Origin of the sequence: Blautia sp. HCP3S3_C12, assembly GCF_052064155.1 — a bacterium.
Taxonomy (GTDB): domain Bacteria; phylum Bacillota; class Clostridia; order Lachnospirales; family Lachnospiraceae; genus Blautia_A.
The window spans coordinates 57,672-115,342 of record NZ_JBQHWC010000007.1; the positions used below are offsets into that span (position 1 = coordinate 57,672).

Consider the following 57,671-nt stretch of genomic DNA (forward strand, 5'->3'; position numbering starts at 1 on the left):
AGTATCATATATTTTGTCGCTGAGGTAATCACTCAAACGACATCATAAATGCGATAGTGGCGTAGTTGGTAACGCGCGACCTTGCCAAGGTCGAGACCGCGGGTTCGAGCCCCGTCTATCGCTCTTAAAGCATCAGCTAAGGCTGATGCTTTTTTCATCCCCTTCTATTAACTTTCCATAACTATAGCAATTCCATATCTGCGAATAACATCTATAGCCAATATCACTGATTCAAGCGGATATTCGCAATTGAAGCAGGGTACTTGCTTGATTCGGTTAAATCAATAACCAGCGCAGGACATTATATGTTTTTGCACGCATTTGCAGGGGTCTTAGAAAAAGTTAGCGCCAGGAAATCTGCGTTATGTAAAAAAATTTCACTGTCTGAGCCGCATTTGCGGCGAGTTTGAAATTTTTTTACATGTTTTTAGCAGATTTCCTGGCGCTTAGTTTTTCTTAGGCTCCGAAACCGCGGGCAAAAACATATAATGTCCTGCGTGTCCCCATATCAAGAATTTAGTGATGGAACAATCTGATACCAGTAAAGCTCATCACCATTCCATACTTATTACAGGTCTCGATCACAGCATCATCACGCACAGATCCGCCCGGCTCAGCAATATACTTCACACCACTCTTATGCGCACGTTCAATATTATCACTAAATGGGAAGAATGCATCAGATCCCAGTGTAACATCTGTCATCTGATCCAGCCATGCACGTTTCTCTTCCTTTGTAAATACTTCCGGTTTCTCTGTGAAAGTTTTCTCCCACATACCGTCAGCAAGTACATCCATATATTCATCCCCGATATAAACATCAATGGCATTGTCACGCTCTGCACGGGAAATTGTATCTTTAAATGGCAGATTCAGCACCTTCGGACACTGACGAAGGAACCAGTTGTCAGCTTTCTGTCCTGCAAGTCTTGTACAGTGTACACGGGACTGCTGACCTGCACCAACACCGATAGCCTGTCCATCTTTTACAAAACATACAGAGTTGGACTGTGTATATTTCAGAATGATCAGAGAAATCTTCATATCACGTTTTGCTTCCTCTGTAAGCTCTTTATTCTCTGTCACAATATTGGAGAGCATTGCATCATCGATTTCAAGCTCCTGACGTCCCTGCTCAAAAGTTACACCAAATACTTCTTTGTGTTCCAGCGGAGCCGGTACAAAGTTCTCATCGATCTGGATTACATTGTAGTTTCCTTTTTTCTTCTGCTTCAGGATCTCCAGTGCTTCCTCTGTGTATCCAGGTGCAATAACACCATCAGATACCTCTCTCTTGATCAGAAGTGCTGTATCTTTATCGCACACATCAGAAAGAGAAATGAAATCACCAAAAGAGGACATTCTGTCAGCACCGCGGGCTCTTGCATAAGCACATGCTAATGGTGAAAAATTCTTCCAGTCCATATCATTTACCCAGTAGATCTTTGCCAGAGTCTCTGTCAGTGGAAGTCCTACAGCAGCACCTGCAGGAGATACATGTTTAAAAGAGGTTGCAGCAGGAAGTCCTGTAGCTTTTTTCAGGTTTGATACCAGCTGCCAGCCGTTAAAGGCATCCAGGAAATTGATATATCCCGGTCTTCCGGAAAGAATCTTCACCGGAAGTTCTGATCCGTCTGCCATATAAATTTTTGCAGGTTTCTGATTTGGGTTACAGCCATATTTTAATTCGAATTCTTTCATTATATAAATCCTCCATTATCATATCTGCCCTGTTTTATTTATTCTTATTAATGATCTTGCTTTCGTACTTACCTGTCTCAATATCAATATATCTTACAAACAAAGATACTTTGTTATCTTCGTTCAGGCTGTTCCAGAGAAGTTCTGCAAACTCATCCATATTATCCGGAATTGCTACCAGTTTCGGTTCGCCTTCAAAGCTTGGAAGTGGATTTCCATCGCATTTATAAGTGTGGATAAAATGTCCCTCTCCTGCAATGGCATTCTCGTATGCAAATGTGTATCTGTTACATGCATCCGGATTTCCGTTGTTGCTCTTGAGAATTGACATTGCATAGTTGAATTTTCCGTTCTCTACATGCATAACACCGGAAATACGAGGTGTATAGTTTGGACCGTCTGGCTCGAATTCTCTGCTTCTTAAAGACTGCTCAAAAGTAAGCTGATGATCCATTCCCTCATAAATGGTATCTGTCTGATCTCCGTTAGTTACAATTGTTTTGTTTCCCAGTACACGTACAGGTGCATAAATGATCAGGCTTGGATCTGTAAGCTTGGACGGGTCAAATGCCTGGGTCCGGATTCCCTCACCATCCTCTACAAATACTCTGTTTCTGCTGTTCTCGCTTCTGCCCATGATGAAATAAGCTGTCACTGCTTTCTTACCGTCTGCGGAACGTCCGATCACAATTCCTCTGCCAGGATAGGAATTCTCTTTCAGTTCTTTTTCCAGTGATAACATTTCCATAATTTTTCTCCTTTTCGTTAAAAATAAGGTTAAAAAAGCCTGGGAAACCTATTTATTCATTGAATAATTTCCAGGCTGCCCAGGCGGTCGGCTCATATACACACTGCACTCCCTGTAGGTAATCCTACTTCCGCCAGTCATGCAGGTACTGTTGTGAAACTCACACACTGTTATTATAGTACAATACTTCTTTGCAGATTTCAAGGCAATTTTTTTGTTTCCTGCTTTTTTTCAAAAACAATAGGATATACCATTACTGAGTATTCTTTAATTTATAGTCAACCTCAATCTGAGAAGCAATATCGGCCTTCATCTGAATCCATGCATCCGGATTCTCCACATAATATTTGGGACAGTTCTTTCCTGTCACATCATAGTGGCGGATCACGTTTTCAGAAGTAAGTCCGAATCGCACACATAACCATGCTGTCAGTTTTACAGCCGAATCATAGGTTGCATCATTGAATTTTCCTGTTTCATCCTGGTGACAGCACTCAATCGATACGGTATCCACATTACGGGAATTTGTCGCATAAGACATCTCCGATGTAGGAATGCACTGTACCACCTCACCATCAAGGCCAATGACAAAGTGACTGCTTACCTTTGTCTCATGTGTATTTGCCAGATTCTCAAAATAATTTCTGTTGGCCATTGCTGTTGCCCCTGGGTTCGCAGTATAGTGAATTGCAATATATTTTACGCTTTCAATGGGAATCTGCGGTCTGGAGTATTCATTGGGAGTCAGCAGCTCCACATCAATATAGGGAGCCCCTTCTTTCTGCCACTGCTCAGGACCGCTTCCTGAATTTTCCTGCTCCAGAAGTACCTCCTGCTCTTTTCTTTCTCTCTCCTGCATATTATTTATTCCATACCAGCATCCTATACTTACTCCCACCATCAGGATAATGCAGATTAGCAGCATCCTCAGATTTCTCTGTCGAACTCTGCTGTTTTTTCTTGATTTCCCGGCAGATGTTTTTCTGTGTGCAGCACTGGTTTTTGATTTTGAAACTGATTTTCTCTTTGTTTTTACAGATCCGGTACTTTTTCTACCGCTCCGATTCTTTTGTATCATAGCTTTTCTCTGCCACCCATTTCCTGGAATTCGTTTTTTCTATTATATCATTGAATTCTTTTCTTTTCACTATCAAAGCCGGTAATTCCACAAAAATACCCCGGCAGATTCACAAGATCTCCGGGGTATCATTCATTATTTATTTATCATCTACACTATAGTTTGGAGCTTCTTTGGTGATATGAATATCATGTGGATGAGATTCCTTCAGAGAAGCAGCGGAAATCTTGATAAACCTACCTGTAGTCTTAAGAGTCTCAATATTCTCTGCGCCACAATATCCCATACCTGAGCGAAGACCACCCATGAGCTGGAATACAGTATCCTCTACATGTCCTTTATATGCAACACGTCCCTCTACGCCTTCCGGAACAAGCTTCTTTGCATTTTCCTGGAAATAACGATCTTTACTGCCGTTCTCCATAGCAGCAATAGATCCCATACCACGGTATACTTTATATTTACGTCCCTGATACAGTTCAAAAGTTCCCGGGCTCTCATCGCATCCTGCGAAAATACTTCCCATCATACATACATTTGCACCAGCTGCAATTGCCTTGGTAACGTCTCCGGAATATTTGATACCACCGTCTGCAATGATCGGGATTCCATAACGATTAGCAACCTCATAACAATCCATTACTGCAGTAACCTGTGGTACGCCAATACCTGCAACCACACGTGTGGTACAAATAGATCCAGGTCCGATACCAACCTTAACTGCATCTACGCCTGCATCGATCAGAGCCTTGGTAGCTGCTCCTGTAGCTACATTACCTGCAATTACCTGAAGATCCGGATATGCAGCTTTAATTTCACGGACAGCCTTCAGAATATTCTCTGAATGACCATGTGCAGAATCAATTACAATTACATCTACACATGCCTTCACCAGCGCATCTACACGTGCAAGTACATTGGCTGTGATTCCTACTGCTGCACCGCAGAGCAGACGTCCCTGCTCATCTTTGGCAGCCAGAGGATACTTGATCTGCTTTTCAATATCCTTGATTGTGATCAGGCCTTTTAAATTAAAATCATCATCTACAATGGGTAATTTCTCTTTACGGGATTTGGCAAGGATTTTCTTTGCCTCTTCCAAAGTGATTCCCTCTTTGGCTGTGATCAGTCCCTCAGAAGTCATGCACTCTTTGATCTTCTTGGTAAAATCTGTCTCAAACTTCAGATCTCGGTTTGTAATGATACCAACAAGCTTTCTGCCCTCTGTAATCGGTACACCGGAGATACGGAATTTTGCCATAAGCTCATCTGCATCTTTCAATGTATGCTCAGGGGATAAATAGAAAGGATCTGTGATAACACCGTTCTCAGAACGTTTTACCTTATCTACCTCTTCTGCCTGTGCCTCGATAGACATATTTTTGTGAATGATACCAATACCACCCTGTCTTGCCATGGCAATTGCCATACGATGTTCGGTAACTGTATCCATTCCTGCGCTCATCATGGGAATGTTCAGTTTGATCTTTTTCGTTAAGTACGTTGTGACATCTACCTGATTCGGAATTACTTTTGAATAAGCCGGAACTAACAGGACGTCATCAAAAGTAATACCTTCACCAATGATAGTACCCATTGCATTTCCTCCCTTGCGTATGTGAAATTAGTAAGTATAGAAAAAACTTCGGCCCGAAAGGACCTTCCTAAATAGAAAATAAAAATAAGGAACCAGTAACTGGCCCTTTATTTTTATCAAGTGTAACAAAAATTAGTTAGCGTGTCAATCCAAAAATACTTTGCTTGGTGCAGTTTTTTTCATTGCCTGGGCAAGAGCCTCATCCGGCTCCAGAATAATCTTACATGTAGCATTGTCCAGCCTGGTGATCACACCAAAACGTTTGTGCTGTGGATTTCCTGATGAATAGTCAAGAACTTTCATGTTCTGGTTCCCATTATAATAGTCCATTCTGTGGGAATTTAACGGTGCCACCAGGTCTGCCTCAGAAAGATTGAAGCTTTTTACCCTCTTTCTCTTTGACTTTGCCATAACCATATCAATGTCAAACTCTCCGTTCACAAACAGATATTCATACTCCACATCTGTCTTCGGGATTACAAAATAGCATGCAATTCCCAGTGCAATAGCTGCAATCCATATCAAGGGGGTGCTAATCAGACTGGCAATTACTGCAATTACTGTCAACACAATCAAGCCATACTTTATAATGCTGTCTTTGATTGTGCGCTCCCGTTTTACCAATAATTCTGAATATAGATCACTCATCCTTTATCACTCCTTTTCTTATTTTTCCGGTCTTCCGGATTATTTTATTAGGCATTATACCACAAAAGGGAACCAACGTCTATGACGATGATTCCCTTTACTGTGGTTTATATTGTTTAGACCACGTTCTTTATGGATTACATCATTCCCATTCCCGGGTTAGCAGCCGGTGCCGGTGTGTCTTCTTTAATAATTGCAACAGCAGATTCTGTTGTCAGTAAGGTAGACGCAACACTTGTAGCGTTCTGAAGGGCACTTCTTGTAACCTTTGCAGGGTCAAGGATACCTTCGCCTACCATATCTACATATTTCTCATTAAGAGCATCGAAACCGATTCCTGGTTCAGATTCTCTTACTTTATTAATGATTACAGATCCTTCCAGTCCTGCATTTGCTGCAATGCGGAACAGAGGAGCTTCCAGAGCTTTCAGGATAATGTTTGCACCTGTCTTTTCATCACCTTCCAGAGTAGCTGCAAGTTTCGCAACTTCTTTGGATGCATGGATGTAAGCAGATCCGCCACCTGCAATGATACCTTCTTCTACTGCTGCTCTTGTAGCTGCAAGAGCATCTTCCAGACGAAGCTTAGCTTCTTTCATTTCTGTCTCAGTGGAAGCACCAACACGGATAACAGCTACGCCGCCAGCCAGTTTTGCAAGTCTTTCCTGTAATTTTTCTTTATCAAATTCAGATTTTGTCTCTTCAATCTGTCCACGGATCTGTGCAACACGGTTTGCGATTGCTTCTTTGTCGCCCATACCGTCAACGATAACTGTGTTTTCTTTTGCAACTTTAACAGATTTCGCACGTCCTAACTGCTCCATAGTTGCATCTTTCAGTTCCAGACCAACTTCTTCGGAGATTACCTGACCGCCTGTAAGGATTGCGATATCCTGAAGCATTTCTTTTCTTCTGTCGCCATATCCAGGAGCTTTGACAGCTACTACCTGGAATGTTCCTCTTAATTTGTTTACGATAAGAGTTGTAAGTGCTTCACCCTCTACATCTTCAGCGATGATGAGAAGTTTAGCACCAACTTTTACGATCTGTTCCAGTAATGGAAGGATTTCCTGAATATTGCTAATCTTCTTGTCTGTGATCAAGATGTATGGATCGTCCAGATTTGCTTCCATTTTTTCCATATCTGTTGACATATATGCGGAAACATATCCACGGTCGAACTGCATACCTTCTACAAGGTCAAGTTCTGTGTGCATTGTCTTGGATTCTTCAACTGTAATAACGCCATCTTTGGAAACTTTTTCCATAGCGTCTGCTACTAGCTGTCCAACTGTCTCATCGCTTGCAGAAATAGATGCAACGTTTGCGATCTGTTTCTTGCCGCTGATTGTCTGGCTCATATTTTTGATTGCTTCTACTGCTGTATCAGTAGCTTTCTTCATACCTTTTCTCAGGATAATCGGGTTAGCGCCTGCTGCCAGGTTTCTCATTCCTTCATGAACCATAGCCTGTGCAAGAACTGTAGCTGTTGTTGTACCATCTCCTGCTACATCGTTTGTCTTGGAAGCAACTTCTTTGATCAGCTGTGCGCCCATGTTTTCAAATCCGTCTTCCAGTTCAATTTCTTTTGCGATTGTAACACCGTCGTTTGTGATAAGCGGAGCACCGTATGGTTTGTCAAGAACTACATTTCTTCCTTTCGGTCCTAATGTTACTCTTACTGTATCAGCTAATTTATTTACACCAGCTTCAAGAGCTGCTCTGGCTTCTGCGCCGAATTTAATTTCTTTTGCCATGATAATATGACCTCCTGTTTAAACTCTGATTATTTAACAATTGCAAGAATATCATTCTGTTTTACAATGATATACTCTGTTCCATCCATTTTTACTTCTGTTCCTGAATATTTGGAGTAGATAACCTTATCACCTACAGCTACTTCCATTTTCACTTCTTTGCCATCAACAACTCCGCCAGGTCCTACAGCTACAACTTCTGCCTGCTGTGGTTTCTCCTGTGCCTGTCCCGGAAGAACGATTCCGGATTTTGTTGTCTCTTCTGCTTCAACCTGTTTTAATACAACTCTGTCACCTAAAGGTACTAATGTCATGATCTATGTCCTCCTTTATTCTCCAACTAAAACATTCCTGTTACCGTACCTTTTTTGTTATTGCAAAATATCCGGTAACTGTCTCGGCACCTTGTCAGATTCTGCCGATTTCTGCTAGCACTCATTTACCTCGAGTGCTAATCACTGTCCATATAATATTTAAAACAAGTAAAATTAGCAACTTCACTGAGTATTGTATAATTTAATATATACTCTTTTTTTCTAATTTATACTCGCTTTTTCTTTCTTTTTCTTAATTTCCAAATTATTTTATCCAAATGGTAGAAATCGCCTGCCAGATTTGCGACAATATAACTGATGTACAATGATAAAGACTGCCTTCTATCCCATATTGTTTAAGGATAAAAGGCAGTCTTAAAATTTAACATTTGTTCTCTTCCGGCTTATCTGATGCCATCAGCCTTTCTTGTTTCTCTGAGCCTTGATCTCCTCCAGCTCATCAAAGATCACCTCATTGAGAACTTTTATATAGGTTCCCTTCATACCTGAGGATCTGGATTCGATCACACCTGCACTTTCAAATTTTCTGAGAGCATTAACGATCACAGACCTTGTAATTCCCACTCGGTCAGCAATCTTACTGGCTACCAGGATTCCCTCATCTCCGTCAAGCTCATCAAAGATATGGATAATCGCCTCCAGTTCTGAGAAGGACAAGGTATTAAATGCAGATTTCACAACCTGCTGTTTTCTGTCTTCCTCTGCGTTCTCCTCATGAACTGCACGCATCATCTCCAGTCCTACGACCGTGGTACCGTACTCACTGACAATGATATCCTCAATATCATAAGGTCTGTCAAATCGATACATAAATACAGTTCCCAGACGCTCACCTGCAATATCAATAGGATTAATAATCCCCTGATAGCTGTTTGACACATGTTCAAAACCAAGTGTCTGCAGATTTACATTCTCTTTCGTTGATAAAACTCCCAGAAATCTCTCATTTAATAAAGTATCTACATATCCACCGACCTTATCCTCTATCAGCTCAGTAATCTCATCAACACCCGGACACAAACTGACGCCCAGAACCTTACCTTTCTTACTGAGTACCAGAATATTGGAGCTCAAGGTCTCCATCAGTACCTGACAGATATCATTGAACACCACCTTGCTAGAGCTGCTGTTGTGCAGAAGCTTATTGATCTTTCTTGTTTTATCCAGCAACTGAACGCTCATATTGTCCTCCTTTCGCCTTTGTTATGTTTAATCATATATTTATAGTCTAATACTACACGTTTTGATTGAAAATTACAAGATAAATTTTACTATTTTTCATTTTATTTTTGCTTTTCTGAAAATAGATTTCTTTTCCAAATATTATTCAACAAATACATTTTCCCCGATGGTATAGATTTTCTGATATTAAAGTTAAAAAGCGCAAAAAAACAGAATTCTGCTGATTTACAGAATCCTGTTTCCTAAGCTTTCCTTTTTACAGATCACTCTCTTTTTCCCCGGTCAGTCCTGTGTTTTTTCTTCTACATAACCACAGGTTTCCTGGCTGCAGACAAGCTTATTTCCCTTTTCTACCATATATCTTCCGCATTTTGGACATTTCTTTTTGGACGGCTTCTGCCAGGACATAAAATCACATTCCGGATTATTCTCACATCCATAATATTTTCGTCCTTTTTTGGTTTTCTTCAGAACAACTTCCTTACCACATTTCGGACAGAGAACACCGATTTTTTCATAATATGGCTTTGTATTTCTACATTCCGGAAATCCGGGGCAGGCAAGGAAACGTCCGTGAGGACCGTATTTGATCACCATGTTCCTGCCGCAATTATCGCAGATCACATCAGTAACTTCATCCTGAATTTCCACCTTTTCCAGTTCCTTCTCAGCCTCATCCACATCTCTCTTCAGATCCGGATAGAAGTTGCTCACAACTGTTTTCCACTTTACAGTCCCTGCTGCCACACAGTCCAACAATCCCTCCATGGTAGCTGTAAAATTCACATCTACAATGCTTGGGAAAGCCTGCTTCATAATACTGTTTACCACCTCTCCCAGCTCTGTAACATATAAATTTTTCTGTTCCTTCGCTACATAGCGGCGACTGATGATCGTGGTAATTGTGGGAGCATAGGTACTGGGACGGCCGATTCCAAGCTCTTCCATGGTTTTTACCAGAGAGGCCTCTGTATAATGAGCCGGCGGCTGTGTGAAATGCTGCTCCGGTTTCAATTCCTTCAGAGTAAGCTTCATTCCTTTTTCCAGGCTCTGATTCAGTACGTTTCCTTTTTTCTGGTCTTCTTCGTCTGTATAAACCGACATAAATCCATCAAAGACAATTTTAGAGGCAGCTACTGTAAAAGTATAATCACCTGCTCCTATTTTGACAGAGGTGGTTTCATATTTTGCAGGAGCCATACGGCTGGCTGCAAATCGTCTCCAGATCAGCTGGTAAAGCCTGAACTGGTCTCTGGACAAGGATTCCTTCAGAAGCACCGGAGTCCTGCTGATATCTGTAGGACGGATTGCCTCATGAGCATCCTGTATTTTCTGTCCCTTCTTAACAGCCTTCTCTGTTTTTGATACGTAATCCTCTCCATACTGGGCAGTGATATATTCTCTTGCCGCAGTATCCGCTTCCTCGGAAATTCGTGTAGAATCTGTACGCAGATAAGAGATCACACCTACTGTACCGCTTCCTTTAATATCAACACCTTCATATAATTGCTGAGCAAGACGCATGGTTTTCTGAGTAGAAAAGTTCAGTGTCTTGGCAGCTTCCTGCTGCAGTGTACTGGTGGTAAATGGAAGAGGTGCATTCTTGGTTCTCTCTCCCTTTTTCACTTCCGTAATCTCATATTCCTGATTCTGAAGAGCAGCAAGTAGTTCATCCATTTCCTGCTTATTATGAATATTCATCTTCTTATCTGTACCATAAAATTTAGCCTGCAGAGGTTTTTTCTCACCTTGCACCTGAAATTCTCCGTCCAGACTCCAGTACTCTTCAGGAATAAACGCATTGATTTCCTCTTCTCTGTCACAGATGATACGGAGAGCCACAGACTGTACACGGCCTGCACTTAACCCTCTTTTAACCTTTGCCCAGAGAAGCGGACTTATTGTATAACCTACCATTCGGTCCAGCATACGTCTGGCCTGCTGTGCATCTACCAGGTCCATATCCAGATCTCTGGCCTGTTTGATAGAAGCCTTTACTGCAGTTTTAGTGATTTCATTAAAAGTAATCCTGTGCATTTTTTTCGGATCTTCCTTTAACGCCTGCATCAGATGCCAGGAGATTGCCTCTCCCTCACGGTCAGGGTCAGTTGCCAGATAAATCTTATCTGCTTTTTTTGCAGACTTACGTAATTTGGCAAGAAGCTCTCCTTTTCCGCGAATGGTAATATATTTAGGTTCGAAATCATGTTCTACATCAATTCCAAACTGACTTTTGGGGAAATCACGCACATGTCCGTTGGAAGCCTCCACATCATAATTTGCACCCAAAAATTTCTTGATCGTTTTTACTTTTGCAGGTGACTCCACTATCACCAGATATTTCGCCATGCTATCTCTCCTAGTTACAATCTATACTATCTGCTGTCACTGTTTATTTTACAGCAACTTTCTGTTTCATCAGTTGTCCCACAGACAACCGAATTGTTACCTTCTCTACGTCCTTGTATAATAATGTTTTCCACATTCTGTAATCAATCCCTGAAGCATTAATTCTATCAGATAATTACTTACCTGACCAGGAGAAAAACCTGTTTTTCGCACAATATAGTCCACATTTTTTGGTCGTAAATCGAGACAACTATACACCATATTCAAATCACTTGCAAGCCCTAAGTCATTTTTTTCATCGCTTTTTATATCAGTTTTTGTACAGATTTCCAATTCTTCCAGTATAATTTCCGGGCTGTAGGCAATTCCGGCTCCATCATAAATTAGTTTATGGCAGCCCCTGCTCAAAGCATCTGTAACTGCACCTGGAATAGCATACACCATTTTTCCCTGTTCCAAAGCAAACCCTGCTGTGATCAGAGAACCGCTGTTTTCCTTTGCTTCCACGATGAGTACTGCATCTGCCAGTGCACTGATGATACGGTTTCTGGCCGGAAAGCACCATGGCATAGGCTGTGTCCCAGGAGGGCACTCGCTGATCACTCCGCCCCCTTCCCAGAGAATTCTCTCATAAAGCTTTCGATTTGCCCTGGGATAGCAGACATCCACTCCGCTTCCAAGTACTGCAAAGGTAGGCATTTTCCCCTCCAGTGCACCCTTGTGCCCCTCTGAATCAATTCCCAGGGCCATTCCGCTTATAATCTGAATGCCTGCTTCACTTAATACTTTCGCATACCGGAATGCCTGAATTCTGCCATATGGACTGCACATTCTTGCACCAATCACAGCCACTGCCGGCTTTTCTGCCAGAGGCAGTCTGCCCTTTGCATAAAGTTTATTAGGCATAGATGGATACTGTTTCATTTTTACAGGGTATTCCGGATCATCCTTTGTAATGCATCTGATATTTTCAGAAATAGATTCTTTCATATAATAAATACCTTCCCATCTCTTATTTTATGACTGACTCCTTATCAAAAACTCTGTAGGATAAAGCCTCTCCAATATGATGACTGGCAATTTTTTCTTCTCCCTCCATATCTGCAATGGTCCGGGCAACCTTCAGAATCCTGTGATAGGATCTGGCACTGAATGCAATCCGTTCAAAAGCTCTTGCCAGCAGTCTGGCACCGCTGTCTGTCACAGGGCAGAATCTGTCGATCTGGCTGCTGCGAAGCTGACCATTGAATTTGATATCCATATCTTTATAACGTTCTTTCTGAAGCTTCTGCACTCTTTCCACCCTGCTTCTGATCACTTCTGAATTTTCTCCTCTTTTTCCCTGATGAAGCTGCTCAAAAGAAATAGGCGGTACTTCTGTACTGATATCAATTCTGTCAAGAAGGGGACGGCTTATCTTTCCCAGATAACCGGCTACCGCCCCCGGAGTGCAGGTACAACGGTTCAGATCCGGATAGTAACCGCAGGGACAGGGATTCATGGCTGCGCACAACATGAAATCTGCCGGAAACGTGTAGGTTCCGCTTACCCTGGCAATATGAATCACCTTATCCTCCAGCGGCTGCCTGAGAAGTTCCAGACTACTTCTGGAAAACTCAGGCATCTCATCCAGAAACAGCACACCCCTGTGGGCCAGCGTAATCTCACCGGGTCTTGGATTGCGTCCCCCACCGGCCAGCGCATAGGCGGTGCTTGTATGATGAGGACTGCGGAAAGGTCTCTGGCTGATCAGAGGATGGTCTCTGGCCAGGAGTCCGGCAATACTATATATTTTGGTAAGTTCCAGCTTCTCTTCAAAGCTTATTCCCGGCATAATCGTAGGCAGCCTTCTGGCAAGCATAGTTTTTCCGGTTCCCGGCGGTCCTATAAACAATATATTATGAAATCCACTCACTGCAATTTCTGCTGCCCTCTTTGCACTTTCCTGTCCTTCAATGTCCGCAAAATCCAGTTGATTCCTTTTCCCTCCGTCTTCCGGTTCCTCCTGCTTTTCTCTCTGTATATAGGGTTCCGGATCATTTAAGCACTGCATCAGTTCCTGAAGATTCTTCACTCCGGCTACCGGAACATCCCGGATCAGCCTGCCCTCCTTTAAATTTCCATAAGGCACCACACACAGTCTGCAGCCCAGATCTCTGGCACAGAGAACCATGGGCAAAATTCCGGAAACCTCATGGATTTCCCCATTCAGACTGATTTCACCGGACATCATCACCCCCTCCAATACCTGAGGCTTTATCATCTCAAAAGCAGCCATCACAGCAGCAGCCACCGGCATATCAAATCCGGCTCCTTCTTTCTTCATATCTGCAGGAGCCAGATTTACTGTGATTTTTTTAGGCGGAAACTGAAAACCATTATTTTTCAGTGCTGTCCGCACTCTGTCCTGTGCCTCCTTCACCTGAGCAGAAGGAAAACCAACCATTGTAAAGGATGGCAGACCATTACTTACATCTGCCTCCACCTGGACCGGACGCACCTCTATCCCCAGAATTGCAGCAGATAAAACACTTGCAAACAAATTTACTCCTTTCTTTGCGCAAAAATCCCCGCTGTTTCACACATAAATATATATTTTGGAAATTACGCAGATGAAATCGCAGTCAAACGATAAAACTCTGCTTAGAAAATAAGAAATGAGAAAAAGATTATCTTTTATTATAGCCCATTTTGCTCTAATTTGCAAGTGTTCATTTTGTTCTGATTTATACTTTTTACATTATAATAAAAAAGGAGCGAACTCTATATGAAATTTCAACGTATTCAGGACTTGCGTACTGATGCTGATATGTCCCAGCGTGAACTCAGCGAAATCCTTCACATCAGTCAGCGTTCCTACTCTCACTATGAGACCGGTTCCAGAAATATTCCCATTGAAATGCTGATTCGCCTTGCCAACTATTATGAAATCAGCCTGGACTATCTTGTGGGACGTACAGATAACAAAAAAATGGCAAAATAAAATATAAATGCAGGAGGAAGGACTGTATTTTCAGTCTATTCCTCCTGCATTTTAATTTCTTATCATAATACCGTCCACTGACGGATGAACTTTTGCGCCCTCTGCCTTTTTTCTGGTTTTTATATACGCATATAGCCTGCCGTTGTCAAAGGTCAGGAAACCCTTTGCTTTATTTCCCAGAGAATCTTTAAAGGAAAAATTTGCCGCATTTCCTGCCACAGATTTTTTCACATTTGCCTCACACACAGCAGTTCCTTTTTTGTTGGTCTGTGTATAAGTAAAGGTAATGGTTTTCTCTGTAAGCTCTGTGATCTGTATGGTAACCCTTCCGTTTTCGCTTTTCCAGACTCCCATATAATCCTCAGGATTAAAAGCAGGTGCCCTGGTAATAACAGGTGTGGGAGTTACTGTAGGAATCGGTGTAGGCGTAGGAGTTGGTGTCGCAGCCGGGGTGGGTGTCACTGTAGGAATACTGGCCAGTGCTGCTATGGCCTCATCTTTTTTCTGCTGTTTTTCCATAGCCTGTTTCTGTCTGGCCATAAGGATTCCTGCCAGACCTACAAGCAGGAATATAATAATCAATACAATAAGAAGTCTGGTCAGTATTCTTTTTTTTCTGCCTCTTCTGTTTCTCCTGTTATGTTTCGTTTCCGACAAATTATCCGTCTCCTTTTATATAGCGGATATTTTCAAACCGCTTCATCTATTACTTACTTTTTTCCTTAATGATACCTTTTCTGTAAGCTTCCAGAAGCTGGATCAGTTCCTGGATTCTTTCCTTCAGGGCATATCCGGTATCTGTATCTCCAACCAGCAGACGTCTCGGTGTATAACGGACTGCAACACGGTTTGAAGCAATATCTGTTTCCTTTGCAATAGCATCTGCCTTAGATGTAAAGGGCTCATGGGCACAGAGAGTCAGTCCATAGGAATTATAGATCAAAGTATATCCTGCAATTCCCGTAACCTTCCGATAGGCCTTACAAAAACCACCATCAATCACAATTACCTTGCCATTACATTTCACAGGGCTCTCACCTTCACTCTGATGAACAGGAACATGTCCATTAATAATATGTCCCTTTTCCGGATCCAGTCCAAACTCAAGAAGCATCTGGTCCACGATTTCCTCTTTCTCCCAGAGTCTGTAGTATGCATTTTTCTTCTCCTCATGAGTAGCAGGATCTTCAATAAAATACCTTTCAAAAGTACTCATTTTGCTTTTTCCAAACAAAGGAGAATTAGGTGCTGCCCAGATATACCACATAATATCTCTGCCTTTTTTCTGTTCCTCTTTATCTACCGCATAATACGCTCTGCGCACATAGGCTTCCAGAATATCATAAAGTTCCTTACCCTTATAGCTTTTCCCATAGATCTGTACTTCACGGAAGGTTCCATCCTCATTGAGAGGAATGCTTCCATGAAAAAGCAGATTCCCGTTATATGCTTTATAAAGTCCCCCTTTATCAAGAAGAAAAAGGATATGTCTCTGAAGCTTTTCACAATTACGAAAAGCTGAGGAAAGTTTATCCATAACCTCCCTTTCTCCTTCAGTAAGCTCATAAGGATGGTTCCAGTCTACAGTAGGAAAGTTCGTATCCCGCAGTGGATATTCCTTTCCATCCGGCATGACGATCGTTCCCTTTTTCGGATCGATCCTGTGCAGTAATGCCCTGTCTTCCATCTGGAATTCCCTGTGCTTACGCACAAGCTTTCCTTCTAATTTAAACTGGATCACAGCAATGGCCTTATGCATTTTTTTGCCCAATTCTTTTTCCAGAATATTATAATCAGAATTTCCTTTTATGGAAAAAATCTCACAGGAATCTTCTCCGTAAACTTCCATGGCAAAAGTGGCCAGAGGCAGCATATTAATTCCATATCCATCCTCCAGAATATCCAGATTACCATATCGGATACTGTTTCTTAAAACAGTGGCAATACATGCCTGCTGTCCTGCCGCCGCACCCATCCACACTACATCATGGTTTCCCCACTGGATATCCAGGGAATGATATTCCATCAGTCTGTCCATAATAAAATGAGGTGCCGGACCTCTGTCATAAATATCCCCCAGAATGTGCAGATGATCCACAACCAGCCTCTGGATCAATTCTGCCAGGGCAATAATAAAATTTTCTGCCCTTCCAATCTGAATAATGGTATTTACGATCGCATCATAATAAGCTTCTTTATCCAGTACTTCTGCTTTCTCTGTGATCAGCTCCTCGATCACATAGGCATAATCTGCCGGCAAAGCCTTGCGTACCTTGGATCTGGTATATTTGGAGGCAGTTGTCTTACACACCTCGATCAGACGGTAAAGGGTAATCTTATACCAGTTTTCCATATCCTCTTCTTCATTTTTAATCACATCAATTTTATCCTTGGGATAATAGATCAGAGTAGCAAGAGCCCGCTTGTCACTGTTGCTGAGAGTATGTCCAAACACATCATCAATCTTTTTACGCACTGCTCCTGAGCCATTCCTGAGGACATGGGAAAATGCCTCATATTCTCCGTGCAGGTCTGACAGAAAATGTTCCGTACCCTTAGGCAGATTCAGAATCGACTGCAGGTTGATGATTTCCGTAGAAGCTTTTCCTATTGTAGGATAAAGCTCAGCCAGTCTCTGTAAATATCTTAATTCTTCTTTTCGCATATCCATCTCCTTGTTTTCCTGTCTCTTATGATATGTCCAATCTGACACTTGTACAGATCAGTTGGTGAAATCAAACAATGACATCTGATTGGACTGAGGAATATCGCCGAACAATTTCAGGTCATCCATCAGATCAATTACAGTTTTACTAACTTTGGTCCTGTCACGAAAATCATCCTTTGACAAAAATCTGCCCTGTTTGGCAGCATCCACCACTGCATCTGCCGCCTTACCTCCCAGACCATCAATGGTGGCCAGTGCTGGCATCAGTTTTCCGTCTACAATCTGGAACCGCTGGGCCTTGGCAGTATAAATATCAATAGGAACAAACTCAATCCCTCTGGCATACATTTCCTGTACAATACGCATATCTTTTAAAGTATCCTGATCTTTCTTTGAGGCAGCATCTCCTTTTTTGCGTATCTCTGCCATATAATATTCCAGACGTTCTTTTCCCATACACATCAGTTCGTAAGAAAAGGCAGTGGCACGAATACTGAAATAAGCCGCATAATAGGCCAATGGCTGAAATACCTTATACCAGGCAATACGATATGCCATCATAACATAGGCTGCTGCATGAGCCTTGGGGAACATATACTTGATCAGCTTACAGGACCAGATATACCAGTCCGGCACATCATGCTCCTTCATAGTCGTGATCCACTCCTCACGAAGACCCTTGCCCTTACGGACACTCTCCATAATGGTAAAGGCCAGACCACTCTCCACTCCCTTACCGATCAGATAGATCATAATATCATCACGTGTACAGATCGCAGTGGAAATCGTTGCTTTTCCTTCCTGGATCAGTACCTGGGCATTTCCCAGCCATACATCAGTACCATGGGAAAGCCCCGCAATACGAACCAGATCAGAGAAATATTTCGGCTTAGTATCTATAAGCATCTGCATGGCAAAATCTGTACCAAACTCCGGAATTCCCAGACAGCCAAGCTTACATCCCCCTATATCCTCAGGCTCAATGTGAAGTGCCTTCGTGCTGGCAAACAGTGACATCACATCCTTCTGATCCAGTGGAATATCCCTGGCACTGATGCCTGTCAGATCTTCCAGCATACGGATCATGGTAGGATCATCATGCCCGAGTATATCAAGCTTCAGCAGGTTTCCGTCAATAGAATGATAATCAAAATGTGTTGTGATAATATCACTGTTCACATCATTGGCCGGATGCTGAACCGGAGTAAATTTCTCAATCTCTTCTCCCATAGGAAGTACGATAATTCCTCCCGGATGCTGTCCGGTAGTCCTTCGCACACCGGTGCAGCCCTGGACAATACGGTTAATCTCACAGTAACGCTTATGTACTCCTCGTTCTTCATAATAATTTTTCACATAACCAAAGGCAGTTTTCTCGGCAAGTGTACCAATGGTACCTGCCTTGAAGGTCTGGCCCTTTCCGAAAATAACCTCCGTATATCTGTGAGCATTCGCCTGATATTCTCCGGAAAAGTTAAGGTCAATATCCGGTTCCTTATCTCCCTTGAATCCCAGGAATGTCTCGAAAGGAATATCAAATCCCTCTTTCTTCATTTTGGTTCCACATTTAGGGCATATCTTATCCGGCATATCACAACCTGCCATTCCGGAATACTTTCTGACCTCAGGAGAATCAAAATCACTGTATTTACAGTCAGGATTAGGGCACAAATAGTGGGGCGGCAGAGGATTAACCTCTGTAATTCCTGACATAGTCGCTGCCAGAGAGGAACCTACAGAGCCTCGGGAGCCTACCAGATATCCATCTTCATTAGACTTCCATACCAGCTTCTGGGCAATAATATACATTACCGCATAGCCATTGGAAATAATGGAATGCAGTTCTTTATCCAGACGGTCCTCTACAATCTTTGGAAGAGGATCGCCGTACATTTCATGAGCCTTGGTAAAGCAGATATTCTTCAGATCCTGATCCGAATTTTCAATAACTGGTGGAAATTTGTCCGGATGGATCGGTGAAATTTTTTCGATCATATCTGCGATCTTACCTGGATTTGTGATCACCACTTCCTCAGCCTTTTCGCTGCCCAGATAGGAAAACTCATCCAGCATTTCCTCCGTAGTACGCAGATACAGAGGCGCCTGCTCATCCGCATCTGAAAATCCATTACCGGCCATAATGATCCGGCGGTAAACCTCATCCTGAGGATCCATAAAATGTACATCACAGGTAGCTACCACCGGCTTTTTAAACTGTTCTCCAAGCTTCACGATCCGGCGGTTGATCTCCCGGAGATCCTCCTCTGAATTTATCATATCATGCTTTTCATCTGCAAGCATGAACTTATTGTTTCCTATTGGCTGGATTTCCAGATAATCATAAAAATTCACCAATCTGGCGATTTCTGCCTCAGGTGCATTCCTAAGAAGGGCCTGATACAGCTCCCCTGCTTCACAGGCACTTCCTACCAAAAGTCCTTCTCTATATTTTTCCAGCACGCTCTTTGGTACTCGTGGTCTTCTGTGATAGTATTTCAGATGAGACTGGCTGACAAGCTTGTACAGGTTAATGCGTCCCGGTTCATTCCGCATAAAAATAATAGCATGATAAGTAGGCAGTTTTCTGACAGTATCCGTTGAAACTGCTCCCTGCTTATTTAATTCATCCACATCTACGATATCACGTTCTGCCAGCATCTGCACAAATTTCACAAAGATCTCCGCAGTGCACGCCGCATCATCCACTGCCCTGTGATGATTCTCCAGGGAAACACCTACTGCTTTCGCTACTGTATCCAGCTTAAAACGGTTCAATGCAGGAAGCAGAAATCTGGCCATACCTACAGTATCCACATAGGTAAAATCATGAGAAAGCCCCAGTCTGTCACAGTTTTTCATAATAAATCCCATATCAAAGTCTGCATTGTGGGCAACCATTACCGCACCCTTGCAGAATTCCAGGAATCTGGGCAGAACCTCCTCGATGGGAGGGGCGTCCATTACCATACTGTCATTAATACTGGTCAGCTGTTCAATCCGAAAAGGAATGGGAACCCTGGGATTTACAAAAGTAGAAAAACGCTCTGTGATCTGGCCATTCTCTACAAGCACTGCTCCAATTTCGATGATATGACAGGTCAGAGAGGAAAAGCCTGTGGTTTCAATATCAAATACCACAAATTTCCCATCCAGGCTTTGTCCTTTACCATTTGTAACCATACCCTTTAAATCATCTACCAGGTAAGCCTCCATACCATAAAGAACTTTAAAATCCGAATCCTTGGGCACACAACCGCCCCATGCATCAAAGCAGTGGTTTGCCTCCGGAAAAGCCTGAACTACGCCATGATCTGTAATGGCAATTGCCTTGTGCCCCCATTCATAGGCACGCTTTACCAGAGCCTTGGCCTCTGTGACTCCATCCATATCACTCATTTTGGTATGACAATGAAGCTCCACTCGCTTTTGAGGGCTGGTATCCACCCTGGCAGTGGTAAAATTGGCAATCTTCTTAATTCCCGCAATGGAACCGATGGTCAGTTCACTGTCAAAACGGTCAATTGTAGTAACACCGCGGAGCTTTAAAAAAGCTCCCTTCTTTACATGCTCTGTAACCTCAGGCACCTGCTCGTTTCTGAGGAACATTTTTACTACAATACTGTCTGTAAAGTCTGTAATCGGAAAGATCAGGATTGTTTTCTCATTACGGATCTCCCTTGCTTCCACATCCATAACCTGTCCGCGTACAATAACTTCACCCATCTCACCGGTAATAGATTCCAAGGTAATGGGCTCTCCTTCAAAGTCTCTTCCATAAATAACATCCGGATTGCTGTCCCTGCGGAAACCGCCGCGGAAATCTCCTTTTTTGTCTTTCCGCTCTCCAAAGGACGGTTTTTTCTCCTGTTTTACAGATGTCTTGTCTTCTTTTTTGTCTTTGTTTTCCGTCTTCGCCGTCTTTACCTCTTCTGCCGGCTTCTGTCCGTCCTCTTCTTTGCTGCTGTTCAGTTTTGCATGGCGGATAACATTATCTACCTCCTGTGCAATCTGGGCAGCTGCATTTTTCCTGTATCTGCTCTCCTGTGTCTCCACAAAATCCAGTTCCACCTTCAGATCCATGCCACATCTCTCGCAAAAAACCTTGTGGAGATATTCCACCAGAATTTCACTTTTCTCCCTGGCGATTACAGAATCCGGAAGTATCATACGCAAATCATTCTCTCCCGGAAAAGTAATCTGTGCCTGTTTGAACATATTGTACTCAAGCATGTTATAGCTGCGCAGTTCCAGTTCCATACTGGAACGATAAGTTTCCAGAAAGTTCTCCGGGGTATACTGTCTGGACAACCGGAATTTTTCAATAACAGTCACTCGCAGTTCAAGTCCTGAGAAAAGCTGCCTTTCAATCTGGTCCTCCAATTCAAAAATATGTTTCTTGTGGATCCACCGTTCACTTTTTATATAAACCCAGATATGAGTTTTGGAGGGATTACAGGAAACTCTGGTCACAGTGACCATTTCCAGCAATTCCTCCAATTCTTTTTTCACTTTTAAGTTGGGAAATACATCAAAAAAGTCTTTTTCCAAAATAAAATCTCCTTTTTTCAGCCAAAAAACCCTGTCTGAAAAACCATTCCTGTCTTTCCGTTATTTCTGCCAGTTCAGAAGCTCCTGACGCAATGTTTCAAGCAGCTGATCTTCAGGAACCTTCTTTATGATCTCGCCGCCCTTGATCAACAGGCCAACTCCTACACCGCCGGCAATACCGATATCAGCTTCTCTGGCTTCCCCAGGGCCATTTACCACACACCCCATTACAGCCACCTTAATATCCAACGGAATATCCTGTACCATAGTCTCTACCTGATTTGCAAGACCAATCAGATCAATCTGAGTTCTGCCACAGGTCGGACAGGAAACTACCTCTACCCCGCCTTTACGCAGTCCAAGGGTTTTCAGGATTCTCTTTGCAGATTTAATTTCCTCCAGAGGCGCTCCTGTCAAAGATACACGAATGGTATCTCCTATTCCCTGATACAGAATAATCCCCAGTCCCACAGCTGATTTAATATTTCCTGAATATAGAGTTCCTGCTTCTGTAATTCCTACATGAAGAGGATAATCTGTCTGCTGTGCGATCAGCTCATGAGCCCTGGCACACATGAGAACGTCAGAAGATTTGATACTGATCACCAGATTATCATAACCCAGTTCTTCAATAATGTGTACTTTATCCAAGGCACTTTCCACCAGCCCCTCTGCTGTAACACCATGATATTTCTCTACCAGCTCCTTTTCCAGGGAACCACTATTTACCCCTACACGGATAGGAATATTACGTTCCTTTGCTGTATCCACTACTGCCTTGATCCTGTCAGTGCTTCCAATATTACCGGGGTTAATACGTATTTTATCTGCATCATTTTCCATAGCTGCAATGGCCAGACGGTAATCAAAATGAATATCTGCTACCAGCGGAATGTGTATCTGTTTTTTGATTTCTCCCAGAGCCCTGGCCGCTTCCATAGTCGGCACTGCGCAGCGGATAATATCACAGCCTGCCTGTTCCAGGGATAAAATCTGACTGACAGTGGCATCTACATCTTCGGTCTTTGTATTGGTCATGGACTGGATAAGTATGGGATTCCCGCCGCCGATTTTTCTGTTTCCTATCTGAATTACTTTAGTGTGGTCTCTATACATGAAAATAACCTCTTTTTCTTTTTATATCTGACATTGCCCTTATCAGGCAACATCCTCCGGCTTTCAAACAGTTACATTATTTTCGGATTTCCAGCAGTTTGTCCTTCAGCTCATTTTCCATACGACGCATCTCTGCCTCAGCAGCCTTCCGTTTCTCATGGCCTTCCTGCTGAATACGGATCACCTCGTCCAGAGTCTGTATTAAATCTGCATTGGTTTTCTGCAAAGTTTCAATATCTACGATACCACGCTCAGATTCCCTGGCTGTCTCTACAGTGGCTGTATGAAGGGTTTCTGCATTTTTTCTCAGAAGCTCATTGGTCAGATCCGTTACCTGACGCTGAGCCTGAGCCGCTTCTGTGGAATGAGCAATTCCCAGTGCAAGGACCATCTGGCTTTTCCAGAGAGGAATGGTATTCACAATCGTTGTCTGGATTTTCTCTACCATACTTGTGTCATTATTCTGAATCAGACGGATCTGAGGAGCAGTCTGCATAGCGATGGTCCGGGTAAGTTCCAGATCATGAAGCTTCTTTTCAAAACGATTGCATTTTTCCTCCATATCCCTGACTGCCTGGGCATCTTCCGGCTGTCCTGATAAAGCTGCTTTATTCTTCAGTTCTGCCAGTTCACCATTTCTGGTTGCCTCCAGCTTCTGGTTTCCAGCTGCAATATACATGGTCAGTTCTTTAAAGTAGCTCAGGTTCTGGTCATACATTTTATCCAGCATTGCAGAATCCTTCAGAAGGCGTACCTGATGCTCCTGAAGGGCATCTGTTATTTTGCCCACACTTATCTCGGCTTTGTCATATTTGTTCTTCAGATTCTCAATCTTGGAGGTCTGTTTGCGGAAAAATCCAAAAAAGCCCTTATTTTCCTCCTCAGCGCTGAAATCCTTTAATTCTCCAACTACGCTTGAAATCAGATCCCCAACCTCGCCCAGATCCTGAGTCTTTACATTTTCCAGAGCTGCATCTGAAAAATCAGCCATTTTCTTCTGGGTTCCGGCTCCATACTGAAGAATCTGGTTTGTGTTGGTAATATCGATCTTAGCAGCAAAATCATCTACCATTTTCTGCTCTTCCGGAGAGAGGACCGGCATTTTTGCTTTTACTTCCTGCTTTTTTTCAGGCTCCGGCACGGAAACGGCTGTCGGTTCTGTTTCTCCCAGATCAGGATCCAATGTTAAGGTTGGTGCCTCTGTTGGTTCCAATACTAAATTTGCTTTTTCAAAATCCTGCATTTCGTTTCCCATAAGTTCTCTCCTTTTCTATTATGCTTTTGCTGTTATTGCTTCTTCATACGGTTGAAATCATCCTCTGTCAGCCCTTCCTGTGCCAATAGAGTGTGTAATACAGAAATGTCACTGGATACATCCATAGCTGTATCCTCAAAAATAGAATCCAGCAGTTTTTCAAAAGCCAGGTTTAAGGTATCCAGAGATTCTTCAATTTCCTTTTTGGAATTTTGAATATTTTCTCCCTGCACCGGCTGCTTATCCATATCTGCATATGCATTCAAAAGCTTCACTGTAATTGGCAGATAATAGGACATCATTTTTTTCAGATCCGGCACTATCTCCGGATGCTCCTGGGCACGCTCCAGAATACGTTTCACGATCAGCTCCATTCTGGAAATCTTGGCTGATATCATCTCACCGGGAATTGCATCATTGCATTCTCCCAGCTTTTTCAGATAATCATTCCCCTTATCCAGAATCTCCTGTACCTCAGGAGCAGTATTCTGCCTGAGCCTGTCTGCCTCTGCCTGCTTTTTCTGTTCTTCCTGTGTTCTCTGCTCCAGTGCATTCTGTGTGACTGTATACTGTCTGTATGTCTCATTACTTGTGATCAGGCATGTTTCCTGATTATCAATATGTCCCTGGCGAAACCAGCCTCTGGCTATCATTTTTTTGATATCTTTCTTTACAAAATCCACGGGTTTGTCCACAGCAATGGATAACTGTTCAAAATTAGAATAGGTATGATCTCCCAGTATCTGCTGATATCTCTGAAAACGGTTCAGACTTCCCAGTCTGCTTACGCCTGCTGCCAGAAAGCCACCGCCGATAACAGCTCCTGCTGCCAGAAAGCCAATACCGCCGGCTACTATGGAATTCATTTTCGCTACTGTACCGAAAATTCCCAAAACCAGACATCCCAGTCCCATTCCACTGGCCAGGATTCCTCCTGTAACAGACATAAGCAGCCCCTTCACACGGACACCTGTCATTTTCTCATAAAGAGCAGGCATTTCCTTTTTCCCATCTGCCTGAGATCTGGCAGCATCCTGTGCCGCACGCTCCTGCTCTCGCTTTTCCTCAAAAGCTTGTGTTCTGGTCTTCTGCTGTTCTTTCTGCATCCCGGCGTTGGTATTTCCATTTCCAAACACATTATCCAGGCCATTTTTAATGGCTGTGCTTCCGGTCTCTACTGCTGTATTCACTGCCAGATTTACTGCATCATTTACTGTATTTTTTATTTCTTTTGTCATTTTCTGATAGTCCTGGGAGTTTACGCCGTCATCAATGATAGTTTTAAGTCTGTCCCCTAACTCTCCAAATTGATTCAAATTTTGATTACTCATTTTTTCCTCCCATATTTCTGCTATTTATTATAGCGAAATCCTGTCTAAAAAGCAACACGCGGGAAAGCAAAGTACAAACAGGAACAAAAAAAATCCAAAAAATCAAATTCCCCATTGAAGTTAGCAGTCAAAAGTTTTACAATGGTAAAGAGATAAATTACACAAAGTAATGAATGTGAACGGAGGAATTGATATTATGGAAAAAAAGAATATGGACTGGGGCAGCTTAGGCTTCGGTTATGTACAGACCGATTATCGTTATGTATCTAAATTCAAAGACGGTGCATGGGATGCAGGTGAACTTACTACAGATCCTAACGTAACATTAAATGAGTGTGCCGGTGTATTCCAGTATGCACAGACTGTTTTCGAGGGAATGAAGGCTTACACAACAGAAGACGGACATATTGTTACTTTCCGTCCGGATTTAAACGCAGAGCGTATGGCAAATTCAGCAAAAAGGCTTGAAATGCCGGTATTCCCGGAAGACCGTTTCGTTGATGCCATCGTACAGACAATAAAAGCAAATGCAGCATATGTTCCGCCATATGGCTCAGGAGCTACTCTGTATGTCCGTCCTTACATGATGGGTACCAACCCTGTTATCGGTGTGAAGCCAGCTGACGAATATATGTTCCGTGTATTCACTACACCTGTAGGACCATACTTCAAAGGCGGCGCTAAACCGATCACAATCCGTGTCAGCGATTTTGACCGTGCTGCACCTCACGGAACAGGTCATATCAAAGCAGGTCTTAACTATGCAATGAGCTTACATGCAATCGTAGATGCTCACAAGAACGGATTCGATGAGAACATGTATCTTGATGCAGCTACACGTACTAAAGTAGAAGAAACAGGCGGTGCTAACTTTATCTTCGTTACAAAAGACGGTAAAGTTGTCACACCGAAGTCCAACAGTATCCTTCCTTCTATCACACGTCGTTCCTTAATCTATGTTGCCAAGGAATACCTTGGATTAGAAGCTGAAGAAAGAGAAGTATACTTCGATGAAGTAAAGGATTTCGCTGAATGTGGTCTCTGCGGTACTGCTGCAGTTATCTCTCCTGTCGGAAAGATTGTTGACCACGGTAAGGAAATCTGCTTCCCAAGCGGAATGGAGAAAATGGGTCCGGTTATCCAGAAGCTCTACGACACATTAACAGGTATCCAGATGGGCCGCATCCAGGCACCGGAAGGATGGCTGAAAGTTATTGAATAAATAACAGCTGACTGCCGAACAGTTAACTATTACAAAAATATCCCGCAGAATTAGTTTGAACACATTCTACGGGATATTTTTTCTTTTACATCACTGGTTTTTCCAGTTCTGCTTTGTTTCTTCTATTTTTTCCTCTCGTATTTCACGAACTGATATTCCAGGTCAAAATAAGTCTGCTCATCGCTTTCTGCTGTGATCTCCCATTCCTCATCTTCATCCAGATCCGGAAAATGACTGTCTGCCTCATAAACAAAATCAATTTTTGTCACATGGGCTACATCGCAGTATGGAAGCATCTGTGTATATACGCTGTCACCGCCGATGCAGTAAACATCCTCTGAAGGATATTTCTTAACCTCTTCCAGTGCTTCTTCAATGCTGTGTACTACGATCGCACCTTTGGCATCATAGTCTTTATTTTTGGTGATCACAATGTTAGTTCTGTTTTTCAGTGGCAGTCCATTTGGAAAGCTTTCCAGAGTTTTCCTTCCCATAACGACTACTTTTCCACTGGTTTCTTCACGAAACATCTTCATATCTGCCGGGATACTTACAAGAAGTTTATTATCCTTGCCAATTCCCCAGTTCTTATCTGCTGCTACGATAACATTCATTTTATTTTTTCCTCTCTTAATTTATCAGATGGCCACCGGAATATTTTTAATCTGCGGCCATGTTTCATAATTCTCCACGATCAGGTCATCTGTTGTAAACTGATAGAAATCCTTCACTTCCGGATTCAGTTTCACAATAGGTGCAGGGTACGGTTTTCTCTGGATCATATCCTTTACTAACGGAATATGGCGGTCATAAATATGACAGTCAGCCACCACATGAAGCAATTCTCCTGCCTCCATATCACATACCTGAGCCATCATCATAAGCAGAAGGGCATACTGGCATACATTCCAGTTATTTGCTGTAAGAATATCCTGGGAACGCTGATTGAGGATTGCATTCAAAGTCAGCTTATCGCTCCCCGGTGTCTGTGTCACATTAAAGGTCATAGAATATGCACAGGGGTACAGATTCATTTCATGGAGATCCTGATGCACATAAATATTTGTCATGATCCTGCGGCTGAAGGGATTATTCTTCAGATCATAAATCACCCTGTCCACCTGATCCATCATGCCTTCCTTATACTGATGCTTCACACCAAGCTGGTATCCATAAGCCTTACCAATGGAACCCTTCTCATCTGCCCAGCTGTCCCAGATATGGCTGTTAAGATCATGGATATTATTGGATTTCTTCTGCCAGATCCAGAGGATTTCATCCATAGCACTCTTTAAGGCTGTACGTCTGAGCGTCATTGCCGGAAATTCCTTTCTCAGATCATATAGGTTTACCACCCCAAATTTCTTGATCGTATATGCCGGAGTCCCATCCTCCCAGACCGGACGTACCTTTTCTCCCTCAGTACTTGTCCCGTTTTCCAGGATATCCTGGCACATTTTTATAAATACATCATCTGCGTAACTCATTTTCCACACTCCCATATTCTTTATTTTCTCTACTGTTTTGCATATTTCACTGCATTATAGCATTTCTGGCTTTTATACTCAACTGTACTTTCGTAATACCGCTTATTCATGCAGCAGCCACAGCTTCTTCTCCAAACACCGGAATTCCACTCTCGTCACATTTGCGCAGTACTCTCCATCTGCATGGAGTACCATCGGTTTGTCCAGAATCAGCCGGAACGCTTTTTCGTCTCTAATATTAAATCCATTAATACGCTCCTGTTTTGCCGCAACCAGAAATGGAAGCAGGAAAAAAGTCTGCCATTTGGCGATTCCGGATGCACTGCTAAGCGAGAGCAGACCATCCTGCGGCGATGCATGAGGTGCCATGGGAACACCTCCACCTTCAGCAGGAAGATTCATAGCTGCTGCAAAGATCATCCCAGGCAGAATAAATCCCCCATGTTCTGTAATCACTTTTCCATTTGCCGTTTCCATGGTAAAAAGAGACTGCACTGTTAATGCAAGATATGTAAGCTTACCCAGATGGAAACGGTTCAAAACCTGTTTCAGTCTGGAATGAAGTGCTTTTTTGCACACAAGGGCATCCAGCCCAAGGCCGGAACTGATTCCAAAAATCCGTGGCTTCTTACAGCCTTCCCAGCTTACCTGCCCCAAATCTATCCTGAGGAGCTCTTCCCCTCTCTGATCCTTTTTGATACAGGCACATATTTCCTTCAGGCTCTCCTTTGGTGTTTTGGGCAGATTTAGATTTCTGCCAAAATCATTTCCCGAACCTGTGGGAATCACCCCAAGACGCACTTTTTCAAAATCTGTAATACCGTTCAGGACTTCATTAATCGTGCCATCTCCCCCTACCACCAGCAGGTAAACCGGCTCCTCACCTTTCATTGATGAAATACGCTCTGCCAGTTTTGTAGCATGTCCCCGATATTTTGTCATATAAGCGGCATATTTTATTTTGTACCCCCGAAGCAAATACTGAGTTTCATTCCATACCCTGTGTGCCTGTCCGGTTCCCGCTCCGTTATTCACAATAATCTGTATTTTTCTCATTATCCCTCTCTGCCATACCCAATCGTATTTTCCTGTAAATCCGAATACTTATACTATACAATATTTACCTCCCACATACAAGACTTGTCAATTAGGAAATCCGTCTGCACAATATTAGTTACTGTTCACTCCGTTCCCAGCAACATGGTATCCTCATATAATATAAAAAGAGAAGGAAAATCCAGCTTTCCTGCCAAAACTGAATTTTCCTTCTCTTTTATTTATATTTTCCGTAAAATGCCTGTGATGCAGATTCTAAAGTATATTATATCTCAAGAACAAGGAACTGATACCCCTGCAATTCTATCTTATTTCCAACTATAGCTGCATGATCATAGTTATTGATCAAAATTTTCTTACATTCTCCTGCAAGTTCGATTGTCTGTGGTTCTTTCTGATAATTACCCACTACAAGGAGGGTTCTGTCACCTTTGCGATAATAGGCCATCAGGTTATGTACCTCTTCCCATACCGGTTCCAGAGCGCCATATACAACAGTTTCTTTATATTCCGGATTTTTGCGCAGTGCGATCAGCTTCTTATAAAAGCTTCTTACAGAATCCGGATCATTAATCTGGCTTTCAGCATTGATTTTTTTATAGTTTTCATTTACCCTCAGCCATGGTTTACCTGTTGTAAATCCAGCATTTTCACCGTCTGTCCACTGCATTGGGGTTCTGGCATTATCACGGCTGAATCTGGAAACCACCTTCAGAGCTTCATCCTGTGTACATCCGGCATCTAAAGCAACCTTATATTCATCTAATGTGGAAATATCATCTACCTGGTCAATGGATTCAAACTTCACATTCTCCATTCCAAGCTCCTGTCCCTGATAGATAAAGGGAATTCCGCGAAGCATAAAATTCAGACCACCAAGCATTTTCTTACTTGCATCACAGCAGTCACCCTCCGGGATATATCTGCTGACACCACGGGGTTCATCATGATTCTCAATAATATTGGAAACAAAACCAATATCCCCGATTTTTCTCTGCGTGCCAAAGCAACATGCTTTATACTCATCCGGTGTGATCTGTCTGCAGTCATACCATCCCTTCTCAGAGCCTCCACAGATTGTTTCTGCAAAGTCAAACATACTGGAAAAATATCCGTTGTCTCCAATAAAATCAGGAATCTCCTCCGGTTTCTCATTAAAAACTTCGCCTACTGAAAAAGCATCATATTTTTTGAAGGTGCGGTCACGCATCTCTCCCAGAAATTCTCCGATTCCCTGCGCTTCAGCCAGCATATTATGGATACTGCTCAGACCATCCTCACGGTCAGGCTCATAATCATGGAGTGGAAGGGCTTTCTTAATATTAATAATAGCATCAATGCGGAAACCGCCCAACCCTTTATCCAGCCACCAGTTAATGTTTTTATAAACCTCTTCTCTTACCTCCGGGTTCTCCCAGTTCAGATCCGGCTGTTTTTTATGAAATACGTGAAGATACTGCTTATTGGTTCCAGGCAGGTCCTCCCACACTGAACCTCCGAAATAGGATCTCCAGTTCGTAGGCAATTCTCCCTCTTTTTTATCACGGAGATAAAAAAAGTTTCCATATTTTCCATCCGGATCCTGACAAGCCTTTTTAAACCATTCATGTTCATCTGAGCAATGGTTTACCACCAGATCCATAAGAATATACATATCCCTCTTCTTTGCCTCAGCGATCAGCTCATCCATATCTGCCATAGTTCCAAATCGAGGGTCAATATCATAATAATCGGAAATATCATATCCCTGATCAGCTAACGGTGAACGATAGCAGGGTGAAAGCCAGATAATATCAATTCCAAGATCCTTCAGATAGTCCAGTTTCTCAATAACACCTCTCAGATCTCCAATTCCATCACCATTGGTATCATAAAAACTCTTCGGGTAAATCTGATAAGCAACCTTTTCATTCCACCATTTCTTTGTCATTGCAAAAATCCTCCTGTATTTTTATCCAAGTTCTCTTTTTCAATAAACATGATTTTATCAGGATTCACAGAAACTGTCTTATCCTATTTTGATATAAAAATACGATATTTTAACTTTTGCATATTCTATTTATCAGTATTCTCTATTTCATCCAAAGAACGTTTGCGGTATTGCAGCGGCGTTGTTGATGTATATTTTCTGAACTCTCTCAGAAAATTCCCAAAATTGTTATACCCACATTCCAGACAGATTTCCGTAACTGTCAGATCTGATTCCTTCAGATAATGCATTGCTTTTTTTATCCTGTACTCATTCACATATTCCATTGGTGAACGACCGATTACTTTCTTGAAAAATCTACAGAAATACTGCTCATTCATCCCGATCAGCCCTGCCAGATCGCGGATATAAATTTTCTCTTTATAATTTTCCTGTATGTAAGTTAGTGTTGTCTTGATCGTCTCGATTCTGTGGTCATGGTTCTTCTCCGTTACCTCAAACAGATTATTCACAGACAGAACTGCCAGAATCCGCAGCAATGCTGATTTGATAAATAGCTGTCTGGTAATATCGTCAGTAACTGCCTCGCCGTCATAATAATTATCAGGGAAAGAATCTCCGCCAAATACATTTCTGATTTCTTTATAGGATTTTTTTACCAGTTCAAATGCCGAATCCTCCTTACGCAGGCATCTGGGAAACTGAATGCTGCCTATCTGGACCGGCTGGATCAGGTTAGTCTGAATCTGATCCAGTGAATATACCGAACTAAACATATCCATATGGAAAACCAATGCATTTTCCACACACCCGCCATTCTTTTCAACAGATATACTGTGAAGTTCTCCGGGATTAATAAAATAAAAGCATTCCTCTGAAATATAAAAACGCTCCATATTGACTTCCAGGCAAAATTCTCCCCCTGAGAAGTACAGAAGCTCCACTTCCTCATGCCAATGATGCTTCACCATATTCCCTTTCGTTTTTGTGCCTGTCTGATAAAAAGCACAAGGAAAATTCTGAGTACCATGGACACGGATTTCCTTTAAAGTTGATGGTTGTTGATTCTGCATGAAGACACCTCCTGTTGTCCGCAAACAGATGAAAGCTTACTGCCGCCTTATACCGGGCAGCAATAAGCTCATCTGTTTTATCTGGGCCATCTGTCTTCCTTTGACATTAATGGTGCAAACGGTGCATGAGGATGTGTCTGATACCAATACGCAACACTTGCCACATCATCCTGACGCTCGAATAATCCTCTGTATCCAACCCCTATCTGCTGGATTGTAACACGCAGATCCTCATCAAAACAGATTGGATCCTGAATATGCCAGCGGTAGAAGCCTCTCATTGGAGGGCAGTCATCATTATGATAAAAGTTATGAATCAGTTCATCATGAGCAGAGTAATATGGATAACCCAAATATGGTGTATTGTAATTCTGTTCCACAGTTTTTCCGTCCACCTGCTTTGCAAAACTCCAGGAGCCTCCGAAATAATCTTCTGTACCGGTTCCGCAGATTGTAGGATATTCCTCATCTCCGTCAATGTAGAATTTCACTTCGCCTTCTCCCCACCAGTAACGTTCCAAGGTAGTAAGTGCAATATAAGTTCCTACATAGTGTCCTTTTCCCTTTACTCCGTCAAGAATTGTATAATCCTTCTGCTTCTCTGTCAGACGTTCCCTTCTCCACTGTGCATGGAAATAAGTAATATCCTCCGGAAGTTCATCATACAGACAGTAATCTACCTGATAGAAAAATGCAGGGATTTTATTTGCATGCTGATTTTCCAGGGTAATCTTCGCTTTTTTCTTAAATGGCATAGGAAAATAGCAGTTGAATCCTCTGTTTGGCACTACCGCCATAGGTACAGAATTCACAGCACATTCTCTTCCGAATCCACAGCAGAAGAAATCTCCAAGAGGACTTTCCACAGACGGATACTCTTCATCATCCCAGTACATGCGGATAACCAGGTCTCTTAATACAAAACAGTCGGCATCGGTTGTCTTATTATCTACTGTGATCCAGATATGATTGATCTCTCCTGGCCCCTCCATCTCTGCCAGGGTCACAGTCTCACCAGGTTCAATATCATTCAGACAGGGACTTCCTTTTCTGGACGGTCCCAGATGACTTGCTGCCATTCCGCCTTTTCCTTTTTCTCCATGTGGATTCTCTGCATTGATCGCACGGCTTCTGCCATGCTTTGCCAGTACAATACCGCCAAGTCCACCTTCCTCCAGTATTCTTAGCTTTTTCTTGTGTTTCCCCATTGTTCCCTGTATAATATAAACACTGTCTGTAATTATGACATTTTTTCTTATAATTCACAAAAAACAGCAAAACTATACACAGCTATTCAATATCTCACAGCGTAGCAGACCACAGAATAGTTGTCAATATATTTAAAGGAGATTTAAAATGGGGGTATCTGAAAAAACAGCAATTCTTGTTATCAGTTTCGGTACAAGTTATGAGGAAACACGAAAGAAAACGATTGAACAGATTGAAGCTGACCTGCACCATGCATTTCCGGAATATCCGTTATACCGGGCATGGACAAGTCCCCGCATCCGCGCAAAGCTTCAAAAGCGGGACGGAATCCATATCATGGATATTGACGAGGCAATGGCCCAGCTGAAAGCTGACGGAATCCGAAATGTAGTTGTCCAGCCTACCTATGTGATCACCGGATTTGAAAGTGATGCCATGAAGGAAAAAGTCCTGTCCCATAAAGAAAATTTTGATTCTGTCATTATCTGCGATTCTCTGATGATTTCAAAACAGGATAAAGAAGAAGTCTGTCAGGCTATGGTCCGGGAATATCATCCGGAAGCTGACCAGGTTCTCTTATTTATGGGACACGGAACAGAACATGTTGCCAATGAACTCTACCCTGAGATGGATCAGTTATTTAAACATTTCGGTCATTCCAATATGCATATGGGCACTGTAGAGGGAGATTTTTGCATTGAAAGCTTCCTTGATGAATTAAAAAAGCTTCATCCTGAGCATATTCATCTGGCACCTTTTATGATTGTTGCCGGAGATCATGCAACCAATGATATGTCCGGAGAGGACAGGGATTCCTGGAAAAGCATCCTGGAAAAAGAGGGATATTCTGTTACCTGTACCCTGAAGGGCCTTGGCGAAATCCAGGCTATCCGGGACATCTTTGTCCGCCATACAAAAGCCGGGCTCCACAGCCTTTTCAGGGTACAGGCATAAACTATTTTCTTTTACACTTTTTTCGTTTTTTCTTCTTTTTATTGGGATTATTGAGCACTGACCAGCAAAAAGCCTGCACTAACAGGATTCCGATCAATGCTCCTGTACTGTCAATACACACATCCTTTACAGCCGGTGTACGTCCGCCTACAAAGGACTGGTGATATTCATCCAGTCCCGCAAAACCTACGCAGACAATACCGGCAAGGATCATCAGCCAGATTCCTCTCACACCATACACATATAAAGGAAAGGAAATTGCAATAGCCAGTAGGAAATATTCTGTCATATGGGCTGCTTTCCTTACATAATAATGGATGCCGTCCGCCTCATAAGCCAGTTCCTCATAGCCTTTTCCCTCATTCAGCACTTCATTCTTGGTCTCCACAATAGTATAACTGATCTGATAGCTCAGATTACCGGAAATATCTCCGGTCTGTGCTGAAAAAGAATAGATCAGAATCATCAGCAGAATGGCCGGTGCAAAGGAAAAGGGTTTCAACAATGTAATTAATATTTTCATTCTGTCTTTTCCTTATCTGCCACAGGCTCTGACTCCTCATCTGCAAGCCTCTGAGTCAGATTTGCTCTCTGGGCAATACTCATAGAACGATCTGTCAGTTGTCTGTCTTCTGATTTCAGTTCTCCGCCTGCTGCAGCTTCTGTACCTGCTCTGCCAGCTGCTTCTCCTGCTTCCTTCAGTTCTTTCACCTTGCCAGACTTTAATGCATTTCTGGCAGCTACAAAAGTAAGTCCTGCTCCAATGGCCAGAAATGCAATTCCTGCAATCATAAATCCCATCTGACTTCCTTCTTCACCATTGATAAAGCCTTTGCACAGACTAAATCCCGTATACAGAAGATAGATTCCTGCCAGTCCCCAGAGAAGCATCCGTCTTCCGGAAGCCTTTTCCTGTTCCCCGTTATCCTCTTCTGTTGAATTCTCTGCCTGAACCTCCTCCGGCAGATTCTCATTTTTCTGTTCTTCCATAATCAGTCTCCTTAAAATCCTTTCTTACGCATATAAGCTGCAATATCTCTGTAAACCTGTTCCTTATTGATCTCATTGAGGATCTCATGACGCATTCCCGGATAAAGCTTTCCCTTTACATCCCTGTATCCAGCCCTGCGCATTGCCCTTACAGTTTTGGCAAAATGCCTCACATCTATCAGGCAGGGATCCTCTGCTCCGCTGATAAACAGCACCGGCATAGACGGATTTGTGCAGGAAAAACCTTCCACATCATATGCCCGCCTCATCAGTTCAAACAAGGCCAGATATCCATCATCTGTAAAAGTGAAGCCGCAAAGTTGAGAATCCTCATATTCCCTGGCCACCTGAGGATCTGAACAAATCCAGGCAGTACAGTTTTTGTCCTTGCGAAACTTCAAAACACCGCTTCCGAAAGATAGAGTCTCGATCAGCTTGCTCCTGTGGCGCGGTCCAAATAATGCTTTCTCAGTCTTTGCAATAGCTACTCCTAACGGCCAGGCCGCATTATAGCTTGGTGAACCACAGACAATCAACATATCCATACAGCTATCGTGTTTTGCCGCAAAGGCACGGACTGCAAGAGAACCCATACTATGTCCCATAAGAATCAACGGCAGATCCGGATACTTTGCTTTCAGTCTGCGGTTTACAGTTCCAATATCCCGCAGCATCGCCTGAGCGCCCCCTCCATAAGTATATCCCAGATCCTCCACAGCTTTTACACTTTTGCCGTGTCCTCTGTGGTCATGGATCACTACAAGATAACCAAGCCCTGCCAGATATTCCATAAACGGAAAATATCTCTCTTTATGCTCACTCATGCCATGAACAAGCTGTACTATCGCTCTATACGGTTTCTGGTCAGGAATCATAGCTGCTGTGGAAATACTCAGCCCATCTGCTTCCGACACAAAAGCTCCTTCATACCTCATAATCCCACTCCTCTCCATAAAATAATCTGCCTGCACACAGCCAGATTTACCTTTTGTAATTATTGTTCACGCTAATTATTGGTTACCGTAATTATAGGTAAGATATTTGCTATTGTCAACTTCTTCTGCTATAATGAAATTACGTATATATTAATCATGGGTTACTGAGAACAGCAACCCATCCTAATATCAGGAGGAACTATGAGTAAAAACACAAAAAAGAGCCATATTGGACTGATTATTTTTATTATCATTCTGGTTCTTGCAATTGCAGGAGGCGCAGGATTCTATTTTTATCAGCGCCAGCAGCCCAAAAAAGCAGCAGAAAAATTCCTGTCCAGTATGCAGAAAATGGATTTTAATACAATGGAATCCATGCTTCAGAGCAGTGATCTTTCAGCCCTGGATAATGCAGACATCCGCAACGCCGCATATACAGATTTCTTTACGGCCATCAACAAAAAAATGACCTATAAAATCACAGGAAACCGTTTCAGACTCCAGGATGGCACTGCTTCTGTTACCGCCCACATTAAATATATTGACGGTACCAGTATTTACAAAGAAACCATTACTGAATTTCTCCGTCAGATTGTTTCCAGTGCTTATGCAGGCAATAAGCTTACAGAAGAAGAAACTCAAAAACAGCTTGCCACTATTCTGAATGAAAAGGCAAAGGAAAGTAAAACGGACGAATATTCTGAAGCAGACATCACTTATCCGGTGATCAAAACAAACGAAGGCTGGAAAATTGTTTCCTTGGATGATGAAACTGTCAAAATTATGTCTGCGAATTTCAAAAATGTTGAAGAAGAAGTTAATAATTCCATCAACAACATGGGAAACTCCGATGGATCTGATGTAGCTTCTGTACCAGAAGCTTCCGAAAGCGATACTCTGGATCTGACCACCGACAAATTTACTATAAAATACAAAAAACACACAGTAACCAAGGATTTTGCAGGAGATCCCTGTGTTATGATTTACTATGATTATACCAATCGTGCATCCGGTACTTCCAGTGCTATGGTAGATGTAAGCATGAAAGCCTACCAGCATGGTGAAGTATGTGATGCTGCCATCCCCGAGACAAACGATGATGCTATTGATCATTTCACAGCGGAGATCCAGCCCGGACAGACTGTAACCGTATGTCAGGCATTTTCTCTGAAAGATGAGAGTGATGTAACAATTCAGGTACAGGAAGCATTCAGTATGGATTATGACACCACCTCAAAACAGATTTTAAAAATCAAATAAACTTCAAAAAAAAGCTCCGGAACAAAATTCCGGAGCTTTTTCAGAGCGATAGACGGGGCTCGAACCCGCGGTCTCGACCTTGGCAAGGTCGCGCGTTACCAACTACGCCACTATCGCGTAAGCGGGTGATGGGAATCGAACCCACGTATCCAGCTTGGAAGGCTGGTGTTCTACCATTGAACTACACCCGCATTTTCAGTTAAGAGCGATAGACGGGGCTCGAACCCGCGGTCTCGACCTTGGCAAGGTCGCGCGTTACCAACTACGCCACTATCGCATAAGCGGGTGATGGGAATCGAACCCACGTATCCAGCTTGGAAGGCTGGTGTTCTACCATTGAACTACACCCGCATTTTGGTGCCGTTGATACATTTCTTACGCATCAACGGACTTTATTATATCTTATGAAAAAGCATTTGTCAACACTATTTTTATTTTTTTTGTATTTTTTATATTTTATTGACATCTGCTACAATTCTAATTATCCCAATCCCATACATTGGCAGCTTCCACAGCACTTCTGGGTTTCTTGATCACAAGCTCCGGACTCTTGGCACTGACCTTGGTATTTGCCGGAATAGACTCTGTAATAAAAGTATTACCTCCGATGATCGTATTCTCTCCGATCACGGTCTCCCCACCAAGTACAGAAGAATTTGAATAAATCGTTACATTATCCTTGATTGTCGGATGTCTCTTCACATTGGCAAGCAATTGTCCCTGGCGGGTAGAAAGTGCTCCAAGTGTCACACCCTGATACAGCTTTACATTCCTTCCGATTTCAGTCGTTTCACCAATTACAACGCCTGTTCCGTGGTCAATAAAGAAATACTCTCCGATGGTCGCACCCGGATTAATATCAATTCCTGTATAACCATGTGCATATTCTGACATGATCCTGGGGATAAACGGCACATTCTCCAGATAGAGAACATGGGCAAGTCTGTATACATAGATTGCATAAAATCCAGGATAGGAGAAAATAATCTCCTCCTTGCTCTTTGCAGCAGGGTCACCATCAAAGCCTGCCTGTAAATCAGTAAGAAGCGTGGACTGGATATCCGGTACACTTACAAAAAAACGCTCTGTAATCTGCTCTGCCCGTTCTTTTGCCTGCTGCAGGGGCTCGCCCTGATATAAAAATGCAACCTTAATCTGTTCCTGCAAGCAGTCATACAGATCATTCAGGCGATATGCCACATAATGTTCCGGAAACACACTGGCACTGGAATCCACACTGAAATATCCGGGAAAAATAACGGATCTCATATCTTTAATAAAATCAATAATTTCTTTCTTATTGGGAAGAGGATTTCTGTTTTCTCCCAGAAAAAGTTCTTCCTTACGGTAAGTATCTGTCAGCTTATCCACAGCTTCCAGAATTGTTTTCTTTTTGTCTGTCATGATCATCACCTGTTTACTTTCCTTACAACTGCATTTTGTTATTATCTTATTACAGTAAAACCAATTCGTCAATAAAAAAAGAATTGACCTTTTCGCAGATTCCTTATATAATGAAAAACAGTTCCGGTTACGCTGCGGAACTGTTTTTCATCTTAATATGGAGATGTACCCAAGAGGCTGAAGGGACCGCACTCGAAATGCGGCAGGCCGGGCAACCGGTGCGAGGGTTCAAATCCCTCCATCTCCGCTTTTATCTTTTCCTGCTCTGTAGCAGGATTTTTTATTTCCATTTTTCTATCCATCATCAAAAAATATTTATAATAAATGTACAATGGACTTGACAATCGTTGCTTTTATATGTATAATTGCAACAGTAAACGAAATTTACATATAAGTTCATAGGGGATTGGTCAAATGGTATGATAGGGGTCTCCAAAACCTTTGGTGGGAGTTCGATTCTCTCATCCCCTGCTCTTAAAAAGTGCTCGAAAGCCTTGTATTTACTGGCTTTCGAGCACTTTCGTTTTTTGTCAAAATCAAATCTGTTAAAACTTGATTTTCTGTCTTAAATGATAATAGGGATGGGTAGGTGATCCAAACAGAGTTCCATACATATTGTCATAATAAAGGCCATTGATCATAACAAAAGCATGATCCTCCAAAGCAGTGATCACATAAGGTTCATAGCCCAATTCTTTGGCAACTGCTGCCAGACAGCTGGATACGCCATAGCAATTTCCGGTAAGATTTGTCTGAAACATATCCAAGGCATATTTATATACCCATGTTTGTGTTTTAAATTCAGCCTCTGTTGGGCGTTTCCAGGGAGTATATTTTGTATACCACATAATATAGTTAAAGCAGGCACGAAGCTTCTGGTAGTTATTCATATTCTTGGTGGTATGCGCTGCAATAAACTTTCTGACTTCTTCTCCCTCATTCATTGTTGTCTAGCCTCCTTAATCTATCCTGTGTCTGACTTACTTTGCCGCATTGTCATTGTAACTCCATAGGATAGATTTTGCAATCAGAACAACTGCTAAGTACGGATATCTTATTTGAAGTAAATTACTCATTCACCGGATTCACATGAACCATACAATGTTTTACGTCTTTAAAATTCTTCTCTATACTATGATGAACATTTTCTGCAATGTCATGTGCCTCATTCAGTGGAATCGTTCCATCTGCTGAGATTTCAATGTCTACATACATCTTGGAACCGAAAAGTCGTGTCTGGAGAAGGTCGATACCCTTCACTCCTTTCACTCCCAGGATCACTTCTCTCATACTCTCTTCTGTTGCCTCATCGCAGGAATGGTCAACCATCTTATCAATAGCATCTCTGAAAATATCTACCGATGCTTTCACGATCAGTACACAGATTGCCACACTGGCAAGTGGATCAAGAATCGGGAATCCAAGTCTTGCACCAAGGATACCGATAAATGCACCAACAGAGGACATTGCATCTGAGCGATGATGCCATGCATCTGCCATCAGTGCGCCAGAGTTTATTTTCTTCGCAGCACTTCTGGTATACCAGAACATCCATTCCTTCACTACAATAGAAACTACTGCTGCAACCAGTGCCAGAGTACCCGGAATCGCGATATCCTTTCCTGAAGTACTTTTCATAATGTTCTGGATACCACTCATGCCGATTCCGAAACCGGTTGCCAGAAGCAGGCCTGACAAAATAATAGAAGATACACATTCCATCCGCTCATGTCCATACTGATGCTCTTTATCGGATTTTTTGCTGGATAAATTCACGCCCACAATTACTACAAATGTACTTCCCACATCAGATGCTGAATGGATTGCATCTGAAATCATGGCACCGGAATGCGCCACAATTCCGGCGATCAGCTTAAACAATGAAAGTAAAAGGTTTACAGCAATACTCACACCGGATACCTTCATTGCCACCTTATGTTCCCATGCCGGTTCTTCTTTTTCTGTTTGTATGTTACTGTTTTTCTGTGATGACATTGATGTCATGTTTAACTTTTTTGACTGTTCCATAACCAAAACCTCCTATATTCTTCTGAAAACAAAAAGACACACCTGCGGAACATACACTGTCCCACAGATATGTCTGAAAATTTTCATATCTGTTGCCGCTTCACGCGGCCCGGCCCCATGCCCTTAATCACCTCGGGCATCGCCTGCTCAGTTTGTACTGTTGATCTCGCATTCTGTTGAATGTAATGCAGTGCAAAGAGAATATAAATATTTTTTCTGATAATACACTATAGTATATTGGTTAGTCAAGCCAAATGTTATTGACTGTTTTATCATTATGATACAATATTCTGCAGCCATACCCCCTTCTTAACCAGAGCAAATCCGATTACACATTTGATCAGATCTGCCAACTGTACGCATGCATAAATCACAAGCACATGAATCCCTGTATAACGACTCAGTACAAAGGCGATCGGCACACTGATGCACCAGATAAACACACTGTCAAACAGGAACGTAATGATGGTCTTTCCACCGGAACGCAGGGTAAAGTAGGTTGCATGCAGGAATGCATTCTGCGGCATAAAGAATGCAGTGATCATAATCAGATACTTCGCCAGCCCCCTGGCTTCCTGATTGGTATTATAAAGCATTGGAAACAGCGGAGCCATAATAAACATGACAATTGCGACCCCTGTACAGCACATTACTGAGAAGGCAATCATCTTGTTATCTGTGTCTCTCGCTTTCTTCATATCTCCCGCTCCCAGAAGCTGTCCTACAATGATTGCCACGGAATCTCCCAGGGCAATAAACACAATATTAAACACATTGTTGATAGTATTGGAAATATTCAGGGAAGCAACCACATTCAGCCCTCGAACCGAATAACACTGTGTCAGCATAGCCATAGCTGAAGCCCATAAAGTCTCATTAAATAACAGCGGAGTTCCCTTGATCAGAATTTTCTTTGTCAGATTTGCAGGAACCTTAAGCGTGCTATACAACCCTTTTGCAAAGGGATTCTTCTCCGTATGCCTGTGTGTCCAGCTGATTACAATTGCAGCCTCCACATAACGTGACAACACAGTTGCGATTGCCGCACCTCTCACGCCCAGTCTCGGGAAGAAAAATACACCATAAATCAGCAGGTAATTAAATAACAGGTTTACACAGATTGCCACAACTCCTGCTTTCATAGGAAGAACCGTCTCTCCGCACTCTCGCAGAGTACTGGAATAAATCTGCACCATCATAAAAGGTGGTAATCCCAACAGCATAATATCCAGATACTGTTTTCCATAATTCAGTGTATCTGCAATCTGCTGCGCAGTTCCATCCCCCTGCAGATACATACTGATTAGATTCTCTCCAACCGTCAGAAGCAGCAAAGTCGTCCCGATGGTCAGGATCACAGCCATCCATAACTTGTACCTGAATGTCTGCCGCACTCCTTCATTATCCTTCTGTCCAAAGTACTGTGCTGTAAAAATCCCTGCCCCGGATACTCCTCCGAAAATACACAGATTATAAACAAAAATCAGCTGATTCACAATGGAAGCCCCTGACATCTGCTCCGTACCGATCCGTCCGATCATAATATTATCCAGCAGACTTACGAAATTTGTAATTCCATTCTGAATCATAATCGGCACAGCCACAGCCAGAACCATCATATAAAACTTCCTGTCACCGATAAACTTCTTACGAAACGATAACCTTTCTTTTGTCCTCTCCATAATTTTTTCCTCATCCTTCTTCATAAAAAGAGACTGTCCAAAGACAGTCCTCGCCCTAAGCGTTATATCACCTACAATACTATATATTCCTCCCTATTTCAACCCCATCTTTTTATTTTTTCTTCTCATAAATACTCTATACACCAAAAAAGCATTTCAGTCTGCTGTATGATGCAAAACTGAAATGCTTTTCATTTTTTATGCTGCCTGTTCTTTTTTCTTACCGGTAACTGTAAGCAGATGACTCTTGATCAGTACCGGACGTACTGCATTGTAGATCACTGCTACCAGGATCACAGAAACTACTGCATTGAATAATGTGGCTACAGCACTCATTTTTGCAAGTGCCTGTGCCAGTTCCTGAGGCTGTCCGAGAATATACTGTTTGTAGAAATATCCTACGATCGGATCTGCCACAACATTAAACGCAAGACCTGCTACAGAAGCGATCACACTCCATTTGAAAACATATTTTTTATCTGTGCTTTCATTGATCTTTGCAATCTTATGTGCTACCAGACCTGTGATCAGACCAATACAGAATTTCAGTACAAATGTCTTTGGTGCGCCTGTGATATACACAGGATCCATCAGGTCTGCAATTCCCATTCCGATGGCACCGGATAATCCACCGTATACACCGCCGATCAGAAGTGCTGCCAGTACGCAAAATGCATTTCCAATATGGATGGATGTTGCATCACCGCCCGGTACAGGAATCTTAATCTGCAAGAATGTAAAGGATACATAGCATAATGCAGCCATAAGAGCTGTCTCTGCAAGTTTTGTAATTGTGCTGTTCTGAGTATTCATAATAACTGTCCCCTCTCGTATGATCTGATAGAAGGCTCATATCAATAAGTCAGATTACTTGTTTGATTTTCGCTATCAGATATTTTATATATTGACGCATCAATATGTTGAAGTTATCATACGCGAAATGTGTCATTATTTCAATGACCAATTTTTCGAATTTTTTAGGGGTCAGATTGAATATTATGCAAAAAAGCCCTCTGTCTGCATGCTGCTCACATGAAAACAGAGGGCTTCATTATTCTATTCGGTTAGATCCTTGCTACGCCTGATTTTCTTGCTGCTTCTGCTACAGCTTTAGCTACAGCGTCTTTTACACGTGGGTCAAAGGCTGCCGGAAGAATATATTCCGCTGTTAATTCTTCGTCGCTTACCAGACCTGCGATTGCATATGCTGCTGCAACTTTCATTTCATCGTTAACATCTGATGCTCTTGCGTCCAGTACACCACGGAAGAGTCCCGGGAAGCAGAGTACGTTGTTTACCTGGTTCGGATAATCAGAACGTCCTGTGGATACCACTGCTGCTCCTGCTGCTTTTGCTTCGTCAGGGAAAATCTCAGGTACCGGGTTTGCACATGCAAAGATGATCGGATCTTTTGCCATTGTGCGGACCATATCCTGTGTCAGTGTTCCAGGTGCGGATACACCGATGAAGATGTCTGCGCCTTTGATCACTTCTGCAAGAGTACCTTTCTCTTTGTTGAAGTTTGTGATCTTAGCCATCTCTTCTTTAATCGGGTTTAATCCTTCTCTGCCTTCGTAAATCGCACCTTTTCTGTCTGTCATGATTACATTCTTAAGTCCCATGGACATTAACAGTTTGATGATAGCGATACCTGCTGCACCGGCTCCGGAAGTAACGATCTTCACTTCGTCAAGCTTCTTTCCAACCAGTTTCAGCGCGTTGATAACACCTGCAAGTGTGATAACTGCTGTTCCGTGCTGGTCATCATGGAAGATCGGAATATCACAGCATTCTTTCAGTTTCTTTTCAATTTCAAAACATCTCGGTGCGGAAATATCCTCGAGGTTGATTCCTCCAAAGGATCCGGCCAGGAGGCTTACTGTCTTAACGATCTCATCAACATCTTTACTGCGGACGCAGAGCGGAATCGCGTCTACACCGCCAAATTCTTTAAAGAGTACACATTTGCCTTCCATAACAGGCATACCTGCTTCCGGTCCGATATCTCCCAGTCCAAGTACTGCAGTTCCGTCTGTTACAACAGCAACTGTATTCCAGCGTCTTGTCAGATCATAGCTCTTGTTTACATCCTTCTGGATCTCCAGACAAGGCTGAGCAACACCTGGTGTGTAAGCAAGGCTTAAAGCATCTTTGGAATCTACTTTGGCTCTTGATACAACCTCAATTTTACCTTTTAACTCATAATGCATTTTTAAAGATTCTTTTGCGTAGTCCATTTTGTTTTGGCTCCCTTCTGCACTCTTTTTTTGAGACGCCTACATTGTAACATTAACTTGGCTCAGATTCTACTGTTTTTCTGACCTTTTTTTATCAAAATAACTAAAACATCATCTTTCTGCAGAAAATTGTGAAGATGCTGTTTCAGTTACGGGACTTTATCATCTGATATCAAGGGCAAAAAGAAGCTTTATATCATTATTTATCTGTATCAAAATGTACTTCTGTGCCGGCAACTGCCCGTTCGTCCAGGAGCTGTTTGAAGGTCCTGGTCTTTGCTTTTTCTTCGTAGTCATCGGACCAGTAGTAGCCTTTCAGCTCGTCCATATACTCATAGTAATCGCAAAGATAGATATATACTGTGGAAACATCTCTGTCCTGTATTGCATATGTGTCCGCATTACTGTTTTCCACTCCGCCATATGGCATGATATCTCCATTGGCATCCAGCATAACAGCAAAATATTTTGTTTCCGGATCCTGCATTTTCATAGTGATCTCAAATGGTGTTTTCGTAATGGAGAGAACACCATCTCCATTTTCATCTACCACATTTACATCCTTTTTAACCGTATCGGAAGTATTTTTCTCTACATCTACGCTGAACTTCCAGTCACCCTTCAGTGTCCATGAGTTATATCTGTTATTACCTTCTTTTGCCTCAGGATACCGTTCAAAATACTCATTCCACATCTCAGTGTAAAACTGATATTCCAGATTCTTCTGCTCTTCTGTCAGACTCTCATAATCTGCATCGTCTGTGCTGATTCCATGCTCTGCCATTTTCTGATTATATTCATCCCGCAAATCCTGAGGGATATCCGGAGTGGTATCCTGATCATCCGGAAGAGTACCCACAATATCTTTCAGATCCAGCTCCATGGTAAACCGGTCAGGTACTTTGATGTCTTTGACATAATCACTGATTGCCGGACCTCCCACCTGAGGAAGCTTCGCATCACTGTATTCATCCATTCCCAGTGTCTGGGCTAACTTGTCAAAACTAAAATCCTCAGAATCTACATCAATCCCTTTTTCTTTGAAAAATGCATTACGCACTTTATAAAATTTTGTCCATCCTGCATCATCCACTGTCATATCTTCCACAGGAATACGCAAAACTCCTGCATAGGTGTTATCATCCAGCATTTTTCCATCCAGATAAACATTGAACAGATTACTTTTTCCATCCATATAATCATATTTCACTGTAGAATTTTCGCTGAGCTTAACATTGGGTTTTCCATCAGATGTAATGAAGGTATCCGGGAATTTGTCCTCTGTATGGATTGTCATGGACAGGTACAGAGCCATTTCATTACAGTATACTTCTGAAAGCGTGACAGTTGTTCCATCTACTGTTTTACTGTATGATTCATTGTCTTTCGTTTTATCTGCATTGTTATTTTCTGTTGTATTCTGATCCTCAGACTGTGCATTTTGAGAATTACTGCTGCTCTCCTGACTTCCATCAGCATCTGCAGACAGTGTATCTTCTGCAGATGCTGTCAGCTGCTTTGCGTATTTCGAATAATCACCATAAAATCCCAGGGAATTGCCGAGCTGCTTAAACACATTTCCGACCAGAGGAATGTTCTCTGCAAATGCAGGATTTGTGATACACACTGCGGAAAACACAGCTGCCGCTGCGGTCAGTCCCAAAGCTGTTTTGTACACTGTTTTGAATTTCTTATGCGATTTTACTGTTCCTGTGGATTTCTTTCCGGAACTTCTTGTTGATTTTTCTGTTGATTTCTCTGGCAATCTTTGCACAATATTCTCTGCATTTTCCACATTTTCAGAAGCTGCTGCCATTTCCCTGATTCTAGCAAATGCTTCGTTTTTTGCATCTTCTGCCTGCTTTGGCAATGGAAAATCTGCCTGCATGATTTCCTCTATCGCATTATCATTTCTGTTATTCTTTTCTTTATCAAAATCCAACTTCTTCGCCATAATCACTTCATCCCTTTCTTGCACTTACCGTTATACTTCCTGCTGTTACCGAGCCTGTTCTCATATTTCCATTCTGGTTTTCCGCAAGCTCTTCTGTTATACCTGTAAATTCTCTGTTTTTCTTTTTCTTCTGCTGCAGTCTTTCCTTCTGAATATTATCTTCTGCTGAAGTATATTCCTGCTTTAGCTGCACCCGGGCCCTGACCAGTCTGGTTTTTACTGTGTTTTCATTCATATTTAATATAGAAGCAATGTCTGCAATCCGAAATCCCTCTACATAATACAGAACCAGTATGATCCTGTAGGATTCGTCCAACATTCCAAGCATTTCCTTGAACTCAAATTCCTCAATGGACATATCCTGTCCGGGGACTTCCGGAAGTTCTTCGGCTCTGTTGAAGTTTTTGTAGTGTCTGTGGATTTTATTGCATTCATTGATCAGGATCCTGATCATCCAGGTTTTGAAATATTCCGGATTCTTCAGTGTATGTATTTTTTCAAAGCAGGTAAGTATGGTATCCTGCATGGCGTCTGCGGCATCCTCATCATTATCAAGGATTCCCCTCGCCACCTTGTACATTGCCAGAGAATTCTTTTCCATCAGTTCCAGAAATGCATCCGCATCTCCTGAGATGGAGCGTTTTACCAACTGTATCAAATGCTGATCCTCCTTGCTTAGAGTTTTATGTGTTACTGTTTACTTCATGTCCAGTAGCTCTTATGTTTTTACAAATATGTTTCATTCGAATGAAGCTTTGTTGTTTTGTTTTACACTTATTAGATGGGGAATTATAGAGAAAAGTTTCATATCTTTTAAATAAATTTTCAGATACCAGCTTTTTTATATTTATTATAACTTGTCATTCGCATATAATTGTAATACAAACAAATTATAATCCCTGAATTTTCCTACAAAAAAACCGGCACATTTCTGCACCGGTTTTTTTCACTCATAATCTTTCTTAACGTTTTCTTTTTATTCTTCAGCATTCAGCCTCTTCTGATACATAGACTGGAGCAGGAATTTTCCTGTCTCTGTTTTGAATACTTTTTCCAGCATGTTTCTCACATTGTTTCCGGAAAAATTACTCTCATCTGCATTTACCAGATAATCTGCCTCTATCATGATCTGATAATCAATACCGTCGATTCCGGTTATTGTATGATGATGACTTACAATATAAGAAACACGATCTACAAATTCTTTCGGCAGATCTGAATCTGCGAAAAACTCCTCTATCAGTGCCGCACTTTCTTCCTCCTGATGCTTACCGTTGGCATTTCCGTATTTTGCTCTGCAGAGAGGGCAGGCAATATCATGGACAACTGCAGTCACCTCCACCAGCTTCTGCTGCTCCGGTGACAGATTTTCGCCCTCTGCGATTGTTTTTGCATATGCGTATACTTTCATGAAATGGTTGATGTCATGAAGATCTCCCTTGGAATACTCTACCATTTTCTTTACAACTTCTGCTACTGTCATGCTTTATTCCTGCCTTTCTCTTACGAATATAGTTACTTGTTCACTCCATTCTCAGTAATCAGGGTTATCTTATTCTGAAAAACAGCAGAATCTTTCGATCCTGCTGTTTACAATTATCAATTATTTGCAAAGTTCCTCTGCCATAGCCTCAATCTCCGCTTCGTTTGCTTCGCTTAAGGAAGAAGTGATCTTTACATTATTTTCAAGCCATGTGATATTTTTGCTCTTTTCGAACATTCCCTGCATGATTCTTGCTGCTGCAGGTGCCCAGCTTCCGTTTTCGATGAGACCAATGGTACGGTTCTGGTAGCTGCGTTCTGTCAGATTTTCAATATAAGTACGCATGAATGGGAAAATATCTCCGTTATATGTAATAGTTGCAAGTACCAGTTTGCCATAGCGGAACGCATCTTCCACTGCTTCTGCCATGTCATCTCTTGCAAGGTCAAATACAGTTACTTTCGGGCATCCTTTTTCTTCCAGTTTCTGTGCCAGAAGTTCTACTGCTTTCTTTGTGTTACCATATACAGATGTATAGGCGATCACAACACCTTCGCTCTCTACTTTGTAGGAGGACCAGATATCGTATTTCTCAATGTAATGTCCAAGGTTCTCTGTGAGGATCGGTCCATGGAGCGGACAGATTGTCCGGATATCCAGAGTTGCTGCTGCTTTCAGGAGTTTCTGAACCTGAGCTCCGTACTTTCCAACGATTCCGATATAGTAACGACGTGCTTCGCAGTCCCAGTCTTCCTCCACGTCAAGTGCTCCGAATTTACCGAAACCGTCTGCTGAGAACAGAACCTTATCAGTACTGTCATATGTAACCATAACCTCCGGCCAGTGAACCATTGGTGCAAATACGAAAGTCAGCACATGTTTTCCAAGTGTCAGGCTGTCACCGTTTGCAACCACCAATTTCTTTCCGTCCAGATTCAGGTTTCTGAAGAAATTTCCCATCATAGTGAAGGTCTTGGTATTTGCAACTACGGTTGTATCAGGATATGCTTTCATGAAGTTCTCGATATTTGCGGCATGATCCGGCTCCATATGCTGTACTACCAGATAATCCGGTTTCGCACCGTCCAGGACTTTGGCTACATTTTCAAGCCATTCATCTTTGAAATTAGCATCTACAGTATCCATAACTGCAATCTTTTCATCCATGATCACATATGAGTTATAGGACATACCGTTTGGCACTACATACTGGCCTTCAAACAGATCTACCTGATGATCATTTACACCTACATAATAAATATCATTTCCGATTTTCATGATAAAATGTTCCTCCTTAGCGATATCAGAACCGGTAAAATCCGGTTAAAAATTCCAATTTTTCATTTCTGAACCTATTATATCCACATTCATATCGTTCGTCAAGTTTCATTTTATCTCTAAAATTTCACCCCTTAACTCATATATAAAAAGTAATACTGTCGTTTTATTTAATACCTATTCTGGTAAAATTCCATATTCCTTATATAACCGTTTTCGAGTCTCTGCATTTGTCACAGCAGACTGTATTTCTGCACTTCTTCCATCCATAATCAGACGATTAAGCAAAGTGCTTAATCGTTCTTCGCCGATTGCTTCTCCAATTGCTTTTGCCTCTGCTTCCGCCTCTTTTTGAAGCCGTTCGAGCCTTTCAGATTCCAGTTCAAGAACTTTTCCACCCATAATCTCATCTATTCCTTTCCGGACTGTTTTTTCATTCCTGCATATATAGTCCGCTATTTTTATGATCAGTTTATTTAAATTCATGTATAAAGCCGTCTTATCTGCTCCTGAAAGTTCTCTTTCCAGATTTATCCGGATTTCTTCATAGTCATTTAGCAGACTCTGGAACATTTCCGGATTCTCACTCATTTCATGAATATCCTTTTCATATCGCTTAATATAAAACGGCAGAAGCATCGGTAAATTTTTTTCAAAAATACTATCTCTCGTATATGTCTCCCATTTCATTGTCGGAACCCAATAATGTACTATGTTCTCATCCGAAAGTACCATCTCTATCTCCAGAAAATCCAGCGTATTCTTTCCGCTTCTCAAATATAATACGCAGGACTTTGGAAAATCCATCCTGTATTTGCGTCCCTGTTTCTGTGCATTTTCAATTGCTATGGAGAAATCATATTCTATCATACGAATTGCCATAGTTGTATCGTCTGCACTTTGACATTCAATATGATACAATTTACCAGCAATCTTTAAACAGGAATCCGTGATAATCTCTCCGTTTTCTCTGTATATTATTTCCAGATTATACTTACATTTTCTGCTTCAGGATTTCTTTGTAAAAAAATTATAACATTCCTTATCTTCTATGTCTATCTTCCATTTATCTGGTGAAAAATTAGAGTGTATTATTGTTACTTTCTTTTATTTCCCTTCAAAAATCTGAGCGATCGGTGAATCCGCGGACAGTATCACTGTTTTGTCCTCACCTTTCATAGATGTCTTCAGCGCATCCAGGCTTCTCACAAATGAATAAAACTCACTTCTGTCCTCTTCACCATAAGCCTGCGCAAGGATTTTCATATATTCCTGCTCCCCTTCCGCCTCCAGGATCTCTGCCTGTTTTTTGGCATCGGAAATCTGGATTGCTACTTCTTTGTCCGTTTTATTTCGAATCACCTTTGCTTCGGAGTTTCCCTCTGCCTTGTAAGTCGCTGCAATATTATCTCGTTCAGATATCATTCGTTCATACACAGCTTCCTTATTATCATCCGGCAGGTCCAGCTGCTTGGTTTCGAATTTGAGAAGCTCAATTCCATACTGATCCATGTTTGTTCCTATTGCCTCCATAACCATATCAGACAGTTCTCCGTCACGACTTGTGATCACCTGATCCTGTGACATACTGCTGATCGCATTTTTAGTGGCATTATACACAGCAGTATTAATTCGGCTTTCACCACTTTCCACAGAAGAGTTTAATGTCTGTGCAAATTTAAGCGGGTCGCTAATTTTCCAGAGAACATAGCTGTCGCTGATCATCGTTTTCTTATCTTTTGTAATTACATCAGATGCTGCCAGATCATACAGCAGTGTTTCCTTTGGCAATGACTGTGTACTCTCTATAAACGGAATCTTAAAACTGATTCCCGATGAGCTGATCACCCTGTCAACCTTACCAAACTGACGGATCAGCTTATATTCATTTTGCTGAGTTACTGTTACCGACGCTCCGACAGCTACAACCACTGCAGACACACCAATTAATATTCCAATTTTCTTACCTTTCATAAATTAGTCCTTTCCAAATTATATCTCTATCCTTCGTATTTCATTTACCAAAACACTTTTTATATGAAATATTTTCTGTCATTTCTTTATTCGTTCTCAGAATCATTTAAATCTTGTGTGTCCTGAGCAGGATCCGTGTTCAGTGTCTCTGTCGGATTCTCTGAACTGTTCCCTGTAAAAGAATCTAGCGGCAGAACCTTCTGCACTCCATCTCCATTATCAATCACAATCTTCATTCCCGGCAGCACATCTTCCATTGCCTCATAGAACATACGCTTCTTTGTGATCTCCGGATTCTTAACATACTCCTCATACATAGCATTAAAACGTGCAACCTCAGCTTCCGCTTCATTAATCCTTACCTGCTTCTGCGCCTCAGCATCCTGAATGATCTGGTCTGCTTCTGCCTCAGCCTCCGGAAGCTTTTCGTTTCTGTATTTATTGGCATTATTCAAAGCAGTTTCTTTTCCCTGCTTGGCAGTTTCCACTGCTTTAAATGCTTTCATAACTTCCTGTGTGGGTGGTTCTGAATCCTGGATTGTGATATTCACAAGCTGCATTCCCAGATCCTGTTCCTCCATCTGCTTCAGGATCATTTCTTTGATCTTGCTCTGGATTTCACCTTTTCCGGTGGTAAGTACTTCATCCACATCATAACTTGCGATTACTGTACGGATACAGCTTTGAGAAATATTTTTTAGAATATCTTCCGGTTCCTCTGAATTATAAAGATATTTTACCGGTTCTAAAATTCTGTACTCAACAAAGAAATCTACATCAATAAAGTTATAATCCGAGGTAATCATAATGCCCTCATTCTCAACCACCGAATTATCTCCCATACTATATCCAATAGGAAATCCCTGGATCGTTGTATTTACTTTCTGTACTTTCTGTATAAAAGGAATCTTAAAATGCAGTCCTGTTTCTGCCACTGCCTTCGGCACTCCGAAAGTTGTCAATACTGCCTGTTCCTGCTCCTGGATCTGATAGGTAGCATCTCCTGCAAGCCCTGCAATAATCACCAACCCTGCTGCTCCTATTACAATACGTTTCACATGTTTTCCCGGCTTCTGTAATTTTTTAAGTGGATTTACTCTTTCGTTCACTTTTCTCCTCCGTTTCACCATTTGGCATAATTAAATTTTTTGCTTCTAAAAATTTCTGAAGAAAAGAAAAAGACTTTCATTTCAGACATAACATGAGCTCTTCTCTTAATGTCTAAAACAAAAGTCTTGCCGATTATATCATAATGCGGGCATTCTTAATCTGCCGTTCTGACGCATTTATGTACCATTTATAGGAAAAACAAGTCCAGTTCTTCATAACGATGGCCGCTACTCCCTTTTCTTTGAGCAGCATCATATCATAAGTATTTACAAAATGCAAGAAATATTTTTACGTAATCTCAGCCACATGTTATACTTATGTTACTGTTCACTCCGTTCACAGTAACGTAGCCAAAATTCATTCCAGATTGCCTGCGGCAATGGAATTTTGGCTCGTATGTCTCGGGATTTTGGCATATTCATGCCAAAACACCTCGCGGGATAGTGGTGTGTGAACAGTAACATACTTATTACATTAAAGCCGAAACTTTTTCAAATAATTCGGTCTCAGTCAGGAGGATTAATTCATGAAAGCATACGAACGCTTATTATCTTATGTAAAAGTATTCACTCCAAGCAGTGAAGAAACCGGTACTTCCCCATCCACACAGTATCAGTTTGACCTTGCCAGACTTCTGGTTCAGGAATTAAGGGAACTGGGTGTGAAAGATGCCGATGTAGATGAACATTGCTATGTCTATGGACATATTCCGGCAACCAGAGGATATGAATCCCGCCAAAAACTGGGCTTTATCGCTCACATGGATACAGTCTCTGATTTCTGCGATCATCCGGTTACTCCGGTTATCACTCCGAATTATGACGGCAAAGACCTTGCACTTGGAACCAGCGGCAGAGTTCTCTCCCCGAAAATGTTCCCTCATCTCTCCACATTAAAAGGCAGAACTCTCATTACTTCTGACGGAACTACCATACTAGGCGCAGATGATAAAGCCGGAATTGCCGAGATCATGACAATAATTGAATACCTCAATGACAATACTATTCCGCATGGTCCCCTCTGCATTGCATTTACTCCTGACGAAGAAATAGGAATGGGACCAGCCCATTTTGATGTTAAAAAATTTGGAGCTGATTTTGCTTATACACTTGATGGTGATACAGAAGGTGAAATCCAGTATGAAAACTTTAATGCTGCCAAAGCAGTAGTAGAATTTGCCGGTGTAAACGTACACCCTGGTTCTTCTAAGAATACAATGGTCAACGCAGCACTTGTTGCCATGGAGTTCAATTCCATGCTCCCTTCCGCTGACACACCAAGAGATACGGAAGACTATGAAGGATTTTTCCATCTCTATTCCATAAAGGGAGATGTCTCACACGCTACTCTCGAATATATCATTCGTGACCACGATGTAGCTTCTTTTGATATCCGTAAGAAAACCATAGAACATATCACTAAAATTTTAAATGAAAAATGGGGAAAGGGAACTGTCTCACTTACCATCACAGAACAGTACCGAAATATGAAAGAAATCATCGACACCTGCATGGAACTGATCGAGCATGCAACTGCAGCATGCAAGGAATGCAATATCTCGCCGCTTATCACCCCGATCCGCGGAGGCACAGACGGTGCCCAGTTAAGCTTTATGGGACTCCCATGCCCGAATCTCGGAACAGGAGGGCATGCTTATCATGGACCTTATGAACACATTACTGTTGAAGGAATGGATATTGCTGTAGATGTAGGATTAAAAATTATCGAATTATTCTACAAATACCCCTTCATATAACAACAAGAGACCTCCATAGACAGTCCCTTATTTTCCTAATGAAATCTGATATTCATGAGTCAGCGTATGGCATTTCAAGTATTATGAGCATGAGCAGGAAGTTCAAAGTTCCAATCTGCGATTACCTTTCCCCGCCATTCCGGATGTACATGGAATCCCTGATTGTAAACCCCTGTAGACCAATCGTACTTGGAATTGATCACTCCTCTGCTGCCATGGTACAGGAGACAATGGTATGTGTAAACTGATAAAAGGGATTAAACACGAAAAAAGAAACTGCATCTCCTAGTCCATGATCCTCTGATCAGAAAATACAGTTTCTCTTTATGTTCACTATTTAACCTTTTACAGCTCCAACTGTAAAACTCTCCTGAACCTGTTTGCTCAGTAACAGATAAATCACTACTGTCGGCAGTGTAGCGATCACCATACCGGCTCCGATAATTCCCCAGTTCGTGGAATGTTCTCCTACAAAAGACATAATTCCTACAGGAAGTGTCTTGTACTGTGAACTGTCTACAAATGTGTTTGCAAATAAAAGCTCGTTCCATGTATTCAAGAATGCGAAGATACAGGAAGTGGCAATTGCAGGACGTATCATAGGCAGGATGATTCTGAAAAACATGTTGAAAATATTACATCCATCAATACATGCAGCCTCTTCGATCTCTCTTGGCAGAGCTTTGAAGAATCCGCTTAATATCATAACCGTCATCGGCATGGCAAATGTAATATACGGAAGCATCAGTCCCAGATATCCGCCTCTGATTCCCAGTCGATCCAGTCCCTGGAACAGTGGAAGCAGAGTTGCCTGTACAGGAATCATGATTCCCAAACTGAAGATTGCTGCCACAATTCCTTTTGCTTTCCAGTACATTCTATTAATCGCATATGCAACCATGGATGCCAGAAGTGTTGAAACAACAACTGTCACTGCTGCATAGAAAACAGAGTTCAACAGATATCGTAAGATTTCTCCTCCCATAAGGGCCTTGGAGTAATTTCCAAAATGCCATACTTTCGGCAGACCCACCAGGTTGTTGGAATCAAATATTTCCGTGTTACTTTTGAATGAAAAAGTTACTAGCCAGTAGAACGGGAATATCTGAACAAAGGTAAATACAGCCAGGAACAGATAGATTAAGGTCTTTTTTAATTTCATAACACTCATTTTCATCTGCGTCTCCTCTCAAATCATTGATGCATTTTCTTCAGATTTTTTGAAAATGCGATTGAGCAGGAAGCTGAACAGCAGACATTCAAACACGATGAAGAACGCCTGGGCGCTGCCGTAACCATAGCGGCATTTTACAAACAGATTATCATACATCAATGTTGCAGGAACTTCACTGACATGGTTCGGGCCGCCGCCTGTCATAACATATACCAGGTCAAATACACGCAGAGAACCAACCAGTGCAAATGTGGCACATACTTTAATCGTCGGCATCAGCAGCGGGATCGTGATCTTCGTAGCTGCCTTGAATCCTGTAGCTCCGTCCAGTTTCGCAGCTTCATAATATTCCGGCGAAATATTCTTCACACCTGCATAGAGGATGACCATATGGTATCCGATGCTCTGCCAGATTGCCGGGATCACCGTTGTCATATAAGCAGTTTTCGGATTTACCAGCCATGCAGTATCGTTTACCATTCCCAGTGCACCCAGGATCGCATTCAGAAGTCCCTCACTGTTGAAGATCTTGCACCAGAGCTGTCCGATTACCATACTGGAGATTACTACCGGCAGGAAAAATACAGTTCTGTAAAAGCCCTCTCCCTTGATCCCGTTTGCCAGGAGGATGGCCAGGAATAACGCGATAGGGATCTGAATAAACAAAGAACCTGCTGCCAGAATAAATGAGTTCAATACAGATCTCAGGAAATAAGGATCTGTTGTAAATAGTTCTTTGTAATTTTTTAATCCAATAAAAACTTTTTCTCCGATTCCGTCGTAATTGAACAGTCCGTAATATCCTGTGGTAAACAGCGGGATCACCGCCATTACCAGAAACAGGATCAGACCCGGTGCGACGAAAACAGCGATATAGGCCTTATTACTTAAAAGTTTTTTCATAGTTTCATCCCTGCGTTATTCTGCTGCGCTGATTGCATCCTGATGTGCAGTCATAAAGCTGTCAATATCTGCGCTTCCGGAAAGTAAGGACTGAGCCTGCTCCAGATGAACAGCTGCTGCGTTTGCATTTATGATACCATCCCAGTTCTGTACACCTGTTTTTACGCCATCATAGAGATCCATTAATTTTACAAATGTCGGGGAGATCGTGTCTGTGTCAACATCTGTATTCCAGCATGGGAATCCTGTGCCAAGTTCCAAAGCTTGCTCGCCCATTTTCTCAGAAATATACATTGCGAAATCTGCGGACTCTTCCGGTGTATCTGTGTTTTTGTTTACAAAGAAGGAAGCACTTGCACCGCCTGCATAATCAGCTGCATCCTGCTCGTCAGAAACTACAGGGAATGTGATCACTTCTACATCTTTAACAGCGCTGTCTTCTGCATTGTCGATAGTTCCTGCGAACCAGCTTCCGTCAAGCTGCATTGCAACTTTTCCGTTGAGGAAGTCTGCGGTAGCTTCTGCTTCGCCGTCTTCCAGAGGGTTCTTGCCAAGGATTCCTTTGTCGTATAATTCAACAACATCTTCTGCTGCTTTCTTGAATCCCTCGTTTGTGAATTCTGTTTCGCCCAGAAGTGCGGACTGTACTTCAGAAGCACCTACTTCTCTCAATGCAAGTGATTCATACAAAGCACCTGCAAGCCATGCATCTTTTGCGCCGACAGCCAATGGTGTTACTCCGTCCAGTTTCGCAAGCGCTTCGCCGGCTGTGATCAGTTCATCATAAGTAGTAGGAATCTCTACTCCTGCCTGGTCAAATAAATCTTTGTTGCAGAACAGGCACATCATATAGCTGTCGATCGGAAGTGCATATAAATTTCCATCCAGTTCAAAGTTGCTTGTGGAACCTTCTTTAATTCTGCTCTTAATATCATCTGTTACATAATCATTTAACGGTAAAACTTTATCAGCATCTGTAAGCTGTTTCAGTTTTCCAGGTGCCCAGTAATAAAATACATCTACTCCGGAAGCGCTGCTTGCGAATTCTGTAGAGATTTTTGTCTTATAGGATTCTGTATCCAGGCCGTGAAGTTCAATCTTAATGTTGTCATGTTCTTTCTCGTACTCTTCTACTGCTGCTTCAAATGCCTTTGTCTGCGCACTTTCCGGATCTGTAAACTGATGCCATACGTCCAGTGTTACTGTATCAGCTGCGAAAACTGTTGCAGATGCTCCGAAAACTGTTGTTCCAACCATTGCAGCACCCATGCACGCT

At 42.1% G+C, this 57,671-nt stretch carries 48 protein-coding genes, 7 tRNA genes and 2 riboswitches (1 of these 57 only partly in view); of the genes, 9 read left to right on the forward strand and 46 right to left on the reverse strand.

What is annotated here, in order from left to right:
• The first annotated feature begins 50 nt into the window (after positions 1-50).
• Positions 51-123: transfer RNA gene (locus tag ACTNDS_RS08015), tRNA-Gly, on the forward strand.
• A gap of 393 nt (positions 124-516) precedes the next feature.
• Here ACTNDS_RS08015 and ACTNDS_RS08020 read toward each other — a convergent pair.
• From ACTNDS_RS08020 to ACTNDS_RS08070, 11 genes are all read right to left on the reverse strand, one after another.
• Positions 517-1,701, reverse strand: a complete 1,185-nt coding sequence (locus ACTNDS_RS08020; RefSeq protein WP_019160977.1) for a phosphoribosylaminoimidazolecarboxamide formyltransferase — start codon at positions 1,699-1,701, stop codon at positions 517-519.
• A gap of 34 nt (positions 1,702-1,735) precedes the next feature.
• A complete protein-coding gene (locus tag ACTNDS_RS08025; protein WP_173682423.1) occupies positions 1,736-2,449 on the reverse strand; it encodes an IMP cyclohydrolase in 714 nt (237 codons plus the stop codon).
• A 70-nt stretch (positions 2,450-2,519) separates the two neighbouring features.
• Positions 2,520-2,600, reverse strand: a riboswitch (ZMP/ZTP riboswitch).
• A 102-nt stretch (positions 2,601-2,702) separates the two neighbouring features.
• The gene (locus tag ACTNDS_RS08030) at positions 2,703-3,527 is read right to left on the reverse strand and encodes a peptidoglycan recognition protein family protein (RefSeq protein ID WP_441034901.1); all 825 of its coding nucleotides are present in this window, start codon (positions 3,525-3,527) and stop codon (positions 2,703-2,705) included.
• A 139-nt stretch (positions 3,528-3,666) separates the two neighbouring features.
• A complete protein-coding gene (gene guaB / locus ACTNDS_RS08035; RefSeq protein WP_441034903.1) occupies positions 3,667-5,124 on the reverse strand; it encodes an IMP dehydrogenase in 1,458 nt (485 codons plus the stop codon).
• Between the two features lie 144 nt (positions 5,125-5,268).
• A complete protein-coding gene (locus ACTNDS_RS08040; RefSeq protein WP_441034905.1) occupies positions 5,269-5,772 on the reverse strand; it encodes a DUF6106 family protein in 504 nt (167 codons plus the stop codon).
• 137 nt (positions 5,773-5,909) lie between these two features.
• Positions 5,910-7,529 (reverse strand): chaperonin GroEL, encoded by a 1,620-nt coding sequence (groL, locus tag ACTNDS_RS08045; RefSeq protein WP_441034907.1) that lies wholly within the window; start codon positions 7,527-7,529, stop codon positions 5,910-5,912.
• Positions 7,530-7,558: 29 nt separating this feature from the next.
• Entirely contained in the window at positions 7,559-7,843 is a 285-nt protein-coding gene (gene groES / locus ACTNDS_RS08050) for a co-chaperone GroES (RefSeq protein ID WP_008705701.1), read from the reverse strand.
• A 417-nt stretch (positions 7,844-8,260) separates the two neighbouring features.
• The gene (codY, locus tag ACTNDS_RS08055; RefSeq protein ID WP_019160969.1) at positions 8,261-9,046 is read right to left on the reverse strand and encodes a GTP-sensing pleiotropic transcriptional regulator CodY; all 786 of its coding nucleotides are present in this window, start codon (positions 9,044-9,046) and stop codon (positions 8,261-8,263) included.
• A gap of 282 nt (positions 9,047-9,328) precedes the next feature.
• On the reverse strand, positions 9,329-11,395 hold the full coding sequence (gene topA / locus ACTNDS_RS08060) for a type I DNA topoisomerase (RefSeq protein ID WP_441034910.1): 2,067 nt from the start codon (positions 11,393-11,395) through the stop codon (positions 9,329-9,331).
• Positions 11,396-11,500: 105 nt separating this feature from the next.
• The gene (dprA, locus tag ACTNDS_RS08065; protein WP_441034912.1) at positions 11,501-12,385 is read right to left on the reverse strand and encodes a DNA-processing protein DprA; all 885 of its coding nucleotides are present in this window, start codon (positions 12,383-12,385) and stop codon (positions 11,501-11,503) included.
• Between the two features lie 22 nt (positions 12,386-12,407).
• A complete protein-coding gene (locus ACTNDS_RS08070; RefSeq protein ID WP_441034914.1) occupies positions 12,408-13,937 on the reverse strand; it encodes a YifB family Mg chelatase-like AAA ATPase in 1,530 nt (509 codons plus the stop codon).
• 225 nt (positions 13,938-14,162) lie between these two features.
• On the opposite strand from ACTNDS_RS08070, the gene ACTNDS_RS08075 reads away from it, so the two are divergent.
• Positions 14,163-14,378: a helix-turn-helix domain-containing protein gene (locus tag ACTNDS_RS08075; protein ID WP_019160965.1), complete on the forward strand. Its 216-nt coding sequence runs from the start codon at positions 14,163-14,165 to the stop codon at positions 14,376-14,378.
• Between the two features lie 51 nt (positions 14,379-14,429).
• On the opposite strand, the gene ACTNDS_RS08080 is transcribed toward ACTNDS_RS08075, so the two are convergent.
• The 6 genes from ACTNDS_RS08080 to ACTNDS_RS08105 form a co-directional block, all read right to left on the reverse strand.
• The gene (locus ACTNDS_RS08080) at positions 14,430-15,035 is read right to left on the reverse strand and encodes a hypothetical protein (protein WP_441034916.1); all 606 of its coding nucleotides are present in this window, start codon (positions 15,033-15,035) and stop codon (positions 14,430-14,432) included.
• Between the two features lie 49 nt (positions 15,036-15,084).
• The gene (locus ACTNDS_RS08085; RefSeq protein WP_441034969.1) at positions 15,085-17,043 is read right to left on the reverse strand and encodes a fructose-1,6-bisphosphatase; all 1,959 of its coding nucleotides are present in this window, start codon (positions 17,041-17,043) and stop codon (positions 15,085-15,087) included.
• Between the two features lie 57 nt (positions 17,044-17,100).
• Positions 17,101-21,594, reverse strand: a complete 4,494-nt coding sequence (locus tag ACTNDS_RS08090; protein ID WP_441034918.1) for a PolC-type DNA polymerase III — start codon at positions 21,592-21,594, stop codon at positions 17,101-17,103.
• A gap of 60 nt (positions 21,595-21,654) precedes the next feature.
• On the reverse strand, positions 21,655-22,710 hold the full coding sequence (ispG, locus tag ACTNDS_RS08095) for a flavodoxin-dependent (E)-4-hydroxy-3-methylbut-2-enyl-diphosphate synthase (RefSeq protein ID WP_441034920.1): 1,056 nt from the start codon (positions 22,708-22,710) through the stop codon (positions 21,655-21,657).
• A 76-nt stretch (positions 22,711-22,786) separates the two neighbouring features.
• The gene (locus tag ACTNDS_RS08100) at positions 22,787-23,965 is read right to left on the reverse strand and encodes a toxic anion resistance protein (protein WP_441034922.1); all 1,179 of its coding nucleotides are present in this window, start codon (positions 23,963-23,965) and stop codon (positions 22,787-22,789) included.
• Between the two features lie 32 nt (positions 23,966-23,997).
• Positions 23,998-25,296, reverse strand: coding sequence for a 5-bromo-4-chloroindolyl phosphate hydrolysis family protein (locus ACTNDS_RS08105; protein WP_441034923.1), 1,299 nt, complete (start codon positions 25,294-25,296; stop codon positions 23,998-24,000).
• A gap of 196 nt (positions 25,297-25,492) precedes the next feature.
• Here ACTNDS_RS08105 and ACTNDS_RS08110 point away from each other — a divergent pair, with 196 nt between their 5' ends.
• Positions 25,493-26,518: a branched-chain amino acid aminotransferase gene (locus ACTNDS_RS08110; RefSeq protein WP_026076903.1), complete on the forward strand. Its 1,026-nt coding sequence runs from the start codon at positions 25,493-25,495 to the stop codon at positions 26,516-26,518.
• Positions 26,519-26,640: 122 nt separating this feature from the next.
• Here ACTNDS_RS08110 and ACTNDS_RS08115 read toward each other — a convergent pair whose 3' ends face one another.
• The 6 genes from ACTNDS_RS08115 to ACTNDS_RS08140 form a co-directional block, all read right to left on the reverse strand.
• The gene (locus ACTNDS_RS08115; RefSeq protein WP_441034925.1) at positions 26,641-27,132 is read right to left on the reverse strand and encodes a dihydrofolate reductase; all 492 of its coding nucleotides are present in this window, start codon (positions 27,130-27,132) and stop codon (positions 26,641-26,643) included.
• Between the two features lie 24 nt (positions 27,133-27,156).
• Positions 27,157-28,005 (reverse strand): thymidylate synthase, encoded by an 849-nt coding sequence (gene thyA, locus ACTNDS_RS08120; protein WP_441034927.1) that lies wholly within the window; start codon positions 28,003-28,005, stop codon positions 27,157-27,159.
• Between the two features lie 102 nt (positions 28,006-28,107).
• The gene (locus ACTNDS_RS08125; protein WP_441034929.1) at positions 28,108-29,061 is read right to left on the reverse strand and encodes a diacylglycerol/lipid kinase family protein; all 954 of its coding nucleotides are present in this window, start codon (positions 29,059-29,061) and stop codon (positions 28,108-28,110) included.
• A gap of 265 nt (positions 29,062-29,326) precedes the next feature.
• Complete coding sequence (locus ACTNDS_RS08130; protein WP_441034931.1) at positions 29,327-30,991, reverse strand: alpha-glucosidase; 1,665 nt, start codon at positions 30,989-30,991, stop codon at positions 29,327-29,329.
• A gap of 125 nt (positions 30,992-31,116) precedes the next feature.
• Complete coding sequence (locus ACTNDS_RS08135; RefSeq protein ID WP_441034933.1) at positions 31,117-32,064, reverse strand: AraC family transcriptional regulator; 948 nt, start codon at positions 32,062-32,064, stop codon at positions 31,117-31,119.
• A 77-nt stretch (positions 32,065-32,141) separates the two neighbouring features.
• The gene (locus ACTNDS_RS08140; protein ID WP_441034934.1) at positions 32,142-33,272 is read right to left on the reverse strand and encodes a glycoside hydrolase family 172 protein; all 1,131 of its coding nucleotides are present in this window, start codon (positions 33,270-33,272) and stop codon (positions 32,142-32,144) included.
• 148 nt (positions 33,273-33,420) lie between these two features.
• Here ACTNDS_RS08140 and ACTNDS_RS08145 point away from each other — a divergent pair, with 148 nt between their 5' ends.
• Positions 33,421-34,227: a sirohydrochlorin cobaltochelatase gene (locus ACTNDS_RS08145; RefSeq protein ID WP_303243213.1), complete on the forward strand. Its 807-nt coding sequence runs from the start codon at positions 33,421-33,423 to the stop codon at positions 34,225-34,227.
• Position 34,228: 1 nt separating this feature from the next.
• On the opposite strand, the gene ACTNDS_RS08150 is transcribed toward ACTNDS_RS08145, so the two are convergent.
• The 3 genes from ACTNDS_RS08150 to ACTNDS_RS08160 are packed head-to-tail and all read right to left on the reverse strand — an operon-like array spanning position 34,229 to position 36,152.
• Positions 34,229-34,750 carry a VanZ family protein gene (locus tag ACTNDS_RS08150; RefSeq protein ID WP_303243212.1) on the reverse strand — a complete coding sequence of 174 codons (522 nt, stop codon included), beginning with the start codon at positions 34,748-34,750 and terminating at the stop codon, positions 34,229-34,231.
• Positions 34,747-35,217 (reverse strand): hypothetical protein, encoded by a 471-nt coding sequence (locus ACTNDS_RS08155; RefSeq protein WP_441034936.1) that lies wholly within the window; start codon positions 35,215-35,217, stop codon positions 34,747-34,749. The genes ACTNDS_RS08150 and ACTNDS_RS08155 overlap by 4 nt, the downstream gene beginning before the upstream one ends.
• 11 nt (positions 35,218-35,228) lie before the next feature.
• Positions 35,229-36,152 (reverse strand): alpha/beta fold hydrolase, encoded by a 924-nt coding sequence (locus tag ACTNDS_RS08160; RefSeq protein WP_441034937.1) that lies wholly within the window; start codon positions 36,150-36,152, stop codon positions 35,229-35,231.
• A 201-nt stretch (positions 36,153-36,353) separates the two neighbouring features.
• Between ACTNDS_RS08160 and ACTNDS_RS08165 the strand changes: the two genes are divergently transcribed.
• Entirely contained in the window at positions 36,354-37,412 is a 1,059-nt protein-coding gene (locus tag ACTNDS_RS08165) for a DUF5067 domain-containing protein (protein ID WP_441034939.1), read from the forward strand.
• A gap of 44 nt (positions 37,413-37,456) precedes the next feature.
• On the opposite strand, the gene ACTNDS_RS08170 is transcribed toward ACTNDS_RS08165, so the two are convergent.
• From ACTNDS_RS08170 to epsC, 5 genes are all read right to left on the reverse strand, one after another.
• Positions 37,457-37,529 (reverse strand) — tRNA-Gly (locus tag ACTNDS_RS08170).
• A 3-nt stretch (positions 37,530-37,532) separates the two neighbouring features.
• Positions 37,533-37,603 (reverse strand) — tRNA-Gly (locus ACTNDS_RS08175).
• A gap of 13 nt (positions 37,604-37,616) precedes the next feature.
• Positions 37,617-37,689 (reverse strand) — tRNA-Gly (locus tag ACTNDS_RS08180).
• Between the two features lie 3 nt (positions 37,690-37,692).
• Positions 37,693-37,763: transfer RNA gene (locus ACTNDS_RS08185), tRNA-Gly, on the reverse strand.
• Between the two features lie 126 nt (positions 37,764-37,889).
• The gene (gene epsC / locus ACTNDS_RS08190; RefSeq protein WP_044997148.1) at positions 37,890-38,816 is read right to left on the reverse strand and encodes a serine O-acetyltransferase EpsC; all 927 of its coding nucleotides are present in this window, start codon (positions 38,814-38,816) and stop codon (positions 37,890-37,892) included.
• Between the two features lie 159 nt (positions 38,817-38,975).
• Here epsC and ACTNDS_RS08195 point away from each other — a divergent pair.
• Together ACTNDS_RS08195 and ACTNDS_RS08200 are read left to right on the forward strand one after the other, a co-directional pair.
• Positions 38,976-39,063: transfer RNA gene (locus tag ACTNDS_RS08195), tRNA-Ser, on the forward strand.
• A 153-nt stretch (positions 39,064-39,216) separates the two neighbouring features.
• Positions 39,217-39,287, forward strand: a tRNA-Trp gene (locus ACTNDS_RS08200).
• Positions 39,288-39,361: 74 nt separating this feature from the next.
• Here ACTNDS_RS08200 and ACTNDS_RS08205 read toward each other — a convergent pair.
• The 12 genes from ACTNDS_RS08205 to hflK form a co-directional block, all read right to left on the reverse strand.
• Positions 39,362-39,760 carry a hypothetical protein gene (locus ACTNDS_RS08205; protein WP_441034941.1) on the reverse strand — a complete coding sequence of 133 codons (399 nt, stop codon included), beginning with the start codon at positions 39,758-39,760 and terminating at the stop codon, positions 39,362-39,364.
• A gap of 124 nt (positions 39,761-39,884) precedes the next feature.
• Entirely contained in the window at positions 39,885-40,811 is a 927-nt protein-coding gene (locus ACTNDS_RS08210) for a cation diffusion facilitator family transporter (protein ID WP_441034971.1), read from the reverse strand.
• 87 nt (positions 40,812-40,898) lie between these two features.
• Positions 40,899-41,005: riboswitch (NiCo riboswitch) on the reverse strand.
• Between the two features lie 114 nt (positions 41,006-41,119).
• Complete coding sequence (locus tag ACTNDS_RS08215) at positions 41,120-42,526, reverse strand: MATE family efflux transporter (protein ID WP_441034943.1); 1,407 nt, start codon at positions 42,524-42,526, stop codon at positions 41,120-41,122.
• Between the two features lie 198 nt (positions 42,527-42,724).
• A complete protein-coding gene (locus tag ACTNDS_RS08220) occupies positions 42,725-43,339 on the reverse strand; it encodes an ECF transporter S component (RefSeq protein WP_008705795.1) in 615 nt (204 codons plus the stop codon).
• A 251-nt stretch (positions 43,340-43,590) separates the two neighbouring features.
• Positions 43,591-44,763, reverse strand: coding sequence for an NAD(P)-dependent malic enzyme (locus tag ACTNDS_RS08225; protein WP_173698420.1), 1,173 nt, complete (start codon positions 44,761-44,763; stop codon positions 43,591-43,593).
• Between the two features lie 199 nt (positions 44,764-44,962).
• Positions 44,963-46,717 carry a DUF4179 domain-containing protein gene (locus tag ACTNDS_RS08230; RefSeq protein WP_441034945.1) on the reverse strand — a complete coding sequence of 585 codons (1,755 nt, stop codon included), beginning with the start codon at positions 46,715-46,717 and terminating at the stop codon, positions 44,963-44,965.
• Between the two features lie 7 nt (positions 46,718-46,724).
• Positions 46,725-47,375 carry an RNA polymerase sigma factor gene (locus tag ACTNDS_RS08235; protein ID WP_441034947.1) on the reverse strand — a complete coding sequence of 217 codons (651 nt, stop codon included), beginning with the start codon at positions 47,373-47,375 and terminating at the stop codon, positions 46,725-46,727.
• A 318-nt stretch (positions 47,376-47,693) separates the two neighbouring features.
• Positions 47,694-48,200 (reverse strand): HD domain-containing protein, encoded by a 507-nt coding sequence (locus ACTNDS_RS08240; protein ID WP_441034949.1) that lies wholly within the window; start codon positions 48,198-48,200, stop codon positions 47,694-47,696.
• Between the two features lie 120 nt (positions 48,201-48,320).
• Positions 48,321-49,478, reverse strand: a complete 1,158-nt coding sequence (locus tag ACTNDS_RS08245; RefSeq protein ID WP_441034951.1) for an FprA family A-type flavoprotein — start codon at positions 49,476-49,478, stop codon at positions 48,321-48,323.
• 177 nt (positions 49,479-49,655) lie between these two features.
• Positions 49,656-50,360: a hypothetical protein gene (locus tag ACTNDS_RS08250; protein ID WP_441034952.1), complete on the reverse strand. Its 705-nt coding sequence runs from the start codon at positions 50,358-50,360 to the stop codon at positions 49,656-49,658.
• A 225-nt stretch (positions 50,361-50,585) separates the two neighbouring features.
• Positions 50,586-51,452, reverse strand: coding sequence for a protease modulator HflC (gene hflC, locus ACTNDS_RS08255; protein WP_055058728.1), 867 nt, complete (start codon positions 51,450-51,452; stop codon positions 50,586-50,588).
• A gap of 86 nt (positions 51,453-51,538) precedes the next feature.
• Positions 51,539-52,561 carry an FtsH protease activity modulator HflK gene (gene hflK / locus ACTNDS_RS08260; RefSeq protein WP_441034954.1) on the reverse strand — a complete coding sequence of 341 codons (1,023 nt, stop codon included), beginning with the start codon at positions 52,559-52,561 and terminating at the stop codon, positions 51,539-51,541.
• A gap of 527 nt (positions 52,562-53,088) precedes the next feature.
• Here hflK and pepT point away from each other — a divergent pair.
• Positions 53,089-54,318 (forward strand): peptidase T, encoded by a 1,230-nt coding sequence (pepT, locus tag ACTNDS_RS08265; protein WP_441034956.1) that lies wholly within the window; start codon positions 53,089-53,091, stop codon positions 54,316-54,318.
• 83 nt (positions 54,319-54,401) lie between these two features.
• The gene (locus ACTNDS_RS08270) at positions 54,402-54,566 is read left to right on the forward strand and encodes a hypothetical protein (protein WP_441034958.1); all 165 of its coding nucleotides are present in this window, start codon (positions 54,402-54,404) and stop codon (positions 54,564-54,566) included.
• 89 nt (positions 54,567-54,655) lie between these two features.
• Here ACTNDS_RS08270 and ACTNDS_RS08275 read toward each other — a convergent pair whose 3' ends face one another.
• The 3 genes in view from ACTNDS_RS08275 to ACTNDS_RS08285 are tightly spaced (at most 15 nt apart) and all read right to left on the reverse strand, a layout consistent with a single transcriptional unit that may run on beyond the window.
• On the reverse strand, positions 54,656-55,495 hold the full coding sequence (locus ACTNDS_RS08275; protein WP_330600969.1) for a carbohydrate ABC transporter permease: 840 nt from the start codon (positions 55,493-55,495) through the stop codon (positions 54,656-54,658).
• 12 nt (positions 55,496-55,507) lie between these two features.
• The gene (locus ACTNDS_RS08280) at positions 55,508-56,395 is read right to left on the reverse strand and encodes a carbohydrate ABC transporter permease (protein WP_025580774.1); all 888 of its coding nucleotides are present in this window, start codon (positions 56,393-56,395) and stop codon (positions 55,508-55,510) included.
• Positions 56,396-56,410: 15 nt separating this feature from the next.
• Positions 56,411-57,671, reverse strand: the 3' portion of a protein-coding gene (locus ACTNDS_RS08285; protein WP_441034960.1) for an ABC transporter substrate-binding protein. Its footprint extends 26 nt past the window's final position; the window shows 1,261 of its 1,287 coding nt (coding positions 27-1,287); its start codon lies off the right edge, out of view — the gene reads right to left on this strand; it ends in the stop codon at positions 56,411-56,413.

Excerpts from the sequence above, each read along its gene's own strand:
- hflC (WP_055058728.1), bottom strand. The coding sequence starts at position 51,452 with ATGAAAGGTAAGAAAATTGGAATATTAATTGGTGTGTCTGCAGTGGTT.
- epsC (WP_044997148.1), bottom strand. The coding sequence starts at position 38,816 with ATGACAGACAAAAAGAAAACAATTCTGGAAGCTGTGGATAAGCTGACA.
- ACTNDS_RS08150 (WP_303243212.1), bottom strand. The coding sequence starts at position 34,750 with ATGAAAATATTAATTACATTGTTGAAACCCTTTTCCTTTGCACCGGCC.
- thyA (WP_441034927.1), bottom strand. The coding sequence starts at position 28,005 with ATGAGTTACGCAGATGATGTATTTATAAAAATGTGCCAGGATATCCTG.
- ACTNDS_RS08280 (WP_025580774.1), bottom strand. The coding sequence starts at position 56,395 with ATGAAAAAACTTTTAAGTAATAAGGCCTATATCGCTGTTTTCGTCGCA.
- ACTNDS_RS08020 (WP_019160977.1), bottom strand. The coding sequence starts at position 1,701 with ATGAAAGAATTCGAATTAAAATATGGCTGTAACCCAAATCAGAAACCT.
- ACTNDS_RS08040 (WP_441034905.1), bottom strand. The coding sequence starts at position 5,772 with ATGAGTGATCTATATTCAGAATTATTGGTAAAACGGGAGCGCACAATC.
- pepT (WP_441034956.1), top strand. The coding sequence starts at position 53,089 with ATGAAAGCATACGAACGCTTATTATCTTATGTAAAAGTATTCACTCCA.
- ACTNDS_RS08135 (WP_441034933.1), bottom strand. The coding sequence starts at position 32,064 with ATGCAGAATCAACAACCATCAACTTTAAAGGAAATCCGTGTCCATGGT.
- groL (WP_441034907.1), bottom strand. The coding sequence starts at position 7,529 with ATGGCAAAAGAAATTAAATTCGGCGCAGAAGCCAGAGCAGCTCTTGAA.
- ACTNDS_RS08210 (WP_441034971.1), bottom strand. The coding sequence starts at position 40,811 with ATGTCATCACAGAAAAACAGTAACATACAAACAGAAAAAGAAGAACCG.
- ACTNDS_RS08165 (WP_441034939.1), top strand. The coding sequence starts at position 36,354 with ATGAGTAAAAACACAAAAAAGAGCCATATTGGACTGATTATTTTTATT.
- ACTNDS_RS08030 (WP_441034901.1), bottom strand. The coding sequence starts at position 3,527 with ATGATACAAAAGAATCGGAGCGGTAGAAAAAGTACCGGATCTGTAAAA.
- ACTNDS_RS08105 (WP_441034923.1), bottom strand. The coding sequence starts at position 25,296 with ATGAGTAATCAAAATTTGAATCAATTTGGAGAGTTAGGGGACAGACTT.
- ACTNDS_RS08205 (WP_441034941.1), bottom strand. The coding sequence starts at position 39,760 with ATGAATGAGGGAGAAGAAGTCAGAAAGTTTATTGCAGCGCATACCACC.
- ACTNDS_RS08250 (WP_441034952.1), bottom strand. The coding sequence starts at position 50,360 with ATGGCAATTCGTATGATAGAATATGATTTCTCCATAGCAATTGAAAAT.
- ACTNDS_RS08220 (WP_008705795.1), bottom strand. The coding sequence starts at position 43,339 with ATGAATACTCAGAACAGCACAATTACAAAACTTGCAGAGACAGCTCTT.
- ACTNDS_RS08230 (WP_441034945.1), bottom strand. The coding sequence starts at position 46,717 with ATGGCGAAGAAGTTGGATTTTGATAAAGAAAAGAATAACAGAAATGAT.
- ispG (WP_441034920.1), bottom strand. The coding sequence starts at position 22,710 with ATGTATAGAGACCACACTAAAGTAATTCAGATAGGAAACAGAAAAATC.
- ACTNDS_RS08130 (WP_441034931.1), bottom strand. The coding sequence starts at position 30,991 with ATGACAAAGAAATGGTGGAATGAAAAGGTTGCTTATCAGATTTACCCG.
- ACTNDS_RS08145 (WP_303243213.1), top strand. The coding sequence starts at position 33,421 with ATGGGGGTATCTGAAAAAACAGCAATTCTTGTTATCAGTTTCGGTACA.
- dprA (WP_441034912.1), bottom strand. The coding sequence starts at position 12,385 with ATGAAAGAATCTATTTCTGAAAATATCAGATGCATTACAAAGGATGAT.
- ACTNDS_RS08245 (WP_441034951.1), bottom strand. The coding sequence starts at position 49,478 with ATGAAAATCGGAAATGATATTTATTATGTAGGTGTAAATGATCATCAG.
- ACTNDS_RS08075 (WP_019160965.1), top strand. The coding sequence starts at position 14,163 with ATGAAATTTCAACGTATTCAGGACTTGCGTACTGATGCTGATATGTCC.
- ACTNDS_RS08125 (WP_441034929.1), bottom strand. The coding sequence starts at position 29,061 with ATGAGAAAAATACAGATTATTGTGAATAACGGAGCGGGAACCGGACAG.
- guaB (WP_441034903.1), bottom strand. The coding sequence starts at position 5,124 with ATGGGTACTATCATTGGTGAAGGTATTACTTTTGATGACGTCCTGTTA.
- ACTNDS_RS08270 (WP_441034958.1), top strand. The coding sequence starts at position 54,402 with ATGAGCATGAGCAGGAAGTTCAAAGTTCCAATCTGCGATTACCTTTCC.
- ACTNDS_RS08100 (WP_441034922.1), bottom strand. The coding sequence starts at position 23,965 with ATGGGAAACGAAATGCAGGATTTTGAAAAAGCAAATTTAGTATTGGAA.
- ACTNDS_RS08275 (WP_330600969.1), bottom strand. The coding sequence starts at position 55,495 with ATGAAAATGAGTGTTATGAAATTAAAAAAGACCTTAATCTATCTGTTC.
- ACTNDS_RS08085 (WP_441034969.1), bottom strand. The coding sequence starts at position 17,043 with ATGCGAAAAGAAGAATTAAGATATTTACAGAGACTGGCTGAGCTTTAT.
- ACTNDS_RS08215 (WP_441034943.1), bottom strand. The coding sequence starts at position 42,526 with ATGGAGAGGACAAAAGAAAGGTTATCGTTTCGTAAGAAGTTTATCGGT.
- ACTNDS_RS08140 (WP_441034934.1), bottom strand. The coding sequence starts at position 33,272 with ATGGGGAAACACAAGAAAAAGCTAAGAATACTGGAGGAAGGTGGACTT.
- groES (WP_008705701.1), bottom strand. The coding sequence starts at position 7,843 with ATGACATTAGTACCTTTAGGTGACAGAGTTGTATTAAAACAGGTTGAA.
- ACTNDS_RS08225 (WP_173698420.1), bottom strand. The coding sequence starts at position 44,763 with ATGGACTACGCAAAAGAATCTTTAAAAATGCATTATGAGTTAAAAGGT.
- ACTNDS_RS08115 (WP_441034925.1), bottom strand. The coding sequence starts at position 27,132 with ATGAATGTTATCGTAGCAGCAGATAAGAACTGGGGAATTGGCAAGGAT.
- ACTNDS_RS08025 (WP_173682423.1), bottom strand. The coding sequence starts at position 2,449 with ATGGAAATGTTATCACTGGAAAAAGAACTGAAAGAGAATTCCTATCCT.
- ACTNDS_RS08240 (WP_441034949.1), bottom strand. The coding sequence starts at position 48,200 with ATGACAGTAGCAGAAGTTGTAAAGAAAATGGTAGAGTATTCCAAGGGA.
- topA (WP_441034910.1), bottom strand. The coding sequence starts at position 11,395 with ATGGCGAAATATCTGGTGATAGTGGAGTCACCTGCAAAAGTAAAAACG.
- codY (WP_019160969.1), bottom strand. The coding sequence starts at position 9,046 with ATGAGCGTTCAGTTGCTGGATAAAACAAGAAAGATCAATAAGCTTCTG.
- ACTNDS_RS08155 (WP_441034936.1), bottom strand. The coding sequence starts at position 35,217 with ATGGAAGAACAGAAAAATGAGAATCTGCCGGAGGAGGTTCAGGCAGAG.
- ACTNDS_RS08110 (WP_026076903.1), top strand. The coding sequence starts at position 25,493 with ATGGAAAAAAAGAATATGGACTGGGGCAGCTTAGGCTTCGGTTATGTA.
- ACTNDS_RS08160 (WP_441034937.1), bottom strand. The coding sequence starts at position 36,152 with ATGAGGTATGAAGGAGCTTTTGTGTCGGAAGCAGATGGGCTGAGTATT.